45 protein-coding genes are annotated in these 56,560 nt (G+C 67.6%); 31 read left to right on the top strand and 14 right to left on the bottom strand.

The window, feature by feature from the left end:
• Positions 1-9: 9 nt before the first annotated feature.
• Genes IEV67_RS18280 through IEV67_RS18290 form a run of 3 tightly spaced genes read left to right on the top strand, consistent with a single transcriptional unit; the run spans position 10 to position 2,027 of the window.
• Positions 10-804 (top strand): MerR family transcriptional regulator, encoded by a 795-nt coding sequence (locus tag IEV67_RS18280; protein WP_188438157.1) that lies wholly within the window; start codon positions 10-12, stop codon positions 802-804.
• Positions 805-835: 31 nt separating this feature from the next.
• Positions 836-1,210, top strand: a complete 375-nt coding sequence (locus IEV67_RS18285) for a hypothetical protein (protein ID WP_188438158.1) — start codon at positions 836-838, stop codon at positions 1,208-1,210.
• 4 nt (positions 1,211-1,214) lie between these two features.
• Complete coding sequence (locus tag IEV67_RS18290) at positions 1,215-2,027, top strand: nitroreductase family protein (protein WP_188438159.1); 813 nt, start codon at positions 1,215-1,217, stop codon at positions 2,025-2,027.
• A gap of 23 nt (positions 2,028-2,050) precedes the next feature.
• On the opposite strand, the gene IEV67_RS18295 is transcribed toward IEV67_RS18290, so the two are convergent.
• Positions 2,051-3,577 carry an FAD-dependent oxidoreductase gene (locus tag IEV67_RS18295; RefSeq protein ID WP_188438160.1) on the bottom strand — a complete coding sequence of 509 codons (1,527 nt, stop codon included), beginning with the start codon at positions 3,575-3,577 and terminating at the stop codon, positions 2,051-2,053.
• A 91-nt stretch (positions 3,578-3,668) separates the two neighbouring features.
• Between IEV67_RS18295 and IEV67_RS18300 the strand changes: the two genes are divergently transcribed.
• The 5 genes from IEV67_RS18300 to IEV67_RS18320 all read left to right on the top strand — a co-directional run bounded on the left by IEV67_RS18300 (position 3,669) and on the right by IEV67_RS18320 (position 10,579).
• Entirely contained in the window at positions 3,669-4,037 is a 369-nt protein-coding gene (locus tag IEV67_RS18300; RefSeq protein WP_229703347.1) for a fluoride efflux transporter FluC, read from the top strand.
• Complete coding sequence (locus IEV67_RS18305) at positions 4,034-4,393, top strand: fluoride efflux transporter FluC (protein ID WP_188438161.1); 360 nt, start codon at positions 4,034-4,036, stop codon at positions 4,391-4,393. The genes IEV67_RS18300 and IEV67_RS18305 overlap by 4 nt, the downstream gene beginning before the upstream one ends.
• A gap of 105 nt (positions 4,394-4,498) precedes the next feature.
• The gene (locus IEV67_RS18310) at positions 4,499-5,089 is read left to right on the top strand and encodes a TetR/AcrR family transcriptional regulator (RefSeq protein ID WP_229703349.1); all 591 of its coding nucleotides are present in this window, start codon (positions 4,499-4,501) and stop codon (positions 5,087-5,089) included.
• Positions 5,090-5,108: 19 nt separating this feature from the next.
• Positions 5,109-8,276 carry an efflux RND transporter permease subunit gene (locus IEV67_RS18315; protein WP_188438163.1) on the top strand — a complete coding sequence of 1,056 codons (3,168 nt, stop codon included), beginning with the start codon at positions 5,109-5,111 and terminating at the stop codon, positions 8,274-8,276.
• A 164-nt stretch (positions 8,277-8,440) separates the two neighbouring features.
• The gene (locus tag IEV67_RS18320; RefSeq protein ID WP_229703351.1) at positions 8,441-10,579 is read left to right on the top strand and encodes a HelD family protein; all 2,139 of its coding nucleotides are present in this window, start codon (positions 8,441-8,443) and stop codon (positions 10,577-10,579) included.
• Here IEV67_RS18320 and IEV67_RS18325 read toward each other — a convergent pair.
• Complete coding sequence (locus IEV67_RS18325; RefSeq protein ID WP_188438164.1) at positions 10,572-11,468, bottom strand: aldose 1-epimerase family protein; 897 nt, start codon at positions 11,466-11,468, stop codon at positions 10,572-10,574. The two genes, IEV67_RS18320 and IEV67_RS18325, sit on opposite strands and share 8 nt — an antisense overlap.
• A gap of 252 nt (positions 11,469-11,720) precedes the next feature.
• Between IEV67_RS18325 and IEV67_RS18330 the strand changes: the two genes are divergently transcribed.
• Positions 11,721-14,141, top strand: coding sequence for a DEAD/DEAH box helicase (locus IEV67_RS18330; RefSeq protein ID WP_188438165.1), 2,421 nt, complete (start codon positions 11,721-11,723; stop codon positions 14,139-14,141).
• Between the two features lie 131 nt (positions 14,142-14,272).
• Here the strand turns inward: IEV67_RS18330 and IEV67_RS18335 are convergent, their stop codons facing one another.
• Together IEV67_RS18335 and IEV67_RS18340 are read right to left on the bottom strand one after the other, a co-directional pair.
• On the bottom strand, positions 14,273-14,821 hold the full coding sequence (locus IEV67_RS18335; RefSeq protein WP_188438166.1) for a YaeQ family protein: 549 nt from the start codon (positions 14,819-14,821) through the stop codon (positions 14,273-14,275).
• 56 nt (positions 14,822-14,877) lie between these two features.
• Positions 14,878-15,924 (bottom strand): Rv2578c family radical SAM protein, encoded by a 1,047-nt coding sequence (locus tag IEV67_RS18340; protein ID WP_188438167.1) that lies wholly within the window; start codon positions 15,922-15,924, stop codon positions 14,878-14,880.
• 84 nt (positions 15,925-16,008) lie between these two features.
• On the opposite strand from IEV67_RS18340, the gene IEV67_RS18345 reads away from it, so the two are divergent.
• The 4 genes from IEV67_RS18345 (at position 16,009) to IEV67_RS18360 (ending at position 18,883) form a co-directional block, all read left to right on the top strand.
• Entirely contained in the window at positions 16,009-16,935 is a 927-nt protein-coding gene (locus tag IEV67_RS18345; RefSeq protein WP_188438168.1) for a M15 family metallopeptidase, read from the top strand.
• Positions 16,936-17,076: 141 nt separating this feature from the next.
• Complete coding sequence (locus tag IEV67_RS18350) at positions 17,077-18,240, top strand: acyl-CoA dehydrogenase family protein (RefSeq protein WP_188438169.1); 1,164 nt, start codon at positions 17,077-17,079, stop codon at positions 18,238-18,240.
• Between the two features lie 53 nt (positions 18,241-18,293).
• Entirely contained in the window at positions 18,294-18,515 is a 222-nt protein-coding gene (locus IEV67_RS18355) for a ribbon-helix-helix domain-containing protein (protein ID WP_188438170.1), read from the top strand.
• A gap of 14 nt (positions 18,516-18,529) precedes the next feature.
• Positions 18,530-18,883: a type II toxin-antitoxin system PemK/MazF family toxin gene (locus tag IEV67_RS18360; RefSeq protein WP_188438205.1), complete on the top strand. Its 354-nt coding sequence runs from the start codon at positions 18,530-18,532 to the stop codon at positions 18,881-18,883.
• 80 nt (positions 18,884-18,963) lie between these two features.
• Here the strand turns inward: IEV67_RS18360 and IEV67_RS18365 are convergent, their stop codons facing one another.
• The 4 genes from IEV67_RS18365 to IEV67_RS18385 all read right to left on the bottom strand — a co-directional run bounded on the left by IEV67_RS18365 (position 18,964) and on the right by IEV67_RS18385 (position 23,144).
• Positions 18,964-19,839: a siderophore-interacting protein gene (locus IEV67_RS18365; RefSeq protein WP_188438171.1), complete on the bottom strand. Its 876-nt coding sequence runs from the start codon at positions 19,837-19,839 to the stop codon at positions 18,964-18,966.
• A 10-nt stretch (positions 19,840-19,849) separates the two neighbouring features.
• Positions 19,850-20,668, bottom strand: coding sequence for an energy-coupling factor transporter transmembrane component T (locus IEV67_RS18370; protein ID WP_188438172.1), 819 nt, complete (start codon positions 20,666-20,668; stop codon positions 19,850-19,852).
• Complete coding sequence (locus tag IEV67_RS19045) at positions 20,665-22,509, bottom strand: ABC transporter ATP-binding protein (RefSeq protein ID WP_229703355.1); 1,845 nt, start codon at positions 22,507-22,509, stop codon at positions 20,665-20,667. Before IEV67_RS19045 ends, IEV67_RS18370 begins: the two co-directional genes overlap by 4 nt.
• A 92-nt stretch (positions 22,510-22,601) precedes the next feature.
• Positions 22,602-23,144: an ECF transporter S component gene (locus IEV67_RS18385; RefSeq protein WP_188438173.1), complete on the bottom strand. Its 543-nt coding sequence runs from the start codon at positions 23,142-23,144 to the stop codon at positions 22,602-22,604.
• Between the two features lie 171 nt (positions 23,145-23,315).
• Here IEV67_RS18385 and IEV67_RS18390 point away from each other — a divergent pair, with 171 nt between their 5' ends.
• From IEV67_RS18390 to IEV67_RS18420, 7 genes are all read left to right on the top strand, one after another.
• Positions 23,316-25,622 (top strand): carbon starvation CstA family protein, encoded by a 2,307-nt coding sequence (locus IEV67_RS18390; protein WP_188438174.1) that lies wholly within the window; start codon positions 23,316-23,318, stop codon positions 25,620-25,622.
• A 4-nt stretch (positions 25,623-25,626) separates the two neighbouring features.
• Complete coding sequence (locus IEV67_RS18395; RefSeq protein ID WP_188438175.1) at positions 25,627-25,860, top strand: YbdD/YjiX family protein; 234 nt, start codon at positions 25,627-25,629, stop codon at positions 25,858-25,860.
• 52 nt (positions 25,861-25,912) lie between these two features.
• The gene (locus IEV67_RS18400) at positions 25,913-27,109 is read left to right on the top strand and encodes a sensor histidine kinase (RefSeq protein WP_188438176.1); all 1,197 of its coding nucleotides are present in this window, start codon (positions 25,913-25,915) and stop codon (positions 27,107-27,109) included.
• Between the two features lie 14 nt (positions 27,110-27,123).
• Entirely contained in the window at positions 27,124-27,840 is a 717-nt protein-coding gene (locus IEV67_RS18405) for a LytR/AlgR family response regulator transcription factor (protein ID WP_188438177.1), read from the top strand.
• Entirely contained in the window at positions 27,837-28,217 is a 381-nt protein-coding gene (locus IEV67_RS18410) for a heavy metal transporter (RefSeq protein ID WP_188438178.1), read from the top strand. Before IEV67_RS18405 ends, IEV67_RS18410 begins: the two co-directional genes overlap by 4 nt.
• On the top strand, positions 28,214-29,671 hold the full coding sequence (locus IEV67_RS18415) for a sodium/solute symporter (RefSeq protein ID WP_188438179.1): 1,458 nt from the start codon (positions 28,214-28,216) through the stop codon (positions 29,669-29,671). Before IEV67_RS18410 ends, IEV67_RS18415 begins: the two co-directional genes overlap by 4 nt.
• Positions 29,672-29,825: 154 nt before the next feature.
• Positions 29,826-32,864 carry a S8 family serine peptidase gene (locus IEV67_RS18420; RefSeq protein ID WP_188438180.1) on the top strand — a complete coding sequence of 1,013 codons (3,039 nt, stop codon included), beginning with the start codon at positions 29,826-29,828 and terminating at the stop codon, positions 32,862-32,864.
• Between the two features lie 65 nt (positions 32,865-32,929).
• Here the strand turns inward: IEV67_RS18420 and IEV67_RS18425 are convergent, their stop codons facing one another.
• The 5 genes from IEV67_RS18425 to IEV67_RS18445 all read right to left on the bottom strand — a co-directional run bounded on the left by IEV67_RS18425 (position 32,930) and on the right by IEV67_RS18445 (position 37,383).
• Positions 32,930-33,385, bottom strand: a complete 456-nt coding sequence (locus tag IEV67_RS18425; RefSeq protein ID WP_188438181.1) for a HEAT repeat domain-containing protein — start codon at positions 33,383-33,385, stop codon at positions 32,930-32,932.
• Positions 33,386-33,393: 8 nt separating this feature from the next.
• Positions 33,394-34,404, bottom strand: a complete 1,011-nt coding sequence (locus IEV67_RS18430; protein ID WP_188438182.1) for an alpha/beta fold hydrolase — start codon at positions 34,402-34,404, stop codon at positions 33,394-33,396.
• Between the two features lie 36 nt (positions 34,405-34,440).
• A complete protein-coding gene (locus IEV67_RS19050) occupies positions 34,441-36,057 on the bottom strand; it encodes an HNH endonuclease signature motif containing protein (protein WP_229703357.1) in 1,617 nt (538 codons plus the stop codon).
• 73 nt (positions 36,058-36,130) lie between these two features.
• On the bottom strand, positions 36,131-37,060 hold the full coding sequence (locus tag IEV67_RS18440) for a pirin family protein (RefSeq protein ID WP_188438183.1): 930 nt from the start codon (positions 37,058-37,060) through the stop codon (positions 36,131-36,133).
• A complete protein-coding gene (locus IEV67_RS18445) occupies positions 37,057-37,383 on the bottom strand; it encodes a GNAT family N-acetyltransferase (protein WP_188438184.1) in 327 nt (108 codons plus the stop codon). The genes IEV67_RS18440 and IEV67_RS18445 overlap by 4 nt, the downstream gene beginning before the upstream one ends.
• Before the next feature lie 78 nt (positions 37,384-37,461).
• On the opposite strand from IEV67_RS18445, the gene recQ reads away from it, so the two are divergent.
• Positions 37,462-39,477 carry a DNA helicase RecQ gene (gene recQ / locus IEV67_RS18450; RefSeq protein WP_188438185.1) on the top strand — a complete coding sequence of 672 codons (2,016 nt, stop codon included), beginning with the start codon at positions 37,462-37,464 and terminating at the stop codon, positions 39,475-39,477.
• A 7-nt stretch (positions 39,478-39,484) separates the two neighbouring features.
• Here the strand turns inward: recQ and IEV67_RS18455 are convergent, their stop codons facing one another.
• Positions 39,485-39,913, bottom strand: coding sequence for an OsmC family protein (locus IEV67_RS18455; protein WP_188438186.1), 429 nt, complete (start codon positions 39,911-39,913; stop codon positions 39,485-39,487).
• Positions 39,914-39,987: 74 nt separating this feature from the next.
• Between IEV67_RS18455 and IEV67_RS18460 the strand changes: the two genes are divergently transcribed.
• From IEV67_RS18460 to IEV67_RS18505, 10 genes are all read left to right on the top strand, one after another.
• Complete coding sequence (locus IEV67_RS18460) at positions 39,988-40,761, top strand: methionine ABC transporter ATP-binding protein (protein WP_188438187.1); 774 nt, start codon at positions 39,988-39,990, stop codon at positions 40,759-40,761.
• Complete coding sequence (locus tag IEV67_RS18465) at positions 40,761-41,432, top strand: methionine ABC transporter permease (RefSeq protein ID WP_188438188.1); 672 nt, start codon at positions 40,761-40,763, stop codon at positions 41,430-41,432. Before IEV67_RS18460 ends, IEV67_RS18465 begins: the two co-directional genes overlap by 1 nt.
• A 28-nt stretch (positions 41,433-41,460) precedes the next feature.
• On the top strand, positions 41,461-42,282 hold the full coding sequence (locus tag IEV67_RS18470; RefSeq protein WP_229703359.1) for a MetQ/NlpA family ABC transporter substrate-binding protein: 822 nt from the start codon (positions 41,461-41,463) through the stop codon (positions 42,280-42,282).
• A 151-nt stretch (positions 42,283-42,433) separates the two neighbouring features.
• Positions 42,434-44,491 (top strand): acyl-CoA dehydrogenase family protein, encoded by a 2,058-nt coding sequence (locus IEV67_RS18475; RefSeq protein WP_188438189.1) that lies wholly within the window; start codon positions 42,434-42,436, stop codon positions 44,489-44,491.
• A 43-nt stretch (positions 44,492-44,534) separates the two neighbouring features.
• The gene (locus IEV67_RS18480) at positions 44,535-45,104 is read left to right on the top strand and encodes a DNA-3-methyladenine glycosylase I (RefSeq protein WP_188438190.1); all 570 of its coding nucleotides are present in this window, start codon (positions 44,535-44,537) and stop codon (positions 45,102-45,104) included.
• A 127-nt stretch (positions 45,105-45,231) separates the two neighbouring features.
• Complete coding sequence (locus tag IEV67_RS18485; RefSeq protein WP_188438191.1) at positions 45,232-51,339, top strand: Ig-like domain-containing protein; 6,108 nt, start codon at positions 45,232-45,234, stop codon at positions 51,337-51,339.
• Positions 51,340-51,360: 21 nt separating this feature from the next.
• The gene (locus IEV67_RS18490; RefSeq protein WP_188438192.1) at positions 51,361-52,332 is read left to right on the top strand and encodes an AAA family ATPase; all 972 of its coding nucleotides are present in this window, start codon (positions 51,361-51,363) and stop codon (positions 52,330-52,332) included.
• Positions 52,332-53,591 carry a DUF58 domain-containing protein gene (locus IEV67_RS18495; RefSeq protein WP_188438193.1) on the top strand — a complete coding sequence of 420 codons (1,260 nt, stop codon included), beginning with the start codon at positions 52,332-52,334 and terminating at the stop codon, positions 53,589-53,591. Before IEV67_RS18490 ends, IEV67_RS18495 begins: the two co-directional genes overlap by 1 nt.
• Positions 53,588-55,993 (top strand): transglutaminase domain-containing protein, encoded by a 2,406-nt coding sequence (locus IEV67_RS18500; RefSeq protein ID WP_188438194.1) that lies wholly within the window; start codon positions 53,588-53,590, stop codon positions 55,991-55,993. Before IEV67_RS18495 ends, IEV67_RS18500 begins: the two co-directional genes overlap by 4 nt.
• A partial coding sequence (locus tag IEV67_RS18505; protein WP_188438195.1) for an RDD family protein occupies positions 55,990-56,560 on the top strand: 571 nt, incomplete at its 3' end. The genes IEV67_RS18500 and IEV67_RS18505, both read left to right, overlap by 4 nt.

Genomic DNA, 56,560 nt, shown 5'->3' on the forward strand with positions numbered 1-56,560 from the left:
GAGGATGCCGTGGACACGCAGGACTGGTCGATCCAAGAGATCGCACGCCACGCCGGAACGACGAGCAGAACGCTTCGTCACTATGACGACATCGGTCTGCTGACGCCGTCGCGCATCGCGCACAACGGCTACCGGCACTACGACCAGAGCGCGCTCGTCCGGCTGCAGCGGATTCTGCTGCTGCGCGCCCTCGGGCTCGGGCTGCCCCAGATCGCCGAGGCCCTCGAGGCCTCGACGGACAAGGGTGCGGCAGCCGAGGCATCCGCTCTCGAGGCGCACCTCGCGTATCTGCGCGAGGAGCAGAACAGGCTGGCGCGACAGATCGCGTCGGTCGAGACCACGATCAGCACATTGAAAGAAGGAGGACCCCTCATGGCCGAGAACATGTTCGACGGCTTCGACCACACCCAGTACAAGGACGAGGTCGAGGACCGTTGGGGAAAGAAGGCGTACGCCGACAGCGACCGCTGGTGGCGAGGACTCTCGAAGTCCGAGCGTGCCGAATGGCAGCAGCTCGTGTCCGATCTCGGACGCGACTGGATCGCCGCCGCGGAGAGCGGCGCCGACCCGGCATCCGACGAAGCACAGCTACTCGCCCAGCGCCACGTCGAATGGCTGACGAGCGTGCCGGGGACTCCGGCATCCGCGTCGGGCGGCGACGTCAAGGGCTACGTGACCGGACTCGGCGAGATGTATGTCGCCGATCCGCGGTTCGGAGCCAACTACGCCACCGCCGACGGCGGCACGCGAGGCGCGGAGTTCGTCCGCGACGCGCTGCGCATCTACGCCGAGGCGAATCTGTAGGCCACACGGATGCCGGGCGTAGGGTCTATGCATGCCCGGCCGCTCGACCACCACGAACACGGCGCCGCTGTTCGTGGCTGCGGCACTCGGCTACGCGGCGAACTGCGCACTGGGACTGGCCGTCGCAGTGAGGTTCGTCGACACCCGCAGATTCCGATGGCTGCACCATGCGCTCTACATCACGACGTGCACGGCCGTCGCCGCGGCGCTCAGCACAGCGTGCTGGGGCAGGCCGCGGCGCGCGAGCCGGCATGCCGCGCTGACGCTCGTACCGGCCGCCGTGCCGCTCGCCGCGATCGCATACGTGCCGACGCACAGCCGCCGGCATCCGCTCGTCGCGCTCGCCGCAGCCCCTTTCTTCGTCGCGAGCGTCGTGCGCTCGCTCCGCCCCTCCGACCGGAAGTGATCGCATGGAACTGCTCGACGCCATCCGCCGCCGCAAGACCACGAACGGGCCGTTCCTGCCCGATCCCGTCTCAGAGGAGCACCAGCGGATCCTCCTCGAGGCCGCGGGTCGTGCGCCGTCGCAGTTGAACAGCCAGCCCTGGCGGTTCGTCGTGATCGAGAGCCGCGAGACGATCGATGAGATCGCACGCATCTCGGGGGAGAGCATGACCGAGGCGATGTCGAACGGCACGTTCTTCGAGCGGTACAAGCCGTACTTCCGCTTCAGCAAGGCCGAGATGGAGCAGAAGCGCAGCGGGATGCTGTTCGACAGGCTGCCGGCGCCGCTGCGCCCCTTCACCGGTCAGGTCTTCACGAAGCGGGGGCAGACCCTCATGAACGCCTTCGGCGTGCCCAAGACGCTGGGCGCGGAGAACCGCAAGCTCGTCGCGGGTTCCCCGCTGCTGCTGGGCGTGATGCTGGACCGCAGCGAGTACCGCCCTGGACAGCTGTCGTCGTTCTACTCGGTGTTCAGCATGGGGGCGGCGATGGAGAACATCTGGCTCACCACGGTCGAGCTCGGCATGGGCATCCAGTTCATCTCGTTCCCGATGGAGGTGCCGGGCCGGTGGGATGAGATCGTCCGGCTCCTGCACGTGCCTGACGACCTGGAGCTGATGGCCGTGTACCGGCTGGGCTACCTGCCGCCCGAGCAGCGTCGCCCGGCCATCGACTGGTCGAGCAGCGAGCGCAAGCACCCGTCGCAGTACGTCTATCGCGAGAACTGCGAGACACCGCAGGAGGGGTGGGACGGCGTGCAGCTCCGGCACGAGAGCTGATCCGCGCCGGCTACCGCAACCCGTCAGCTGCCCTCGCGAGGCAGCAGCTTCAGATCCTTCAGCGCCGGACCTTCGATGCGGGTGCCGTCCGGTGCGAAGCGCGAGGCATGCAGAGGGCAGTCCCACGTGCACTCGGCGTCGTTCCAGTCGAGCACGCCGCCGAGATGCGTGCACACTGCGGAGACGGCGCGCGTGGCACCGCCCACCGTCGACACCGCCACCGGGCGTCCCGCGCGGTTGGCCACGACGCCACTGCCCTCCGCCGGTCGAGGAACCGGCACGGGCCGGGATTCTGCGCGAGACCATCCCGATGCGACCGCAGCTGCGACCCGGCCGCTCTCGGCCGCTCCGCGCGCGATGTCGGCCGGCACGGTCAGTCGTGTGCCTATCGAGGTCATCCAGCGCGGTCGATCGTGCCGGTCGGCGCCGAGGATCTCGGCGGTGAGGCGCATCGCGGCCGCCGGCGCATTCGACAGCCCCCATTTGGCGTAACCGGTGGCGAATCGGATGCGCCCGAGTCCCCGCGGCATTGCGCCGACGAAAGGGATCAGATTGTGCGATTCGTAGTCCTGAGCCGACCAGCGATGCGTCTCCTCGGCATCAGGGAAGTACTGCCGGGTCCACGCCACGAGATCCTCGATCGCGGCCGTCTCGCCATCCGAGCGGCCGACCGGATGTCCGTTCCCGCCGACGACGAGCTGCGCCGTCGCGCCGGGCCCATCGGTGGGCGAGACAGGACGGATCGACCGGTTCGGATCGTCCACGGAGATGAAGGTTCCATCGAGCGCGTCTCCGGGGACGCGGAAGGCGACGCAGTACGACCTGAGACCGCGGGTCTTCGCGAAGTAGAGGCCGCGGTCGATGATCGGCGTGCCAGTGGCGAGAACGATGTGGTGGGCGAACAGCGGCCCGGCGGCGGTCTCCACGCGCGACTCGGGGAGTGCGTGTGCGCCGGTGGCGCGGATGCCGGTGTGCAGTGTCCCGCCCGCGGCCAGCAGTTCTCGGGCCAGGGCCTGCGCGACGAGCATCGGGTCGATCGTCACCTGATCTTCGAGCGCGACGGCACCGACGATCGGGAAGGGAGTCGCCGGCAGATCGGCCGGTGCCAGTATGCGCGTCGGCAACCCTGCCTCACGCGCCGCGAAGTGCTGCGCCCTCACGGCGTCGAGACTACCCGGGCTCTGCGCGTACGTGTGGTCCGTGCACCGGGAGTATGCGACTCCGGCGCCGTCGGCGAATCCGGTCAGCCACTGCATTCCCGCGCGGTTGGCATCGACGTACGCCCTCACGAGCCCGATCGGATGGTGGCGGCGGATCCCCGCCAAGGTCTGCCCCTGAAGCAGGGTCAGCTTCCCGGTGTTCGCGCCGGTGGTGAGTTCGCCGACCTCGCCGGCATCGATCACGGCGACGTCGAGCCCCTTGCGTGCGAGCATGACGGCGGTCGACAGGCCAGTGAGTCCTGCACCCACGATGATCACGTCATGACGTGCGTCGGGTTCGAACGGCGATCCGAGAGAGGCGGTTGGTTCGTGCTTCCACAGTGGCTTCATGCCGCCAAGTCAACGTCGCCTGCGGCGACGTCGATACAGCCTTGACAATCACGTCGTCCGCAGGCACGGGACGACGGGCTAGAGTGGCCGCGTGACTCTCCGCCGGCTGCTGCTCGTCGCGCTCGGCGGGACGGTCGGCACGGCGGCACGGCTCGCGATCGCACTGCTGATCCCGGATGCCGGGGCCTTCCCCCTCGCGACCCTCGCCGTGAATCTCGTCGGGGCGCTGCTGATCGGCATCCTCGCCACACGTCTTCCTGGCAGCTCGGACACCCGAGTCTTCCTCGGCACCGGCATCCTCGGCGGGTTCACCACCTACAGCGCCTTCGCCGTCGGCGCAGTGCAGCTCTGGGCTCAGTCGCCATTGCTCGCGGGGCTGTACGTGATCCTCACCCTGACGCTCGGTGTCGCAGCCGCTGTTCTCGGGATGCGCGTCGGCAGGCGGAGGGGCACACGATGACTCCGCTCGTCTTCCTGCTCGCATCAGTGGCCGGCGGTGTCGGCGCCGCCCTGCGCTACGCGGCCGACGTCGGCGTCAGCCGGTTCGCAGGGCGTCGGTTCCCCTGGGGCATCGTCATCGTGAACGTGACAGGGTCGTTCGTCGTCGGCGTCGTCACTGCAGCCTTGCCGGATGCCGCGTTCGTCGTCGGCGCCGGACTCCTCGGGGGTTACACGACCTTCAGTACGGCGATGCTCGACAGCATCGCCCTCTGGAAGGGCGGCGAGCGGCCGGCGTCGGTGCTGCACCTGCTCGGCACATTCGCGGCATCCGTGATCGCGGCACTCGTGGGCCTCGCCATCGGCGCTGCCCTCTGAGGTCGGTCGGGGCAGTCGCCGCCCGACGTCCCGAGCCGCGCTCAGCATCCTCACAAATGCGAGAATGTACAAAAGTACATGTACAGCAGTCCAGAGGGGAGAGCCGTGGCTGAAGCAGTCCGCCGCAGGCGCGACCCGGAGACACGCCGCCTTGCCATCATCACCGCTGCGGCCGAGCTCATCACCGAGGTCGGTGTCGATGCGATCACTCACCGCATGGTCGCCGCCCGCGCCGACGTTCCGCTCGGTGCGACGACGCAGTACTTCGCCACTCTCGACGACCTCCGAGACGCCGCGCTTCAGCTGCTCGCCGCTCACGTGGCCGAGCGGATGGCCGAGATCCGTGAGGTCATCACGGAGCGCGGCGCGACCCCCGCTCTGCTGGCCGAGCTGATCCACACCGCCCTCGCCGACGCGACGGCCGTCCAGGCCGATCGCGCCGTCGTCACTGCGGCGGTGCACGACCCGAGGCTGCGAGAGCTCGCACAGCAGTGGTCGGACGAACTCGTCGGGATCTTCGCCCCCGTTCACGGAATCGACCGCGCGCAGGCCGCAGCCGTTTTCATCGACGGCGTACTCTGGCACGCACAGATCCACGAGAACCCGCTCGATCAGCGCTTCATCGAGGCGGCGCTCATCAGCATCCTCGGGACCGCCGACGCCGCAGCATCCCCTTCACCGCAGTCCACCGCATAGAGACAACCGAGAGATCACCGTGTCGAAACTCGCCATCCTCAGCCTGCGCAACCGCGCGCTGATCGCTCTCATCACGATCGTGGCCGCCGTGTTCGGCGGCCTTGCGTTGACGAACCTCAAGCAGGAGCTCATCCCCTCGCTCGAGCTGCCGTCGCTCATCGTCATGACGACGTACCCGGGCGCATCCCCCGAGGTCGTCGAGAACGACGTCTCCACGCCGATCGAGACGGCGATCCAGGGCGTTCCGGGGCTTGAATCCACGAGCGCCACGAGTTCGACGAACTCCTCGATCATCCAGGCGACCTTCACGTACGGCGAGAACCTCGCCACCGCCGAGCAGAAGATGCAGCAGGCGATCAACCGCATCTCCTCACAGCTGCCGGAGGACGTCGAACCGCAGGTGCTGTCGGTGTCGATCGACGACTTCCCGGTGATCCAGGTCGCCGTCACCGGATTCGACGATGCCGAGACCGCGCAGGCCGATCTCGAGAACGTCGCGATCCCCGACCTCGAAGACATCGACGGCGTCAACGCCGCGCAGATCGTCGGCGGCATCGGCCAGCGCATCACGATCACTCCCGACAACGCGAAACTCGCGGCGGAGGGCGTGAGCAGTCAGGCGATCCGCGACGCGCTGCAGCAGAACGGCACGCTCTTCCCTGGTGGCGACATCACAGAGGACGGTCAGACGCTGACGGTGCAGACCGGCGCGAAGATCACCTCGGTCGACGACATCGCGGCGCTTCCGCTCGTGGGCACCACCGCCACGATCGCCGACGTCTCCACGGTCGCGCTGGAGTCCGACCCGGTGTCGTCGCTGTCGCGCGTGAACGGCGAGGATGCGCTCTCGATCTCGATCACGAAGCTCCCCTCAGCGAACACCGTCGAGGTGTCCGACGGAGTGATCGCCGAGCTCGACGAACTGCGCAAGACCTTCCCCGACGCGGAGTTCACTGTCGTGTTCGACCAGGCGCCGTTCATCGTGCAGTCGATCGAGACGCTCGCCACCGAGGGACTGCTCGGCCTCGTCTTCGCCGTGATCGTCATCCTCGTCTTCCTGCTGTCGATCCGTTCGACGCTGGTCACGGCGATCTCGATCCCGACCAGCGTGCTCATCACGTTCATCGGTCTGCAGGCGTTCGGGTACTCGCTGAACATCCTCACGCTCGGCGCGCTGACGATCGCGATCGGTCGCGTCGTCGACGACTCGATCGTCGTGATCGAGAACATCAAACGCCACTACGTCGGCGATGCCGACAAGGGCGATGCGATCCGTCTCGCGGTGCGCGAGGTGGCCTCTGCCATCACGGCATCCACGATCACGACCGTCGCGGTGTTCCTGCCCATCGTGTTCGTCGGCGACATGGTCGGCGAGCTGTTCCGGCCGTTCGCGATGACGGTGACGATCGCGATGGTCGCATCGCTCCTCGTCGCGCTGACGATCGTGCCGGTGCTCGCGTACTGGTTCCTGCGTCCGGGCAAGGAACTGCGCGACGAGAACGGGAACGTGATCGACCCCGAGCATCAGGATGCTCCGCCGACGCCGTTGCAGAAGATGTACCGGCCGATCCTCGGATGGACCCTGAAGCACTCGGCCGTCACGGTGATCATCGCGGTCGTGGTCCTCGGCGGCACGCTCGCAGCCGCTCCGCTGATGAAGATCAACTTCCTCAGCGACTCCGGCCAGAACACGATGACCGTCACGCAGGACCTCGGCCCGACCGCGAGCCTCGCGACGAAGGATGCTGCGGCATCCGTCGTCGAGGAAGCTCTCGAAGACGTGGACGGCATCGAGAACGTGCAGGTGTCGATCGGCTCGAGCGGCTCGTCGCTCATGGATGCGTTCTCCGGTGGAGCCGGCGTGACGTACTCGATCATGACGTCGGCGGATGTCGACCAGGAGACACTTCGCGCCGACGTGCAGGATGCTGTCGACGGCCTGGAGGACGTCGGAGACATCAGCGTCAACGCCTCTGCGGGCTTCGGCTCGAGTGACATCGAGGTGAACGTCACGGCGCCGAGCGGAGACGCACTCGCCGAGGCGACCTCAGCGGTCACCGAAGAGCTCGACGGGCGCGACGGCATCGGCGCGGTCACCGACAACCTCGCCGCATCGCTGCCCTACATCGCTGTGGTCGTGGATCGACAGGCCGCGGCCGACAACGGGCTCTCCGAGGTCGCCGTCGGAACGCTCGTCTCGGGCACGATGCGGCCGCAGCAGGTCGGATCCGTCGAGCTGGATGAAACGGCCCTCACCGTGTACATCGCCGCGACCGAGCCGCCGGCGACGATCGATGAGCTGCGTGCGCTCAGCATCCCCAGCCCCCGCGGGATCATCTCGCTGCAGGACATCGCACTCGTCGAGCAGCGCGAGGGACCGACGTCGATCACCACAGAGCAGGGGCGCCGCACCGCGACGATCACGGTGCCGCCGGCGTCCGACAACCTCGCGACCGCGACCGCATCGGTGACGGCTGCTCTCGAGGCGGTCGACCTGCCCGACGGCGCATCGGCCGAAGTCGGCGGTGTCGCCTCTCAGCAGGCGGACTCGTTCTCGCAGCTCGGACTCGCGATGCTCGCGGCGATCCTGATCGTCTACGTCGTGATGGTGGCGACCTTCAAGTCGCTGCGTCAGCCGCTGCTGCTGCTGGTCTCGGTGCCGTTCGCGGCCACCGGGGCGATCCTGCTGCAGATCGTCACGGGTGTGCCGCTCGGTGTCGCATCGCTCATCGGTGTGCTGATGCTGATCGGCATCGTGGTGACGAACGCGATCGTCCTCGTCGACCTCGTGAACCAGTACCGGGAGAAGGGGCTGTCGACGCGCGATGCGGTCATGGCGGGTGGTGAGAAGCGTCTGCGCCCGATCCTCATGACGGCGCTCGCGACGATCTTCGCCCTCACTCCGATGGCGCTCGGGATCACCGGGCACGGCGGATTCATCTCGCAGCCGCTCGCGATCGTCGTGATCGGCGGACTCGTGTCGTCGACCGTGCTGACGCTGATCGTGCTGCCGACGCTCTACAACCTCGTCGAGGGAGCGAAGGAGCGTCGCCGGGCTCGCAAGGCGGGGCCGGATGCCGGTGGCAGCGACGTTCCCGCGCCGGAGGCTCCAGGGCCCGACGGATCCGATCCCGACGGATCCGAGCATCCACTGACCCGCCGCGAACTGCGCGAGCACCACGGCTGACCAGCGCGAGACCGCACGACCACGCCGAGACCGGGCCGATACGCCTCTGTCTCGGCGTGGTCTTGCAGTTTCGGTGGAATAGTCCGCGACCGGGTGCTGTTCAGCGACTAGTGCGCTGGCCGCAAACCCGGCGCACAGAGCCTCAGACCCCGCACACAGAGAGAGTGTCAGTGCCCCTGGACGACGTCACCACCCTGCCCGACCAGCACGAGATCGCGAGCGAGACAGCAGTAGAACAGGAACAGGCCACCCTCGACGAGGCGTTCAGGCGCCGTGACGACCTCCTCCGGCAGCTCGATGCCGACCTTGCGATTCCTGCGACGGATGCCGTGCATCAGGTGAGGATGCGCATGATGGCGCAGCGGCGCTCGGAACTGTCGCACGCCGAGCAGGGCCTGATCTTCGGCCGGCTCGACGGGCTCGACGATTCAGTGAGGCACCTGGGTCGGGTGGGAATCCCCGGCTCGAACACCGAGGAGGATGATCCCCTGGTGATCGACTGGCGCGCCCCTGCGGCGCGTGCCTTCTACACCGCGACCGCCGTGGACCCTCAGGGCCAGGCCAGGCGCCGGCACATCCGCACGAGCGATCGCACTGTGCTCGGCGTCGACGATGAGCCACTCGACGGCTCGGTGGCAAGCGAACTCGTCGGTGAAGGCGCGCTGCTCGCCGCGCTAGGCGAGCGCCGAACCGGACGCATGAGCACGGCGGCGGCGACGCTGCAGCGCGAACAGGACGATGTGATCCGCGCCGACGCCCACGGACCGCTCGTGGTGCAGGGCGGACCGGGCACCGGCAAGACCGTGGTGGCGCTGCATCGGGTCGCATACCTTCTCTTCACGCACTCTCGCCTCGCTGCGCAGGGCGTACTGGTGCTCGGCCCGTCGATGCGCTTCCTCGACTACATCGCGCAGGTGCTGCCAGCCCTCGGTGAGACGGCTATCGTCTCGGCGACCTGCGACACGCTGGTGCCGGGCATCCGCGTGGAGCGCGATGAGCCGAGGGCGGTCGCCGAGATCAAGGGCAGGGCGCTCTGGCAGCGGGCGCTGTCAGAGTACGCGGCGTCACTGGTCCCGCAGCCGAGGGAACTCGAACTGATTTGGGAGGGCGAGAAGTACACGCTCGATGGTCGGAGGATCGCGAACGCACTCGCCTCGGCGACTTCCGGACGCTCGTACCACGCGGCGCGGACCGTCTTCTTCGAACAGGTGCACGGCCTGCTCACAGATGCCGTCGTCGAGCGCAGCGAAGAGACGCTCACGCAGATGGAGGAGGGCCTGGAGGACATCCTCGCCGGTGTCGACGCGGGGCTGGAGCGCTCGGATGACCGTGCCGCGACGACCGGCGCGACAGGCGCCGAAGTCGACGGGCTGCTCTCTGAGGACGACATCGAGCGGCTGCGCGATCGGATCGCGATCGATCGCGGCCTGGACGACCTGCTCGCGCAGTGGTGGCCGGCCCTGGATGCGACGGCTGAGCTGCGCCGGCTGTTCACCGACGACGCGTTGCTGCGACGGTGGACCCCGGAGCTCAATGACACGGAGCGCGCCTCGGTCCGCCGTGAGCCGGCGGGGTGGGCCGGCAGCGACATCCCGCTCATCGACGCGCTCGCCGATCTGCTGGGAGATCCGGGATCCGGAGGGTCGCAGGGCGAGTTCCTCGCCGATCGTGCTGCTGCGCGGCGCGACTGGGTCTACGGGCACGTCGTCATCGATGAGGCTCAGGAGCTCTCGGAGATGCAGTGGCAGATGGTGATGCGCCGCTGTCCTTCGCGGTCGATCACGGCCGTCGGCGACATCGATCAGGCAGAGGCGCCGCACCGGCACACGACGTGGGCGCAGGCGGTCGACGCGGCGTTCGGCAAGAGGTGGACTGAGGCCCGTCTGACGATCTGCTACCGCACGCCGCTCGAAGTCATGGCGCTCACTGCTCCCGTGCTCCGCAACGCCGGAAGTGAGAACGAACCGCCTCGGGCCGTGCGGGCGTCCGGCATCGAGCCGTGGGAACGCGACACCGACGAGAGCGGTCTTGCCGCTGAGGCTGCGCTGCTGGTGGAGGAGCTGTCAGCGCGTTGGAGCGGCGGAACCGTCGGAGTCGTGGCGCCTCTTGACCGCCTCGCTGCGCTGCGCGCGGCTCTCCCCGACGCGACGGTGCTCTCTGCGACCGACGCCAAGGGGTTGGAATGGGACGCCACTCTGCTCGTGGATGCCTCCGGTATCGCGGCTGAGCCGCGCGGCTGGAACGGACTCTACGTCGCGCTGACGCGCTGCACCCAAGAGCTGGGACAGCTGCACGTCAGCTGAGTTCGACGCCCCAGGTGAGACTCCACGTCTCGCCTGGGGCGAGGCGACGGATGCCGAGACCGCTGTTCAACGCGTCGGCCGGAGCCGTCATGGGCTCGATGGCGACTGCGAGGTCATGGCCGGGGTAATTCGTGGTCGTGTACACCTGCACGTAATCGAAGCCTTCGCCCTGGCGCAGGGTGACGCGGCGGCCGTCGGGCGCGGTGAGGGAATGGCGCACGAAGCCGTCCGCGTCTCGGGCGAGGTCGGTGAAGCCGGTGTCGAGCGTGATGTCGCCGAGGCGCACCCCTTCGCGCAGCGCGGCCGACGCAGGGGAGGTGCCGACGGGCAGCATCCGCTCGTCGGCGTCGAACTGCGTCGTGGCGGGCACGGTGAGCACGAGGTCGTGCGGATCGACATCGCTGATCGTGACGAACGGGTGGGTTCCGAGGGCGGCGGGTGCCGCAGCATCCGATCGGTTCGTCAGCGTGTGCGTGACCTCGATGCCGGCGTCGGTGAGTGCATACGCGACCGTCGTCTCGATCTCGTACGGGAAGCCGGTCTGCGGGTGGATCGTGGCGCGCAGGGTGGCGGCGGCATCCGTCTGCTCGATCTCGTAGGCGGTGAAGCGCAGCAGGCCGTGGCTGGCGTTGTGCAGCTTCGGCTCGCTGATCGAGAGCTGTTGCGTGGTGCCGTCGTCGTCCCAGACGCCGTCGCGCACCCGGTTCGGCCACGGCGCGAGAACCACACCGGAGCACGACGGCGTCGGGATGTTCTCCGGATAGCGGCTGATGAGGTCGACTCCGCCGACGGCGAGGCCGCGGAGGGATGCCCCGACCTGGGCGATCTGCGCCGCGACGGCGCCACGCTGAAGGTGGATCTGGATGCCGGTGGGGGATTGCGAAGTCACGGTGTCATGTTACGGGGGTCATCGTACGAGGGGTTTCTCAGGCGCGTCGGGTAAACTGGTGGGGTCGGCTTCGGGCAGCCGCGCATGGCGCGGGCGTTTATCTGTTGGAAGTGTGAGCCCAGGGGCCGATGGTGAGCGTCGATCGACGCACATTAACCATCACATGAATGGCCCCCGGCCGACGGATGTCCGGGTTTCCCCGCGCGCGAAGTGCGGCGCTGTTTGGTGCAGAAAACCCAGAAGGACACACCCATGCCCAAGAACAAGAAGCCCCAGGGCGGCAGGCCCAATTTCGAGCCGCGCTACGGCGCGAACAAGACCTCGTTCCATGACCGTCACGCCGGTCGCCCTGAGGGCGGACGTGCGGATGCCGGCGCAAAGCGCCCTTCGTCGCCCCGCTCTTCGTCGACCTCCGACCGCGGCGTCGACCGCCGCCCTGGCAGCAAGAGCGCGACCCACCGCGGATACCGTCCGGCCGAGGCCGAGAGCGGCGCCCCGAAGCGTCGCTGGAGCGACCAGGAACGTGCCGGCCGTGATGAGGCCCGTGGCATTCGCAGTCGTGCCGAGTCGGGTCGCCGCGAGACGCCGCACCACCAGAGCGAGCGTCCGCGCACCGATGGGCGTCGCTTCAACGACGACCGTCCGCGGTTCAACAGCGACCGTGGGGCCGAGCGTCCTCGTTTCAACGACGATCGCGGTGCTGCTGAACGTCCGCGCTTCAACGACGACCGTCCGCGTCGCGATGACCGCGCGCGTCAGGATGAGCGTCCGCGTCGGGATGCCGGTGCGTCGACGGGTTCTCGTTACCAGGGCGACCGTCCGCGGTTCAACAACGACCGTGGCGGCGACCGTCCCCGGTACAACAGCGACCGTCCCGCCGAGCGCGGCGGCGACCGTCCCCGGTTCAACAGCGACCGCGCGACCGAGCGTCCGCGTTACAACGACGACCGTCCGCGTCGCGATGACCGCGGCCGACAGGATGAGCGTCCGCGCCGGGATGCCGGTGCGTCGACGGGTTCCCGCTACCAGGGTGACCGCCCCCGCTTCAACAGCGATCGTCCCGCCGAGCGTCCGCGCTTCAACGACGACCGTCCGCGTCGCGATGACCGTGCTCGTCCGGACGACCGTCCGCGTCGCGATGACCGCGAGCGCACGGATGGCCGCCCCCGTTACGAAGATCGCCCTCGCGTCAACAGCGACCGCCCGCAGCGGGACGCGTCGACGGGCTCGGCGACCGGTTCCCGCCACCAGGGCGACCGCCCCCGCCGTGACGATGCGCGCCGTGACGATCGTGGCCCCCGTCGTGACGACCGTGGCCCCCGCCGTGACGACCGCGGCCCCCGCCGTGACGACCGCCGCAGCGAGCCGCGCGCGAGTCGCGACGACTGGAACAAGACGTCGTCGACAGCGAAGTTCGAGAAGACCGAGGATGTCGTGCACGAGCGCCTCGAGGCGAAGACGATCGCGGCCCCAGAGGTCGATGGCGTCACGTTCGCCGATCTCGGCATCGGCTCGAACATCGTCGAGGTTCTGAAGGAGCTCGGTGCGTCTTCGCCGTTCGCCATCCAGGCCGCGACGATCCCGTCGATCCTCGAAGGACGCGACGTGCTCGGCCGTGGCCGCACCGGCTCCGGCAAGACCATCGCCTTCGGTGCCCCGCTCGTCGAGCGCGTGCTGAAGTCGCAGGCAGGCAAGCGTCGTGAGTACGGCCGCAAGCCGCGCGCGATCATCCTCGCTCCGACGCGCGAGCTCGCGCTGCAGATCGACCGCACGATTCAGCCGATCGCCCGCAGCGTCGGCCTGTTCACCACGCAGATCTACGGTGGCGTCCCGCAGGGCCGCCAGGTCGGCGCGCTGATGAAGGGCGTCGACATCGTGATCGGCACCCCCGGCCGGATCGAGGATCTGATCAAGCAGCGCAAGCTCGACCTCTCCGACTGCCGCATCGCGGTGCTCGACGAGGCCGACCACATGTGCGAGCTCGGATTCGTCGAGCCGGTGCAGCGCATCCTCCGCCACACGCAGGAGGGCAGCCAGAAGCTGCTGTTCTCGGCGACGCTCGACCGCGAGGTCGCTGCCCTCGTCGACGAGTTCCTCGTGGATCCTGCCGTCTACGAAGTCTCCGGCGAAGACCAGGACTCCGGCACGATCGACCACCGCGTGCTCGTGATCGAACACCGTGACAAGGCCGAGATCCTCACCTCGATGGTCGATCGCGCAGGCAAGACTCTCGTCTTCGCCCGCACCCGTGCATACGCGGAGACGCTGGCCGAGCAGTTCGACGACGCCGGGATCCCGGCGGCGGCGCTGCACGGTGATCTGAACCAGGCGAAGCGCACACGTAACCTCGAGCGCATGACCTCGGGTCGAGTGCAGGTCCTGGTCGCCACCGACGTCGCCGCTCGCGGCATCCATGTCGATGACATCGACCTGGTGATCCAGGCGGATGCGCCGGACGAGTACAAGACGTACATGCACCGCTCGGGGCGCACCGGGCGCGCAGGCCGTGCCGGCCGCGTGGTCACGCTGATCACGCGTCAGCGCCAGCGTCGGATGACCGAGCTGCTGGGCCGCGCCGAGATCGACGCACCGTTCGAGTCTGCTCGGATCGGTGACGACATCATCGAGGAGATCACCGGGCGCATGCCGAGCAACGACGAGATCACGGCGTAGGGTTCACAACTCCTCAGAACCTTGAGGCTCAGGGCCCCGGAAGCGAATTCCGGGGCCCTTCTGCGTCGTTCCGAGGAGTTGCGTACCGGGCAGCGGCCCATCCGAGCGAAGTGACCGGTGCCAAGCGCTGATCAGGCTTCGGGAATCGCCCCGCGCATGTGAACCGCAGAACTGAGCGTCGTGCCGTTCAGATCGAGGTACAGCTGCTGTTCGGTCACGGTCAGCGTCATGGTGTTGCGCCGCTCGAGCGACGCGGCGGCATCGTCGATGAATCCAGGGTCGAAGCTGAACACCCGGATGGCCTCGGCGTTGTGGATGCGCTTGCCTGACCACGGTGCGATGACCTTGGCCGGGTCACGGTGCGTGTAGACGACTATGCGGTCGGCCAGCTTGCTGCCGTAATGCAGGCGTTCCGCGTCGGGGGCTCCGACCTCGATCCACACCGTGATCTTGCCGGTCATGTCGCGAACGAGCACCGCGGGTTCGTCCGCCTGCGAGATGCCAGCGCCGAACGTGATGCCCTCGGCGTATTCGAGGCAGTAGGCGAGTGTACGGGTGAGCATGTATGCGTCTGTCTCGGAAGGATGCCGCGCGACGCGGAGCGTGAGGTCGTCGTAGACGCCGCGATCCATGTCGGCCAGTTGCACCGTGAACGTGTGGATCATCGCGCCGATTGCCATAGTCACCGAGCCTACGCGCCGAGGCGGCAGGCTCCGACCGTGCGCAGAGACCGCGGTCAGAACAGCGTGGCTGCGGGTGGAGCCACCGCAGTCGCGCGCAGGGCTGCCGGACGGGTGAGCCGTCGGCTCGGGTAGGCATCGTCGGAGTGACGGGCCTCGAGTCCGTGCGCACGGATCAGCGGACGCACGCGCTTCGCCAGCCACTGCCGGTAGGGTTTCGGGGCCTCAGACGCCGCGCCGGGGTAGAGCCCGCGGTACGACGACATGAGCTCAGGATGCTCGCGCTGCAGCCACTGCATGAACCAGGGCTTGACGCCGGCGCGAAGGTGCAGCGCGCCGTAGATGACATGGTCGGCGCCGGACTCATCAATGCGCTGCAGTGCATGATCGATCGCCTCGACCGAGTCTGTGAGGTGCGGAAGCACCGGCATCAGGAAGACCCCGACGCGGAAACCGGCATCCGTCAGCGCACGCACCGTGTCCAGGCGTGCCTGCGTGCTCGGGGTTCCCGGCTCGATCGAATGCTGCAGCTCGTCGTCGTACATCGCGATCGACATCTGGATGTCGATCGGCACGTGCTTCGCAGCATCCACCAGCAGCGGGATGTCGCGGCGGATCAGCGTCCCCTTGGTGAGGATCGACAACGGTGTGCCGGACTCGGCGAGGGTGCGGATGATGTCGGGCATCAGCTTGTAGCGGCCCTCGGCGCGCTGGTACGGATCGGTGTTCGTGCCCAATGCGACGCTCTCGTGCTGCCAACTGCCCTTGCGCAGCTCTTTCGCGAGCACCTCGGCCACGTTCGTCTTCACGACGATCTGCGAGTCGAAGTCCCCGCCGCCGTCGAGATCGAGATACTCGTGAGTGCCGCGGGCGAAGCAGTATACGCACGCATGGCTGCACCCGCGGTACGGGTTGATCGTCCAGCTGAACGGCATCCGCGAGCCGGCCGGAACCTTGTTGAGCGCGGAGCGCGCCAGCACCTCATGGAACGTCATCCCCGAGAACTCAGGCGTCGTCACCGAGCGGACGATTCCCGTGCGGTTCTCCATCCCGGGCAGGGCCGCGTCATCCGCGTCGTCGATCGTCTGTCCCTGCCATCGCATGCACTCATTCGAACAAATACGCGATGTTAAGTCAAGATCGCATGGGAAGTATGTTCGATCGGTGAAACGGGGCACAATGGAATCATGAGCGGCGCCCATAACCCACGGCACGCGTCGCGTCCGTCGCGCGTGCTGACCGTCGCGCTGCCGATCGGCCTGGCCGTGACAGCGCTCGGCATGCTGTGGGCGATCGCGGACGTGCCGGCTGCGGCAGAGGCCGAGGTTCCTCCGGCGCCGGTCGTCGCGGCTCAACTGCCCGGTGTGGACGTCGGCGGCGTCATCGCGGCTGATCCCTGTGCGGATCCGGGGGTCACCGACGCGCTCGCGGCGGATGACGACGAGGCGGCGATCACGGCGTTCGGCGGTGGTGCGGCTTTCCGGGACGCCGTCGTGGCAGGGAACGCGCCATGCATCTCGCTGAGTGATCCGGCCCGGATCTGGCTGGTCGTGAACAAGGCGCGACCACTGGCTCCTCTCGATTTCGAGCCGGCAGGACTCGACGGAGTCGATCTCGCGACCACGACGCCGTCCGACCGCCTTCGGACGGATGCGCGCGACGCACTGGGCGGGCTCGCGCGGGATGCCGACGCGTCCGGCGCGGGAGTGATCGGGATCAACAACGGCTATCGCTCGTACAACCTGCAGGTCTCCACCTATTCCGGCTTCGTCGCCGCCGAGGGAGTTGCGGGTGCGGACGAGGGCTCGGCGCGTGCGGGATTCAGCGAGCATCAGACAGGGCTGGCCGTGGATGTCGTCGCGTGCGAAGACGAGTGCGGCGACATCGACGCTTTCGGCAGCACGGCGCAGGGCGCCTGGGTGCAGGAGCACGCGTGGGAGTACGGCTACGTCGTCCGATACGAGAGCGGTGCGACGGGCACGACCGGCTACATGCCGGAGCCGTGGCACCTCCGCTTCGTCGGCCCGCAGCTCGCGGCCGCCTACCATGAGGGCGGCTACCACACGCTCGAGGAGTTCTTCGCGCTCCCCGCAGCACCCGACTACGCGCACTGACCACGTTCTGTGGCTTCCCACAAACGCGGTACGCAGTCCCACGCGTGGTGGGATGCATTCTCACAACGCGCTGTCCCAGCATCCGCTCTCCGCCCTAGAATCGCGGGAGCAACGACGCACTGACACGTTCGGGAGGACGGCATGGAACGCGACATCTACGAAGAAGACCACGAGGCATTCCGCGACCTGGTGAAGGACTTCGTCAAGCGCCACGTCAGCAATGAGAGCATCGAGAAGTGGGATGCCGCAGGCGAGATCGACCGTGAGACCATGCTCGCCGCAGGCGAGGCCGGCATCATCGGGCTCTCCGTGCCGGAGGAGTTCGGCGGAGCGGGCATGCTGCAGGACTACCGCTTCCGCACGATCGTGAACGAAGAGGTCATCGGCGCGGGCGCCGGATCGCTCGCGGGGGCCTTCGGCATCCAGGACGATCTCGCCATCCCGTACCTCGTGCACATGGGCACGCAGGAGCAGAAGGAGAAGTGGCTGCCGCGTATGGCGACCGGTGAGGTTCTCGGCGCGCTGGCCATGACCGAGCCCGGTGCGGGCTCCGACCTTCGCGGGATCAAGACCACCGCGAAGAAGACCGAGGGCGGCTACATCGTCAACGGTGCGAAGACCTTCATCTCGTCGGGCAAGACCGCCGACATCGTCGTCACGTTCGTCAAGACGGGGGAGGGCAACCGCCCCGACGCGTTCAGCCTGCTCATCCTCGAGAACGGCATGGAGGGCTTCGATCACGGCAAGAAGCTGAACAAGATGGGCTCGCACGGCCACGACACCGCTGAGCTCTCATTCAGCGACGTGTTCGTGCCCGAGGAGAACCTCATCAGCGGTCAGGAGGGTCAGGGCTTCCTCCAGCTCATGATGAACCTGCCGCTCGAGCGCCTTTCGATCGGCATCGCCGCGGCATCCGCATCGCAGGCCGCGTTCAAGTGGACCGTCGACTACACGAAGGACCGCGAGGCGTTCGGCGAGCGCATCATCGACTTCCAGAACACCCGCTTCAAGCTCGCGGATGTCGCGACCACGGTCGACGTGATGTGGGCATACCTCGACCGGGCGCTGCTGGCGTACAAGGACAAGAAGCTCACGGCCGAAGAGGCCGCGAAGGTCAAGTTCTGGACGACGGAGCGCGAGTGGGAGATCCTCGACACGTGCGTGCAGCTGCACGGCGGCTACGGCTACATCACCGAGTACCCGATCGCCCGCGCGTTCCTCGACGCCCGTGTGCACCGCATCTACGGCGGCACGAACGAGATCATGCGCGACATCGTGTCGCGTCAGATCGCCGGCAAGCGCTGACCTCTCGCGCACTCCGGTAGCAAGAAGGTTGCTACCGGAGTAGCATCGCCGTCATGGCGAACACGAAAGTGAGTCTCAGCCTCAGCGAGGCCGATCTGGCGTTTCTCGATGCGGAAGCGATGAACGGACGTTACGGATCGCGTTCCGCTGCCGTTCAGGATGCCGTGCGCCTGCTGCGTGAGAGCCGCCTGGCTGATGCCTATGCTGAGGCCTACGCAGAGGGTTACGACGAGGACTGGGACCTCTCTTCCGGCGACGGCCTCGCGTCAGCATGAGCGCAGACTCAGCGATGCTTCTTCGCCGAGGCCAGGTCGTACTGGTGTCATTTGATCCCGCTGTCGGGTCGGACGTCCGCAAGACGCGGCCCGCGATCGTCGTGAGCAACAACACCGCGAACGCGGTAGCCACGCGCAGCGACCGGGCGACCGTCACAGTCGTGCCGTTGACCTCGAACACGGCCAGGGTGCTGCCGTTCCAGGTGCTCGTGCCGGCTGACGCGGCCGGCCTCGGCCGTGATTCGAAGGCTCAGGCCGAACAGGTGCGCACGATCGCGGGCAGCCGCATCACGCGCCCTGTCGGCTGGATTCCCTCCGAGCTCATGGGTGCCGTGGACGAGGCGCTACGACTGCACCTTTCGCTCTGATCAGTGCGACGAAAGGAGAAAAGTGCCGGTTCCAAGGCGTCGGAACCGGCACTTTCCTCCTTCGAACGCTTGGATCCCCATCACGACGCCGGCTCAGCGGCGGCGTCGCGGGCGGCCTTGGACGCGGGCGATGAGGCGCCGATCTTCCAGTAACCGCAGAAGCTCACGCTGTTCTTTTCGACTCCGCGCTCGCCGACCAGCTGTTTGCGCACTCCCGAGGCGAGTGCCTGCTCTCCAGCCGCATAGGCATGGAACGGGTCGGACGGCAGTTCCGCCTCGCGCAGCGCCGCGAGCGCGAGCGTACCGGGCGCCGTGTCGTTCGGACGCGTGTTCCACTCGATCGAGACGCCGGACGGATGCTCGAACTCCAGCGCATCCTCAGCGGAGGGCACCTCGATGATGGCCAGACCCTTCGCCGTGGAAGGAAGCGACGCGCAGATCGAGGCGATCGCCGGCAGTGCGGTCTCGTCTCCCACGAGCACGACGTGCTGCGTGCCGCGCTCGGGGTTGAAGGTGAGTCCCTCGTCGATGATCAGCACGTGCTCGCCCGGCTCGCAGGTCTCCGCCCAGCGGGATGCCGGGCCGGCCGTCCCATCGGCGGCAGAGCCGTGCAGTACGAAGTCCACGTCGATCTCGGCGCCGTGCTCCGCCGCCGCCGGTCGGTATGCGCGTACCGAGTAATTGCGCATGACAGGGCGCTCGCCGTCGGGGATGCGCAGGAACTTCAGGTATCCGAACATCTTGTGCGCCTTCGCCGGCACGCGTTCGAGACCCGCTTCGCCGCCGACCGGGATGAACAGGCGGAACCACTGGTCGTAGCCCATCGGGCGGAACTTCGAGATCTCACCGCCGCCCAGCGTGATGCGGATCCAGTGCGGGGCGAGCCGCTCGGTGCGCAGCACCTCGAGGTGCAGGAGCTCGGTCGTCTCGGGCTTGACCATCTTACTGAATGCCATGCGATGCCTTTCAGGCGGGTTGCCAGGGGAACAGAACGATGAAGATGGCGGCGGATGCTGCGAGCAGCAGAACGATGAACACGACGTCGCGCGTGCGGAACGGCACGAGGTGACGCTCGGTGCGTGTGGCGTGCGCTCCGAAGGCGCGGGCGTCCATCGCCAGGGCCACACGTTCGGCGTGGCGGATCGCTCCCGCGAGCAGAGGGACGATGTACCCCCAGCCGCGTGCGATGCGCGCGAACGGACCGCGGCCACCGTGATGCCCCCGCACGCGGTGCGCGGCGCGGATCACACTGAGCTCGTGACCGAACCGTGGCACGAACCGGAAGGCGGCCAGCGCCGTGTAGCCGACGCGGTACGGCACCCGCAACTGCTGAATGCTCGCGCGCACCAGGTCAGGGCCGCTCGTGGTGAGGCCGCCCACCAGTGCGAGGGCGGTGATGGCGCCGAGTCGCAGCGCGGTGGCGAAGCCGATCTGCAGCGCTCCGCTGAATATCGTCCAGCCGCCGATCTGCAGGAATGGCGCAGTGCTGTCGACGAGCGCAGCATCCACCCACAACGAGAACCCGATGCCGATCACGATCATGGCAGCCGGTATGACGACGAGCAGAAGCAGCAGGAGCCGCCACGACAGCCGCGCGCCCACCAGGATCACCGCATAGGCGAGTGCGAGGAAGGCGGCAGGCGTGGCGAGGTCGCGCACGAAGACCAGCATGATCATCGCTGGTGCGACCGCGGCGACCTTCGCCAGCGGGTTCAGTGCGTACAGGAACTCACGGCGTGAGGTGCCGGCCATTGCCGCATATGGGTCGAGGACGGTCGTGCTCATGACGGCACCGCCCCGGCGTGGGAGGCGAGGACCCGCTGCAGTGCGGGCAACCGCAGCCCTGCTGTGGCGAAGACCTGCTCATCGCCGAAGAGCTCCTTGGTGCGCCCGACGGCATGCACCCGTCCGTCGGAGAGCACGACCGTGTGCGTCGCGTGCTCGGCGACCAGCTGCAGGTCATGCGTGACGATCACGATGGTCGTGCCGTCCTTGCGCAGCGTGTCGAGCAACGTGAGAAGTTCCGCGGCGCGGGCGCGATCCTGCCCGAACGTCGGCTCGTCGAGTGCGAGCACGCGGGGGCCGGTGATCAGCGCTGTGCCGACCGACAGCCGTCGCTTCTCGCCGCCCGAGAGCAGGAACGGATGCACGTCCGCCTTGTGGTCGAGCCCGAACCGGATCAGCATCGCACGCACGCGCTGATCGATCTCCGCGTCATCCATGTGGCGCAGGCGCAGCCCGTGCGCCAGCTCGTCGAAGACCGTGGCAGCGATGAACTGGTGCTCCGGATTCTGGAACACGAAGCCGATGCGCGCGGCGAGATCGCGCGGTGACGCCGTGGCGGGGTCGAGTCCGTCGACGTCGACCTGGCGCTTCGGCGGGGGAACGACACCCGCGAGCGCCTGGATGAGCGTGGTCTTGCCCGCGCCGTTCGCGCCGACGATCGCGGTAAGGCTGCCGGCTTCGATGTCGAGGTCGACGCCGTGCAGGATCTCGTGCCGCCCGCGCTTGACAGTGAGTCCGCGGGCGCGGATCAGGGGGTGGGGCGGTTTCGTTTCTTGGTTTCGACTCGCTGTCGCTCGCTCAACCCGTTTCGTCTCGCTGCGCTCGCTCAACGTCCCATCGGGGGCTCGCTCGCTCAACGTCCCGTCGGGGGCTCGCTCGCTCAACGTCCCGTCGGGGGCTCGCTCGCTCAACGTCCCGTGGGGGATGCGCTCGCTCAACGTCCCGTGGGGGAGGTGCTCGCTCAACGTCCCGTGGGGGATGCGCTCACCCAGCATCTCCGCGAGCTCCGCCGGCGTCAGCGGCAGCGGCACGTCCTTCGACAGGATGCCGCGCTCGCGCAGCATCCGCGCCGTCAGCGTTGCGGCGGGCAGCCACACGCCCATCGCGACGAGCTCTTCCGTGTGGCCGCGGAGGATCTCGTCGACCGGACCGTCGAATGCGACCGTGCCGGCCTGATCGAGCACGATCGTGCGCGTCACCAGTTCCATGGCGGCGTCGAGGTTGTGCTCGACGAGCAGTATCGCGCGGTCGCCGGCGGCGACGACGTCGGCGAGTGCGGCATAGACGTCGTCGATGCCCTGCGGGTCGAGGTTGGCAGTGGGCTCGTCGAGCACCAGGAGGGGCGATCCCATCGCGAGGGCGCAGGCGATCGCGAGGCGCTGGCGTCCGCCGCCGGAGAGGCGGTCGGGGTTCTCGTCTCGGCGCTGCCAGAGACCGACGCGGCGCAGGGCATTCTCGGTACGGGCACGCACCTCGTCGAGCGGCAGCAGCAGATTCTCCGGGCCGAAGGCCACCTCGTCGTAGACGGTGCCGGTGACGATCTGGGCGTCGGGGTCCTGGAACACCATCGCGACGTGCGTGCTGAGCGTGGCGGTGTCGGAGTGCGCGGTGTCGATCCCACCCGCTTCGACGGTGCCTGTCATCGTCGCGGGGAGGGCGTGCGGGATCAGTCCGTTCAGCGCGAGCGTGAGCGTCGACTTGCCCGAACCTGACGGGCCGAGCAGAAGGACGACCTCGCCCGGCGCGATGTCGAAGCTCACGTCGCTCGGCGAAGGGCGCACGGCACCGGCGTGGGTGAGGGTGAGATCACGCACGCGAAGAAGGGGCGCGGATGGGCGCACGGCGGAACCCCGGATCGGTGGAACGTACCGTTCTAACTTAGCTGAGCCTTACCTGATTCGCCATCGAGGTACCCGCGCTCGACTCGTCGGGATCAGCGGCGCGCGACGCCTGCTCTGCCCAGCGCCGAACCGACCCCGAGCCCGAGTGCGGTCCAGGCGATCGGGCCCAGCAACGAAAGCGCGAGGTAGGTGATCTGGGCCCACAGCGGCAACGATCCCAGATGCGCGACGAAGAAGACGACGACCGCGACGATCACGCCGATCACTGCCGCCGAGATGAAGAATCGCCATGCTCCCCAGGCCCGGTACCGGGTGAGGGCGGCGACGCCCTCCTGGATCGCGCCGAACAGCAAAGCGGTGCCGATGAAGCGCAGAGCCCAGGCCGGGTTGAAGGCGCTGGAGACGAGCGCCGCGATCACATGGGTGATCAGAGCGACGAGCGGTTGGCGAAGCACCTCCTGCGCGATGATGCCCGGCAGCACGTGGACGCCCAGCAGCAGTCCGTATGCCGGCGCGGCGGTGATCAGAACGAACGGTGTCAGCACTCCCGCGATCCCGCCGACGATGCCGGTCGCGACGCCGATGGCGGCGCACACCAGCAGGACTCTGGTCGACAGAAGAGGGGTTCGCGCCACATCTTCAGCCTACTTGCGCCAGGACGGTCTCGGCCGCGCCGGCGACCGTGCGATGCGCCGCTCGTCGCCTCGACTGCGCCGCTCGTCGCATCCGGTTCCGAAACGATCCGACGGGCGGATGCTGCGCCTCTAGCGTGGGGAAACGCAATGACGCGCACACAAGGAGCAGCCATGTCATCACCTTCTTCGCGCCGCCCTGCGAACACCGCAGGCAGCGCATCCACCGTCGATGAGCCGGAGCTCATCCAGGACCCCGACCTCCCACCCGTGGCTCTCACGGACGAGCAGCACGCCAAGGCGGGCCGCTGGACCTGGCCCAAGATCGTGCTCTGGGTTGCCATCGCACTGCTCGGCGGCATCGCCTGGACGATGCTCGCCATCGTCAGGGGCGAGACCGTCAACGCGATCTGGTTCGTGTTCGCCGCGGTCTGCACGTATCTGATCGGCTACCGCTTCTACTCGAAGGTGATCGAGAAGTTCATCACCCGCCCAGATGACCGCCGCGCCACCCCGGCCGAGGTCAAGCAGGACGGCAAGGACTACGTCCCCACCGACCGCCGCGTGCTCTACGGTCACCACTTCGCCGCGATCGCCGGCGCTGGGCCGCTGGTCGGCCCGGTCCTGGCAGCGCAGATGGGCTATCTGCCTGGCACCATCTGGATCATCGTCGGCGTCGTGCTCGCCGGCGCCGTGCAGGACTACCTCGTCCTCTTCTTCTCGATGCGCCGCGGCGGCCGCACGATCGGTCAGATGGCGCGTCAGGAGCTCGGAAAGATCGGCGGCACCGCCGCGATCATCGCCGCGCTGCTCATCATGATCATCATCGTCGCGATCCTCGCGCTCGTCGTGGTCAACGCCCTCGGCGAAAGCCCGTGGGGCGTCTTCTCGGTCGGCATGACCATCCCGATCGCCCTCTTCATGGGCGTCTACCTGCGCTTCCTCCGCCCCGGCAAGGTCACCGAGGTCTCCATCATCGGCTTCGTGCTTCTGATGGCGGCGATCATCGGCGGCGGCTGGGTCTCGAACACCGAGTGGGGCCAGGCGCTCTTCCACCTCGACACGACGACGATCGCGTGGGGCATCATCATCTACGGCTTCATCGCCGCGATCCTGCCGGTCTGGCTGCTGCTCGCTCCGCGCGATTACCTGTCGACCTTCATGAAGATCGGCGTGATCGTCATGCTCGCCGGCGCCATCGTGCTGGTGCGTCCCGAGATCACGGTTCCCGCCCTCACCGTCTTCGGTGAGAACGGCCTCGGGCCGGTGTTCTCCGGAGCGCTGTTCCCGTTCCTGTTCGTCACGATCGCGTGTGGCGCGCTGTCGGGATTCCACGCGCTGATCGCCTCTGGCACGACGCCCAAGCTCATCGAGAAGGAGCGCCAGACCCGCTTCATCGGCTACGGCGGGATGCTCATGGAGTCGTTCGTCGCGATCATGGCGCTGGTCGCCGCGATCTCGATCGATCAGGGCATCTACTTCGCGATGAACTCGCCAGCTGCTCTCACCGGCGGCTCGGTCGAAGGCGCTGTGGCCTTCGTGAACTCCCTCGGGCTGACCGGCGTCAACATCACCCCCGAGATGCTCACCCAGACCGCGGCGGATGTCGGAGAGGAGTCGATCGTCTCGCGCACGGGTGGAGCGCCCACGCTCGCACTCGGCCTCGCGCACATCATGCAGCAGGCGCTCGGCGGCCAGGCCCTCATGGCGTTCTGGTACCACTTCGCGATCATGTTCGAGGCGCTGTTCATCCTCACCGCGGTGGATGCCGGTACTCGCGTCGCCCGCTTCATGCTGCAGGACACGATCGGCGCCTGGCTGCCCAAGTTCCGTGACGTCTCCTGGCGCCCCGGTGTGTGGATCACGACCGCCATCATGGTCGCGGGGTGGGGATACATCCTCATCCTCGGCGTCACCGATCCGCTTGGCGGCATCAACACGTTCTTCCCGCTGTTCGGCATCGCCAACCAGCTGCTCGCCGCGATCGCGCTCGCCGTGGTGCTGGCGATCGTCGCGAAGCGAGGCAAGAGCTACGTGAAGTGGCTGTGGATCGTGGCGCTGCCACTCGCGTTCACCGCGGTGATCACCATCAGCGCCTCGCTGTACAAGATCTTCTCTCCGGTGCCGCAGATCGGCTACTGGGCGAATCACTTCAAGTACCGTGCGGCTCAGGAATCGGGCGACGCGAGCCTCGGCGATGCGGCGACTGTCGAGGCGGTCATCCGCAACACGGCGGTGCAGGGCACCCTGTCGATCATCTTCGTCGTCCTCGCGATCGTCGTGATGATCATGGCCGTCATCGTGGCGATCAAGGCGCTGCGCAACGGCGGCGGCGAGAACACCGAGGATGCCGCGGTGGTCTCGCGCCGCTACGCCCCGGCCGGGTTCCTGCCGACAGCGGACGAGCGCGAACTCGAGAAGCAGTGGGAGCCGATCGTGAACGAAGAGCTGCGCGCCAACGCGCACCGCAAGGGACACTGATCTCATGACGATCCAGTCGGATGCTGCGACCGGCCTGAGGGCGGCCGGTGCGTTGGCGCTGCGTGCCGGTCGCAGCATCCGCTGGTACATGCGCAATCTCATGGGCGACAGCGCCTACGAGACGTACCTCGCGCATCACCGGCGCGGGCATCCGGAGGAGAAGCCCATGACCGAGCGCGAGTTCTGGCGCGACCGGATGGACGAGCAGGATCGCAACCCCGGCGCCCGCTGCTGCTGAGCACGCTTCGCATACCGCCGCGCCGGTTTCGTCGTCGTCTTAGGCTGATGCCATGACCGGATCCGTGGTGCTCGCCGCCGCACTCGGCGTGATCGGCGGAGTCGTGCTCATGGTGCTGCTGATGCTCGCCTGGCGTCTCGCGCGCGGCAACGCCGATCTGGGCAGCGCGGCGGAGCAGGCGTCGTACGGCGCGATGCACCATGCGAGTCTGGCGGCACGGCATCTTCGCGCGGGGCTGAGCGCGCCGGACGTCGTGCGTGCAGCCAGGCACTTCCGCACGCTGCTCGGCAGCACTGCCGTCGCGATCGTGGGAGCCGACGGTGCGGTGGCGATCGACGGTGCGGATGATGCGCTGGAGGGCTCTGCGCTGCGGATCGCCGAGAGGGTGCAGGAGTCCGGGCGTCGGCAGGTGTTCCCGCATCCGGAAGGCGAAGAGCTGGAGGCCGTCGGTGCGCCGATCGTCGTCGACGGTCAGGTGGCCGGCGTGGTCGTGGCGTTCGCGGCCCCGGTGCGCGCGGCGCTGGTGCGGGCGACCGGTGAGGTCGCGGACTGGTGCGCTGCGCAGGTGGAGCTGGGTGGACTGGATGCGTCGCGCACCGCGCTCGCTGAGGCCGAGCTGCGGTCGCTGCGCGCGCAGATCTCGCCGCACTTCATCTTCAATGCGCTGACGGCGGTCGCATCCTTCATCCATGCGGACCCGGAACGGGCGCGCGAGCTCGTGCTCGAGTTCGCCGACTTCACGCGGTACTCCTTCCGCCGTCAGGGCGAGTTCACGACGCTGGCCGAAGAGTTGCGCAGCATCCACTCGTACCTGACGCTGGAGAGGGCGCGCTTCGGCGACCGGCTGGAGGTGACGCTGCGGATCGCGCCGGAGGCGCTGGCGACCGTCATCCCGTTCCTGTCGGTGCAGCCGCTCGTCGAGAACGCGGTGCGGCACGGGCTCGAACCTGGCGAGGGCGGTGGCACGATCCGGATCGAGGCGATCGACGACGTCACGCACACCGAGATCACGGTGGAGGACGACGGCGTCGGCATGGATCCGGATTCGCTGCGCACGCTGCTGACCGCTGCGGACGACGGCGCCCACGTGGGGCTGCGCAACGTCGACACGAGGCTCCGGCAGATGTACGGACGCGAGGGCGGCCTGGTCGTGGAGACGAATCCGGGCGAAGGTACGCTGGTGCGGATGCGCATCCCGAAGTCGCAGCCGCTGCATGACCCTGGGCTGCATGACTCTGGGCGCGACTGAGCGGGAAGGACGACATGATCGATGTCCTCGTCGCCGATGACGAGCATCCCGCTCTCGACGAGCTGGCGCACCTGCTGCGCCGCGATGATCGCATCGGCGAGATCCTGACGGCGAGCTCCGGCGCGGAGGCTCTGCGGATGCTGTCTGCGCGAGCCGTGGCGATCGCGTTCCTCGACATCCACATGCCTGGTCTGTCCGGCATGGATCTGGCCCGCTCGCTCGGGTCGTTGGCGACTCCTCCCGCCGTCGTCTTCGTGACGGCCGACGACGCCCGCGCGGTCGATGCGTTCGAGGTGCGCGCGGCTGATTATCTGCTCAAGCCCGTCCGTGCCGACCGGCTGCGCCGCGCCGTCGACCGCGTGCTCGAACTCGGAGGAGCGGCCGCGTCGCCCGACGACGAGGTGCTCCCGGTCACCGTCGGTTCGAGCGTGCGCTTCGTGCACCGCAGCGATGTGCGCTGGGTGCAGGCGCAGGGCGACTATTCGCGGCTGCACACCGCGGACGGTGTGGGTCATCTGGTGCGCATCCCGATCTCGGAGTTGGAGCAGCGCTGGGCGGATGCCGGATTCGTCCGAGTGCATCGCTCCTTTCTGGCGGCCGTCGCGGCGATCGGCGAGGCCCGGCTGTCGGGGAGCGATCCCTCGGTGGCGGTGGGGTCGGTGGTGCTTCCGGTGAGCAGGCGGCTGCTGCCGGCCGTGCGCGAGGCTCTGGTGCGCGGAGCGTCACGATGACCGAGCAGAATCCGCCCCGGCGCGTCCGCGTCAGTGCGGATGACCGCCCCGCGTCCGACCCCGAGCACACGCATGGCATCGCCCTGCCCGGCACACCGGCGGACGACGCGGATGCCGTGTACGCCCGTGCCCTTCGACGCAGTCAGCTGCGGCTCGCGCTGGGAACGGTCGCCGGATTCGTCGTGGTCACGGCCGTGCTGACCCTCGTGATCGCGCTCGTCCCCGAGATCGATCGGCTCGTGATCTCGGGGCTGCCGGTGTCCTGGCTCCTGCACGCCTTCGCGTTCTACCCGATCATCATCGTCTTCGCGCTGCTGTATGCGCGCGGCGCCGCACGCAACGAGCGGGCGTACCGCCGGTTGAGGGAGCGCGGATGAACCCCGTGTTCGACCTCCTCGGCATCGCTCTGGTCGTCATCGCGACGCTGCTCATCGGCGTCTACGGCTTGAGGGTGTCACGCACGACCGACGACTTCTTCGTGGCATCGCGCACCGTTCGTCCGGTATGGAACGCGTCGGCGATCAGTGGCGAGTACCTCTCGGCCGGTACGTTCCTCGGGCTGTCGGGACTCGTCCTGCTGGAGGGTGCGCGCGGCTTCTGGTTCCCGATCGGCTATGCCGCCGGATACTTGCTGGTGCTCGTCTTCGTCGCAGCTCCTCTGCGGCGCAGCGGCGCGTACACGATCCCCGACTTCATCGAAGCGCGACTGGAATCGGTCAAGGCACGGCGCGTGACGAGCATCGCCGTGCTCGTGATCGGGTGGCTGTACATCGTGCCTCAGCTGCACGGCGCGGGCATCACGCTCATGGTCGTCGCAGGTCTGCCGCAGTGGGTGGGCGAGGTCGCGATCGCCGTGCTGGTCGCCGCATCCGTCGCGGCCGGAGGCATGCGGGCGATCACGTACGTGCAGGCGTTCCAGTACTGGCTGAAGCTGTTCGCGCTGCTGGTGCCGTTGTTCTGCATCGCGTTCGCGCTGACCGGTGGACCGCACGAGATCGACCCGGTCCTGGTCTTCCCGGCATCCGCGGGCCCTGCGGGATTCGACGTCTACGAGACGGCCTCGCTCATGGTGGCGCTGCTGCTGGGCACGATGGGCCTGCCGCACGTGCTGGTGAGGTTCTACACCAGCCCGACCGGCGTCTCGGCCCGGCACACGACGGTGCTGGTGATCGTGATGGTGAGCGCGTTCTACGCCGTCTCCAGCGGGATGGGACTCCTCGCCCGCGTCGTCGCTCCTGACCTCGCGGCGCCGGGGATCGCGGACACCGTCGCCCTCGTGCTGCCGTCGAGGGTGTTCCCCGGGCTGTTCGGTGAACTGCTGACGGCGCTGATCGTCGCCGGCGCGTTCGCGGCGTTCCTCGCGACGTCGGCCGGACTCGTCGTTTCGCTGGCCGGTGTGGTCAGCCAGGACGTGTTCTCGGGATCCGTGCGATCCTTCCGGCTGTCGGCGGTGCTGTGCACGGCGGTGCCGCTCGCGGTGGCGCTGCTCACGGCGCCGGAGGGACTGGGCTCCAGCGTCGGGATGGTGTTCGTCTTCGCGGCATCCATGCTGTCTCCGATCGTGCTGCTGGGAGTGTGGTGGCGGGGACTCACCGCCCGCGGCGCGGTCGCGGGAATGATCACGGGCGGGGTCTCCTGTGCACTGTCGCTGCTGGTCTACACGGCGATCGGCGGGGTGGGGGCTGCTGCGCCGTTCCTCGCACAACCCGCGGCGTGGACGGTGCCGCTCGCGACCGCGATCACCGTGGCGGTCTCGCTCATGGACACCCGCGGCGCTCCCCTGCGCGCGGACCGATATCTCGGGCGTCTGCACACGCCCGAGCGCGCGTGAGCGTCTCCCAAACGTCTCAATACCGCTGTTCCGAACGTCTCCATAGGTCGTAGACCACTCGCCATTTGGACGTCTGGTGCGGTCGGTGCGCGGGCGCTAAGTTGATCGATTGTGCGGCAACGCAGCCGCAGCTCGCAGACCATCGGAGAGACACATGGGTCGATCACCCTTCCGATTGGCGATGGCCGTCACAGTGGCCGCAGTCGTCATCGGTTCCTCGGCAACAGCCAGTTTCGCAAGCGTCGAGGGGGTGACACATCCCGCACCGGTGGAGGGCACTCCAGGGCACTACATCGTCATGATGAAGGCCGATCCGCTCGCCACGTACGAAGGCGACACCAAAGGGCTGCGCAGCACGAAGCCGAAGCCCGGCACGCAGCTCGACGCCCATTCGACGGACTCGCAGAAGTACATCGCGCACCTCGCGAACGAGCAGCGCAAGCTCGCGCAGGCAGAGGGCGTCACGACCGACGCCACGTACCAGGTGACCGTCAACGGCTTCAGCGCCGATCTCACCGGCGAGCAGGTCGATGCGCTGCGCTCGTCCAAGGACGTACTCGGGGTGTTCCCGGACGAGATCCGGCACCCCGACGCGCAGACCTCCACCGATTTCCTCGGCCTGGGCGATGACGCCGCAGGCGCAGGCGGGGTCTGGGAGGAGACCGGGGGCGTGGATCACGCGGGCGAAGGCGTCGTGGTCGGCGTGATCGACACGGGGATCGCGCCGGAGCATCCGTCGTTCGCTGGCGACAAGCTGAAGAAGCAGAAGAAGAGCGAGGGCAAGCCGTACAGTGACGGCTCCTACGTGTACTTCGACAAGTCCGACGGCGGCCAGTTCCGTGGTGCGATCGTGAACGGTCAGGACTGGGACAAGCACGATTACTCCACCAAACTGATCGGTGGACAGTACTTCACCGCCGGCGCGACGGCTGCCGGATTCGACTTCCAGTACGACTATCTGTCTCCGCGTGACGGCGATGGCCACGGCTCGCACACCGCCAGCACGGCGGCCGGGAACTTCGGCGTCGCAGCTGCGGTGGAGGGTGTCGATCTCGGCACGATCTCGGGTGTGGCGCCGGCGGCCAAGGTCGCGGCCTACAAGGCCTGCTACGTCGGAGCGGACCCGCTGGTCACGGACGATGACATCTGCGCGCTCAGCGACCTCATCTCCGCGATCGATCAGGCCGTCGCCGATGGCGTCGATGTGATCAATTACTCGATCGGCGGCGGAGCGGCCACCACGGTGCTCGCTCCTGACGACGTCGCGTTCCTGAACGCCGCTGCCGCCGGCGTGTTCGTCGCGGTCAGCGCGGGCAACGACGGACCGGATGCCGTCACCGCCGACCATGCATCGCCGTGGTACACCTCGGTCGCGGCATCCACCATTCCGACCTGGGAGGGCACGGTCGTCTTCGACGGTTTCGCTCAAGCCGGAGCATCCGTCTCGGTACCGTTCGGAGAGACCGTCACGGGCCCGTCGATCTATGCAGCGGATGCTGCGCTCGCTGGCGCGGTCGACCCTCGGCTGTGCCTGCCGGGCACGCTCGATTCGGCGAAGGTCTCCGGGCACATCGTCGTCTGCGATCGCGGCAACAACGCCCGTGCGGAGAAGTCGCAGGTCGTGAAGGACGCGGGTGGCATCGGCATGGTGCTCGTGAACGTTCCGGGTGAAGCGGATTCTCTCGACAACGACTTCCACGTCGTCCCGACGGTGCATCTCGCCTCGGCGCATCGAGAGGCGGTGCTCGCCTACGTTCAGGGTGGTGTCGACCGGCCGATTTCGCTGGTCGGCGAGAACACGACCGACGAGGTCACCCCGGTGCCCCAGATCGCCGGATTCTCCAGCCGAGGGCCGGTGCACGCCGACGGCAGCGATGTCATGAAACCGGATATCGCGGCTCCTGGTGTGGCGATCCTCGCAGCGACCAACAGCGGTCGGAAGGATGCGCCGACCTTCGGCATCCTGTCCGGCACGTCGATGGCGTCTCCGCACATCGCGGGTCTCGGTGCGCTGTATCTCGGTGAGCGCCCGAACGCGACGCCGGCCGAGGTGAAGTCGGCCATGATGACCACCGCCTACGACACCGTGAACCCGGATGGCTCGGCGAGCACCGACCCGTTCGCGCAGGGCGCGGGTCAGGTCGACCCGACACGGTTCTTCGAACCAGGGATGCTGTACCTGAACGGCGCCGCGGACTGGGCGGCGTTCATCGAGGGCAAGGGGCTCGCCGAGTTCGACGGCATCGAGCCGATCGACGGCAGCGACCTCAACCTCGCATCGATCTCGATCGGCACGCTCGCCAGTGCGCAGACGGTCACCCGCACGGTCACCTCGACCGAGGCGGGAACGTTCACCGCGAGCGTCGACGTGCCCGGCGTGAACGCGACGGTCGAGCCGTCGACGCTCAGCTTCGGCGGCGCCGGCGAGACAGCCACGTACACGATCACGTTCGACAACGAGAGCGCACCGGTCGAGCAGTGGGCGACCGGATCGCTCACCTGGTCGAGCGGGTCGAACTCGGTGCGTTCGCCGATCGCGGTGTTCCCTGTGACGGCGGATGCGCCGGCGGAGGCCACCGGAACCGGCGTCGACGGCAGCGCAGTCGTCGAGATCACACCGGGTGTGGATGGTGAGCTGCCGCTGAACCTCGCCGGTCTCACGCCGTTCCAGCTGCTCACCGATCCCGCTCACCCCGTCGAGGGGCACTCGGGTGACGAGGGCTCGGGCGATGCGAACAAGGACGTCTCATGGGTCGTCGATGTTCCGGAGGGCACGACGCTGTCGAGGTTCGATCTCGACTCATCGGATGACGAGGGGAGCGACCTCGATCTGACGGTGTACCGCGTGGTCGCGCCGGATGATCTGCGCTACTACGAACGGTGGCAGTCGGCGACGGCTTCGGCCGACGAGCAGGTGACGCTCCCGACCCCGACGGCCGGTACGTACCTGATCGTCGCGAACGTGTACTCGACGACCGCGCCGATGACGTGGGACATGACCTACGCCAACGTGGCGCCGGGCGGCGAGGGCGCTCTCACGGCGACGCCGAATCCGATCCCGGTGACGCAGGGCGAGGCGACGAGCTACGAGCTCAGCTGGAGCGGCCTCGCGGCGGGCACGGAGTACCTCGGCGTCGTGCAGTACGGCGAGTCCGCTGTGCGGACGATCGTCTCGGTCGACACTTCGCAGTAGATCTGGCCGGAATCGAAGGGCGCCTCGTGCACGGGTACGGGGCGCCCCTTCGATGCCGAAGGACGTCATTGCGTCGTCGTGATCCGGATCGCAGCTCGTTCGGCGGCGCGCTGCACGCGAACTCTCGGGTCGCGTGCGAGGTCGCTGAGCTGCGGAAGTGCGTCTTCGACCCGATGGCGACCGCAGACCTTTGCCGCCATCTCGCGTACGCGCCAGTGTTCATCGGAGAGGGCATCGATGATCGGCCCCGACGCCGATTGGTCGTATGCGTAGAGCAAGCCTCGCGCCGCCCAGACTCTGAGCCAATACGTCGGACCGCTCTCTCCTCCGGTGATGGCCCATCGCGCCGGAGGACCGCCCAGCGCGTAGATCAACTCGGGGTCGACCTCATCGCCCTCTTCGCCCTCTTCACCCTTGAGCAGGGCGATGCATCCGGCGATCACCGCGTCTTCACCGCGGCGGACGCATTCGCGCCGCACGCGCTCCCTCGGCGAGATACCCCATCTCGATCGGGTGGTCATCGCGAAGATCAGGCGATCGCGGCGTGCGGCAACGCCAGGTTCACGAGACTCACCACGAACTTTCCCGGCTCCTCGTGCATGCACAGGTGCGCCGAGTTCTCGAACCAGACGACGTCCTTCGATGGCGCCGTCACCTTTTCGATCCAGCGCTCGACGGGCCCCGTCGGGGTCGTCCAATCGTGGCGTCCGAGGAACAACAGCACGGGCACGTCGAACGCGATCCGATCGCGCGCATCGAAGCGAAACATGCCGGGAAGCACCGCTGGAATAGTCGTCTGCTGGCCGGCGCCGAAGAGCTCCAGCTCATCATTCGTGTAGTACGGCGAGAGTTGCGCCGATTCCGTCAAGTAGGCGGAGCCGGATCGATACGCCGACAGTCCTCCGTAGTGCTGCGCCCATTTCCGGCAGGCGACGATTCGCTCGAGAGTCAATGGCTGGGCGCCGGGATAGTCACCGAGCGCCCGAAGCTCCGCGAGTGCTTCATCGTTCTGATCCGCCGTCGCGCTTCGGATGGCGTGGCCGAAGCTCTCGACTTCGTTCTCTGCGCCCGAGATCACCTGACCGACACCGATGTAGCCCCACAGCAGGTCAGGCCGCCGCTCGGCCAGCGTGACGCCGATGATCGTTCCCCAGCTGTGTCCCAGAACACCCACTTTCGTCACGCCGAGCTCGTCCTGCAGCCAGGCGATCAGTTCCACGAGATCATCGACGTATCTGTCGATGCGCAGGTCTGTTTCGTCGCTCGCTCCGCCCGCGGATCTGCCGCTGGAGCGCTGGTCATAGTTGACGACGGTGAAGAAGTCCTCAACTCCTCGCTGCCATATCCACGACGACGGCAGTGACGGAAGCGCTGGTCCACCGTGGCAGACGATGAGCACCGGGTTCGTCGTGCTTCGACCGCGGATCGAGACGAACTGCTCGACCCCGCCGAGCTCGACGAATTCCGTGCGATCGATCGCTTCGGGATTGGGAATGCGGCACAGATCCGCGATCACCGCGCGGCCGGTTTCGTCGCTCATGCGGTCAGTCTAGAAGGACGCTCGCCCGCATCGTCCTCACACGAACATCACGCGCAACGGGGCTTCGTCGGTGTAGTTGCGCCCGAGCGGGCTGGTCCACAGGATCACGCCGTCGTCGAGTTGTTTCGCCGTCCATCGGTCGCGCGCATCGACATCTGGATGCTTGAGTGGATGGTGACTGGTGCAGAACAGGCACAGATTGCACAGGGCCGTCGGCCCGCCCTTGGCATGGTCATGGTTGTGGTCGATCTGGCAACGGTGTGCGGGCGCGCGGCACCCGGGGAAGCGGCAATGCTGGTCGCGGGCGCGCAGGAACCGCTTCATCCCCGCGGTGGGGACATAGTTGTCGGTCTCGACGACCATGCCTCTGGGGTCGAGGAACGCGCGATCCCAACTTCCGGCGCGACCGGCGAGAATTCTCGCGGCGTCAGGAGTCATGGGGCCATGGCCGTTGAGCTCGGCCATCGCATCGTCGTCGCCCGCGAGCGTCGAAGCACTGATGGTGATCTGAACGGTGGCTTTCACGGATCCGAGTGCTGTCGTCGTGACGCTGGTGGGAGTGGTCGTCAGCAGAAGATCGGCGAGGATGTCGGCACGCAGCTGATCCCTGGTGCGCGTGTCGTATTCGAGGGCGCCGTAGCCGTCGTGCATCGGGGTCGAGTCGTGGAACAACGTCTCGGTGTCCGCGTCAGCGTCGCCGTCGGAGTGCACGTCATCGATGTACTCATCGAAGTACTGATCCGTCGCATCGATCGGCGAGGCATCGCCGTCGCTTGCGGAGTCGCCGTCGCTTGCGGCATTCTCGTCGCTTGCGGAATTCTCTGCCGCGGACTTCTCCCACGGCGCTGGCTTCGCCATCGAATTCCGGAACTCATTCTCAAGATCGATCGGCGGCTCGGGGTCGAAGGGAGTCTGCTCCGCGAGAGCGGCATCGCGCTCGGCGCGAATCTTCTCCAGTGTCGACCGACGTGGCCGGCGCCGGCCCTCGGGACGCGCCTGAGTGACGTCCGCTGCCATCGCCGTCAGCCGGTCATGGATGGCGTAGGCGAGGAGTTCGGGCAGGATCGCGGTCAACACCGCCATCCCGTCACCGTCGGACTTCACGGTGACGCTGCGTTCGGTTCGCGCACGGCGGTGCTGCTCAGACATCCCCTCCGGGTGCAACGCAGCGGCCACGCCACGGGCATGGGTGCGCGTGCGTGCGGCGGTGTCATTCTCTGCGAAGGGGAGTACCTGTTGCTCGTACTCCGCGCGCAGGCGCACCGCGTCGGGATCGCCGCTCACATTCGGAGCCGCGGCGACGATGACGTCTGCGTGCCGCTTGCTGATCGCGCCGGACGCCAACGAGGCCAGAGTCCCCGGGAACAGGCGTGCCAACGCCCATGCGCCGGTGATGTGGGTGGCAGCCGTGGTCGGCGGGATATGTCCAGCAGCCGCGTACTCGGCGCACATCGACCGGAACGCGATCTCATCAGAACCAGGCTCCAGCGAACGCTCCTGTGCCAACATGTCGAGGCGCTCGGCCAACAGTTCAGCTCGTTGCGCTTCGAGGGCGCCGATCTGCATGCCCAGATCGCCCCAACCGTCGAGCAGCTCGCCTTGACGCGCGAAGGAATCCTCGAGTGTCGGACGCGGTGGGCTGATCGTTGCCATACTTCGAGTCTAGAACATAGCTTCGAAAGAAACAAGAGCCAAGTTCTGATTTCTCGACTCTTTGTACGCAGATTCAGATGCGTCGACGCCTGGCCTTCAACCTCACGTTCGGCAGCTCCGGAGCGGGGATGCGCTCGGCCCCGTGGGTCACGACGTGCCCGAATCGAGCGGACGCGGCATCCGGGGTCTCCCAATCGGTACGCGCCTGAGCGATCTCGTCGTGCGTGCGGCCGGCGAAGTTCCACCACATCACCAGGCCCTCTTCGAACGGCTCGCCGCCGAGGACGAAGAGCAGCGCGCCCTCGGCGCTCGAAACGGAGACCTCCGAGCGCGTGTCCCCGAGGTACAACATCTCGTTACGCACCACCGGGCGTGAGTCGATCGAGACGTCACCCTCGACCAGCACGATCGCGTGCTCCCACGCCTCATCGAGCGGCAGGGTGACGCGGCTCCCTGCCGGCAGCGCGATCTCGGCCCCGACGATCGGCGTGTGCGCTGTCGCGGGCGAGCGGATGCCGGCGAACTCACCGAGCACGACCGTCGCTGTGGCATCGGAACCTGAGGAAGCCGGGATCGCCACTGTGGGAAGTGACGTGTGCTGCTCGAACCCACCCGCACCATGTCGCGCTGGCTCCGGCAGCACGACCCAGAGCTGCAGGGCGTCGAGCGGAATCGGCTCTTCGCCGAGTGAGTACTCGGAGTGCGAGATGCCGTTCCCCGCGGTCATGAGGTTCAGCTGCCCGCGCTTCAGGGTCACGTCGCTGTCGACCGAGTCGCGGTGGCGCATGTCACCGACGAGCGGCCACGTGACGGTCTGCAGGCCGATGTGCGGATGCGGCTCGACCCGCATCCGCACCGGTCCTGGCCCGAAGCGATCGAGGAAGCACCAGGCTCCGACCGTCGGCAGATCGCGGTTAGGCAAGGTGCGCAGAACGCTCATGCCGCGCACGCCGCCGAGCGGCACCTCGCGCGGTTCGAGCGAGATGGTGCGCCGGCCGATCATCGGCCGACGGCATCCGTCGGGTCGGTCGGAAGCTGCGGCCAGCGGATCTCCGCGCCCGCGACCTCGTGCGACTTCAGGTACTTCGCGATGTACGGGCAGTACGGCACGATCGTGTCGCCGGATGCTGCGGCATCCGCCAGCGCGCCCGCGGCGAGAATCGACGCCAGACCTTTCCCCTGGAAAGCGGGATCGACTTCGGTGTGGACGAAGCGGATCTCGCCAGGCCGCTGATCGAACTTCGCGAAACCGGCGAGGACGTCGCCGACGCGGATCTCATAGCGGGAGGCTTCGTCGTTGCGGGAGACGGTGGTGTCGTCGGTCATGGATGCTCCTTCGCGTTGTCCGCCGGTTATCCCCACCCTAGGACGGCGGGCGTCGGCAGGGGTCGTTACGCTGGAGGGATGCCGCAGACATCCCGTGACCCGTACGAGGATCTGCCCTGGGATCCGACCGAGCCCGAACGCTGGGAAGACGCACCTCCGCCTGAAGAGATGGACTGGGAACCGCAGGGCGCCGGCTACGAACCGCCGCTCGACTGGGGTCAGAGCCCGACGACGCCTGTCGCGACAGCATCCACCCCCAGCATCCGTCGCGCGACGCCCGCGCGCTATGCGACCGCACGCGAAGCGCTGCACACCGTCTTCGGCTACGACGCGTTCCGCGGTGACCAGGAATCCATCGTCGATCAGGTGATCGGCGGTGGGGATGCTGTCGTGCTGATGCCGACCGGCGCCGGAAAGAGCGTCACCTATCAGGTGCCCGCGCTTGTGCGCGAGGGCACCGGACTCGTGATCAGCCCGCTGATCGCCCTCATGCATGACCAGGTCGATGCGCTGCGCGCCAACGGCGTCAACGCCGCTTATCTGAACTCGACGCAGTCGGCATCCGAACGTTCCGAAGTGGAGCGGGCGTACGTCGCCGGCGAACTCGACCTCATCTACGTCGCCCCCGAGCGGCTGTCGAACCGGCAGACCACGGCGCTGCTGCAGCGCGGCGTGCTCAGCGTGATCGCGATCGACGAGGCGCACTGCGTGTCGCAGTGGGGCCACGACTTCCGCCCCGATTATCTGGCGCTCGGCGACCTCGGTGAGAGGTTCCCCGGGGTGCCGCGCATGGCGCTCACCGCGACCGCGACCCGCGCCACCCACAAGGAGCTCACCGAGCGCCTGCAGCTCGACAGTGCTCAACACTTCGTGGCGAGCTTCGACCGCCCGAACATCCAGTACCGGATCGTCCCGAAGGTCGACCCGCGCAAGCAACTGGTGCAGTTCATCCGCTCGATGCCCGACGGCGCGGCCGGCATCGTCTACGCGCTGAGTCGCAAGTCGGTCGAGCAGACCGCCACTTATCTCGCAGCGCAGGGACTCGACGCGCTGCCCTACCACGCAGGCCTTCCCGCAGAGGTGCGTTCGGTGAACCAGTCGCGGTTCCTGCGAGAAGACGGCGTCGTGATGGTCGCGACGATCGCGTTCGGCATGGGCATCGACAAACCGGATGTGCGCTTCGTCGCCCACATCGACCTGCCGAAGTCCGTCGAGGGCTACTACCAGGAGACGGGTCGTGCCGGCCGCGACGGCGAGCCGGCGGTGGCGTGGATGGCGTACGGCCTCGGTGACGTCGTGCAGCAGCGCCGCATGATCGATCAGAGCCCAGGCGATCGCACCTTCAAGATGCGGATGGGTCAGCATCTCGACGCCATGCTCGCGCTGTGCGAGACGGTCGAGTGCCGACGTCAGAACCTGCTGGGCTATTTCGGCCAGGAGTCAGGCGCCTGCGGCAACTGCGACACGTGCCTGGAGAAGCCCGAGACGTTCGACGGCCTCGTGCCGGCGCAGAAGCTGCTGTCGACGATCGTGCGCCTGAAGCGCGAGCGCAACCAGGCGTTCGGTGCCGGTCACCTCATCGACATCCTGCGCGGATCATCGAACGACCGCATCCGCCAGCAGAAGCACGATGGCATCGCGACCTACGGCATCGGCGCCGACCTGTCCGATCAGGATTGGCGCAGCGTCGTACGGCAGCTGCTCGCGCGTGGAATCCTCGTGGCCCAGGGCGACTACGGCACGCTCGCACCCGGCGAGGTGGCGGCCGGTGTGCTGAGCGGCGAGACGTCGGTGCCACTGCGCAAGGACACCATGGGCCGGGTCACTGCGAGTCGCGCGCGCAAGACGTCGGCGGCGTCGGATGCTGTCGCCGAGGGCGACCGCTCGCTCTTCGAGGCCCTGCGGGTGTGGCGCGCCGAGACGGCGAGGGAGATCGGGAAGCCCGCGTACATCGTCTTCGGCGATGCGACCCTGCGTGCGCTCGCCGAGATCCGTCCCGCATCCATGGGCGATCTCGACGGCATCACCGGTATCGGCGAGAAGAAACGCGAGGCCTACGGCGACGCGGTGCTCGCGGTGGTCGCCGCGAACTGACCGGGCGTCAGCGAGTCGAAGCCGCCGCCTCGGCGAACTCCTCGGCATGCACAGACACCGTGGCGGCGCCACCGATGAGCTTCGACACAGGGCAGCGGGCATGAGCGGCGTCGAGCACGCGCCGAGTCTCCTCGCCTGAGGCGTCCTCGACCGACAAGAATGCGTCGACGTGGAACTCGTACCCACCCGTCGAGGCGTCGTGCAGCTCCACCTCGACACGCACCGCGGTCCGCGTGCGTCGCGCGACGACAGCCTGCGCCGTGGCGTTCAGGCATGTCGCCCAGGCGAGGGCCAGCAACTGCTCCGGGTTCGTCCCGGCCGGATCGCGATCGGGGTTCAGCGGTGACGACACCGTCACGGTCAAACCCTCCGGCACGCCGGCAGTGCCGTCTCCGCCGTCGCTGTTGATCGCCTCTGTCCGGTACCTCATGCTCATACCTCAACTATAGTTGGACTCAGTACACCAACTCCGGGCGATGAAGCCGCGAACGAAGGAAGCGGCACGCATCGATGGATATCTCGAGCACGACGATCGTCGAGTTCAGCGACGTCAGCAAGCGCTACGACGACCGCCCGGATCAGCCCCGGGCGCTCGACGGCATCGATCTGAGCATCTACCGCGGTGAGATCTTCGGCGTCATCGGCGAGAGTGGCGCGGGCAAGACCACGCTTCTCGAGCTCATCAATGGGCTCACCACGACTGACGAGGGTGAGGTGCGCGTCGACGGCACGCCGGTGGCCGGGCGCAGCCGCCGAGAGATGCGGATGCTCCGGCGGAACATCGGCGTCGTGTTCCAGGGTGTCCACCTGCTCAGCAGCCGGACGGTGCGTCAGAACGTCGCGCTCGGACTCCAGATCGGCCGTCGGGCAGGCATCGCCAGGAGCCGCGCCGAAGAGCGCGCAGCAGTAGACGAGATGCTCGCCTTCGTCGGACTCACGCATCGCGCCGACCATCACCCCGCCGAACTCAGCGGAGGGGAGAAGCAGCGCGTCGGACTCGCCAGAGCCCTGGTCACGCGGCCGCCGCTGCTGCTCTGCGACGAACCGACGTCGTCGCTGGATGCCAGCACGACCGCCGAGGTGCTCCGAGTGCTGCTCGACGCCCGCGAGAAGTTCGGGACCACGATCGTCGTGATCTCCCACGATCTCGACGTCGTGAAGGCGATCTGCGATCGGGCGCTGCTGCTCGAGAAGGGGCGCATGCGCGAGCTCTTCGCCGTGAAGAAGACCGATCTGCGGACCATGCCCAGTTATCACGAGCAGGTCAAGCGAGAGCTGATGTGATGAGCTGGCTCACCGACCTTCTCTCCGAGTACGGCGGCGATATCGCCGAGGCGCTCGCCGAGACCGGGTACATGATGCTCGTGTCGCTGGCGTCCGCCGTACTGATCGGCCTCCCGCTCGGGACGGTCGTGTTCCTCACGCAGCGCGGGGGGATCGCAGAGAATCGCCCGATCTGGTCGATCGCGAACATGTACATCAACATCGTCCGCTCCTTCCCCTTCCTTCTGCTCGTGGTCTTTCTCATCCCGTTCACGCGCGCAGTGGTCGGTACGAGCTTCGGCACGCAGGCATCGACCCTGCCGCTGTGCTTCGTCGCGGTTGCGATCTACGCGCGGCTGGTCGAGCAGATCCTGCGGGAGATCCCGCCCGGTATCTCCCGTGTCGCCGTCGCCATGGGCACCACGCTCCCGCAGGCGGTGTTCCGCGTCCTGCTGCCCGAAGCCCGCTCCGGTCTCGTCTACGCCCTCACCTCCGCCGCGATCAGCCTGTTGTCGTACTCGACCGTGCTCGGCGTCGTGGGCGGCGGAGGCATCGGTGACTTCGCCATGCGCTACGGCTACCAGGAATACAACGACGCGCTCATGTACATCACGATCGCGATCATCGTCGTCTGCGTGCTGGTGATCCAGGCGGTCGGCCACCGTGCATCGGAACGACTCGATCACCGCTGAGAAGACACCTACGAAGAGAGAAGGACCAATGAGAACCGCACGTATCGGCATCCTCGCCGCCGGCATCGGAGCCACCATGATGTTGGCCGGATGCGCGTCGGATCAGGCGTCCGAAGACGCTGATGCCGCAGCATCCGAACCTGTCGTGTTGAAGATCGCGGCCGTGACGGCGCCCATGACGGATGTCGTCGAGGCCGCCGGCGAGGCGATCGAGGACGGCTACGAGATCGAGCTCGTCGAGGTCTCTGACTACATCACGGCCAACACGATCGTGAACGACGGCGATGCCTACGGCAACTTCTCGCAGCACGAGCCGTACATGCAGGAGTTCAACGCGGCGAACGACGCCTCCCTCGTGGCCGTGCAGCCGGTTTACAACTTCGTGATCGCCTTCTACTCGAAGACGCTCGACGACATCGCCGACCTGCCAGACGGCGCCACCATCGCCGTGCCGAATGACGCGTCGAACCTCGGCCGCGCCCTCAAGCTGCTCGACGCCGAGGGGGTCATCACTCTCGCCGCAGACGTGGATCCGTACTCCGCCACCGTCGAAGACATCGCCGAGAACCCGAAGAACGTCGAGTTCCTCGAGGTGCCGATCGCATCGCTGAACTCCGCGTACGAGGAGGCCGACCTGGTGTTCCAGTGGCCATCGCACATCGCGGCTCTCGGACTCAATCCCGAAGACGACGGTCTCATCACGGAACTCGACGATCGGTTCGCGCTGCACCTCGCGGTCCGTGAAGAGGATGCCGACAGCGAGGCGACCGAGGCGCTGAAGGCCGCATTCTCCAGCGACGAGGTGCGCGATGTCATCGAGTCCAACGGCACGATCGACGTCGCGTTCTGAGCCGAGCTCTGGCGGACCGGCTGTGGCCTCGCGACAACTCGACCTGACCGCGTGACGCGAGCGCGTTGGAGGTTGCGCACACATCACTTGGTAGCCCGTTGGAGGACTCCTACGGTTGAAGCATCCTTACTTCTCTCTGAGAGGAACTCTCATGGTCGACGCCGCCGTCCGCACCGCAACGACACACCGAGACGACGATGCGCCCCGCATCGATGTCGACCGGGTCAACGACCTTCTGCTCGGAACCTGGGCCGACACGCGCCGCACCGCGCGCGAGATGATCAAGGACCCGGCCTTCTGGCGGATGGATGAGCTCGGCAAGGACGAGCACCGCGAACGCGTGCTCAGCCAGCTGCACCTCCTGGTCGAGAACAAGGCCGTGCACCGCGCGTTCCCCAAGGAGTTCGGCGGCGAAGCGAACAACGGCGCCAACATCTCCGGCTTCGAGGAGCTCGTCGCGGCCGACCCGAGCCTGCAGATCAAGGCCGGCGTGCAGTGGGGCCTGTTCGGATCCGCCGTGCTCCAGCTCGGCACCGAAGAGCACCACAGGAAGTGGCTCCCCGGAATCATGGACCTCACGATCCCCGGCGCGTTCGCGATGACCGAGATCGGACACGGCTCCGACGTGGCAGCCGCGGGCACGACCGCGACATACGATCCCGAGACCGAGGAGTTCGTGATCGACACGCCGTTCCGCGCGGCCACGAAGGAGTTCCTCGGCAACGCCGCACTGCACGGCGTCGCGGCAACGGTGTTCGCACAGCTCATCACGAACGGCGTCAGCCACGGCGTGCACTGCTTCTACGTGCCGCTTCGCGGCGAGGACGGCAACGACCTGCCTGGCATCGGCCGCGAGGACGACGGCCTCAAGGGCGGCCTCAACGGCATCGACAACGGCCGCCTCTCCTTCGACCACGTGCGCATCCCCCGCACCAACCTGCTGAACAAGTACGGCGATGTCGCCGCGGACGGCACCTACACGAGCCCGATCGACAGCCCCGGTCGCCGCTTCTTCACGATGCTCGGCACCCTGGTGCAGGGTCGTGTGTCACTTGACGGCGCAGCATCCTGGGGCTCCGCCCTCGGCCTCTACATCGCGATCACCTACGCCACCCAGCGCCGCCAGTTCGACGGAGCGGACGGGCAGGAGGTCGTGCTGCTCGACTACGGCAAGCACCAGCGCCGCCTGCTGCCGCGCCTGGCCACCACCTACGCGCAGATCTTCGCGCACGACGAGTTCCTGCAGAAGTTCGACGGCGTGTTCTCGGGCCGCACCGACACCCCGGACGACCGCGAAGACCTCGAGACCCTCGCCGCAGCGCTCAAGCCGCTGTCGACCTGGCACGCACTCGACACGCTGCAGGAGGCCCGTGAGGCCTGCGGCGGCGCCGGCTACATGTTCGAGAACCGTCTGGTCGGTCTGCGAGCCGACCTCGACATCTACGTCACCTTCGAGGGCGACAACAACATCCTGCTGCAGTTGGTGGGCAAGCGACTGCTGACGGATTTCGCGAAGCAGTTCAAGGACAAGGATGCCGCGGCGCTCGCCAAATACGCCGTCGGTCAGACCGCGGGCAAGGTGTTCCACGGCGCTGGACTGCGCCGCTTCGGTCAGAACATCGCCGACTTCGGCTCGACCGCGCGCTCGGTCGAGAACGGTCTTCGTGCCGAGCAGCAGCACGAGCTGCTGGCCGACCGCGTGCAGCAGATGATCGCCGACATCGCCGGTCGCCTGCGTCCAGCGGGTAAGGACAAGGTGCTCGGCGAGAAGCTCTTCAACGAGAACCAGGCGGATCTGATCGAGGCCGCTCGTGCGCACGGCGAGCTGCTGCAGTGGGAGGCGTTCACGGATGCTGTCAACAGCATGCCCGACGACGGCACACGGCACGTGCTCACCTGGCTGCGCGACCTCTTCGGACTGCAGCTCATCGAGAAGCACCTCGCCTGGCACATCATCAACGGACGCCTGTCGACGCAGCGCGCTGCGGCGGTCTCGAGCTACATCGACCGCCTCTGCCTGCGACTGCGTCCGCACGCGCTCGACCTGGTGAACGCCTTCGGCTACGAGCCCGAGCACGTGCGCGCGCCCATCGCCAGTGGTGTGGAGCTGGAGCGTCAGAACGAGGCGCGGGCGTACTACGCAGAGCTCGCGGCATCCGGCCAGGCGCCGATCTCGGAGAAGGCCCTCAAGAAGCAGAAGAAGGCCTGACGCCCCGTCGGGTGGTGTCCGACCCGCCGGATAGCGTTGTGTCATGACCTCCCTCCTCACCGGTGCCGACGGACGCGCGCGTTGCGCGTGGATCGGAGCAGATGCCGAATACGCCAGGTACCACGACGAGGAGTGGGGCGTGCCGCTGCACGGCGGCCGCGCGCTCTTCGAGAAGATGGCGCTCGAGGGGTTCCAGGCCGGGCTCAGCTGGATCACGATCCTGCGCAAGCGTCCGCGTTTCCGTGAGGTGTTCGCGGGGTTCGACCCCGAGGCGGTCGCCGCGTTCGATGAGGACGACGTCGAGACCCTGATGGCGGATGCCGGGATCATCCGCAACCGCGCGAAGATCCTCGCCACGATCGGCAACGCGCGCCTCGTGACGGAGATGGTGGAGGGTGATCTCGACGAGCTGATGTGGTCGTTCGCCCCGGCCCCCGGCGCCCGTCCTCGTTCCTTCGACGACGTGCCTGCGGTGACCGCCGAGTCGACCGCGATGAGCAAGGCGCTGCGCGCCCGCGGGTTCCGATTCGTCGGAGCGACCACCATGTACGCGCTGATGCAGTCGACGGGCATGGTCGATGACCACGTGGAGGGATGCTGGCGGGCTGCCTGATCAGATGGGCATTTCTGCCCGTGGGGCGCTTCGCCTGCGGCAGTTAGTATGTACCGGTGCCTCCTGCCGCGAGTGGCTGTGAACGGCGCCGACGACGAAGCAGATGTTAATCGGGGGATGACTGACGATGAAGGCGCTGTCATGGTTGCGCGCGAAGCCGAAGACAGCCGCATCGGTTGCGGGTGTCACAGCGGCGGTCGTCGCGATCGGCACGCTCGCCTTCGCGTATGAAGGCAATCCGACCACGAAGGTCGATCTGAACGACGGCGGCGTCTGGATCACGAAGTCATCGTCGCTGATGGTCGGCCACTTCAACAACGAGTCCACCCTCCTCGACGGCGGATTGCGCACGACGGGCGAGGGCTTCGACATCCTCCAGGACGAGTCGACCGTGCTCGTGACGGACCGCACCGACGCGACGCTCACGGCCGTCGACTCCGCGCGCGTCTCGCTGGGCGACAGCACCACCATCCCCGGGTCGGCGAAGGTGGCGCTCGGTGCGCAGACCGCGGCGATCCTCGACACCGAGTCGGGCGACCTCTGGGTCGTGCCGGTCAAGGGCATATCCGGCTTCGAGCTGCAGGGGACGGATCCGCTCGTCGAACTGGGCAAGAACTCCGACGTGACCGTCGGTCAGGACGGCGCGGTGTATGCCGTCTCCGGCGAGAGCGCCGAAGTTGTCACCATCCCGGTCGACAACGAGGGCGAAGCACTCGACCCGCAGTCCGCCTCTCTCGGAGAGATCGACACGTCGATCGCTCCCACCATCACGGTGGTCGGTGAGACGCCCGTCGTGCTGTCGCCGGCCGACAGCGCCGTGATGACTCCCGGCGGATTCCGCACCGAGATCCCCGAGGCCGACTCTGCCGTGCTCCAGTACGCGTCGGCGGCGACGGATGCCGTGACCGTGGCGACAGCATCTCAACTGATCGACGTTCCGCTCGACGGGGCCGAGCCGGTCGTGACCAAGGCCGGCGGTGACGGGACCCCTGCGGCGCCCGTGTCGTTGCTCGGCTGCACGTACGGCGCCTGGTCCGGCACCGGCGCGTTCGTCCGCGACTGTCCAGGCGGCGATGACGACGTCAACGAAGAAGTCCCGGGCGTCGAGTCTTCGGCGACGCTGAAGTTCCGCGTGAACCGCGACGTCATCATCCTCAACGACACGGTCGGCGGCGCGGCGTGGCTCGCCGACGAGAGCCTTCAGCAGGTCGACAACTGGGACGACCTGACCCCGCCCGAGGGCGAGACCGAGGACGAGGAGGACACCACGCAGGAGACCGTGGAGACCACCCTCCCGGTGCGCACGGACGTGAACACGCCGCCCGTCGCAGAAGACGACGAATTCGGCGTGCGTCCTGGTCAGACCACGGCACTGCCCGTGCTCGACAACGACAACGACCCCGACGGCGACGTGCTGGTCGCGGCGATCGCGGAGCAGCAGCCCTCGATCGGAACCGTGCAGCCCATCTACGACGGCGGCTCGCTGCAGATCGCCGTGGGAGAGGATGCCTCTGGCTCGGCATCCTTCGCGTACGAGGTGGATGACGGCCGCGGCGGCACGGACACGGCGAACGTGAACCTCTCGGTCAAGGACTGGGACACCAACACCGCCCCGAAGCCGAAGCGCACGACGGCGCTGGCGATCGAGACCGGCGGCACGATCTCGTACAACATCCTGCCGGACTGGATCGACCCGGAGGGCGACGACATCTACCTGCGTGAGGTCATCGCGGCCCCGGGCGACGAGGTCGAGTTCACCACCGACGGGCAGATCACGTACCGCGCCACGGCGAGCCTGCAGGGCCGCAAGGAAGTGGAGATCTCGGTCGCCGATGCTCTCGGCGAGATCGCGACGGGCACCCTCGTGCTCGACGTGCGCCCTGCAGGATCGACGCTGCCGAAGACGAATGCCGATCACGTGATGACCCGTGTCGGCGAGCAGGTGACGGTGTCGCCGCTCGCGAACGACTCCAGTTCCGGTCAGGAGCAGCTTCGCCTCACCAGGGTCAACGGCGATGAGACGCCGGGCGCGACGGTCGAGCCCGACTATCCGAACAAGACCTTCACCTTCAGCGCTCCCGCACCCGGTGTGTACTACGTGCTGTACGAGGTCGCTGCGGGACCGAACGGTGTGCCGGGCATCGTCCGCATCGACGTCGCCGACGCGAGCGAGCAGGACCTGCCTCCGGTCGCGGTGCGCGATGTCGCACTGCTACCGACCGGCGGCGAGGTGCTGCTGGGCGTGCTGAACAACGACACGGATCCCTCCGGCGGCATCCTGGTGATCCAGTCGGTGAGCGTGGAACCCGGCAGCGGCATCTCTGTCTCGGTGCTGAACCACGAGTCGCTGCGCATCGGTGACCAGGGTGCTCTCGACGAGCAGGTGCGCATCAGCTACCGCATCTCGAACGGGTCCAAGACCGCCGAGGGCGAGGTGGTCGTCATCCCGATCCCCGCGCCGGAGAAGATCCTTCCTCCCGTCACCACCCCGGATCAGGCCGTGGTGCGCGTCGGCGACGTCGTGACAATTCCGGTGCTCGACAACGACACGAGCCCGGTCGGCGACGCGCTGACTCTCGAGCCCGAACTGGTCGAGCCCTTCGTCGAACCGGAGGACGGCGAGATCTTCGTCTCGCAGGATGCCGTGCGCTTCAAGGCGGGCGACGAACCCAAGACCGTCTACGCCACTTACGAGGTGTCCGACACGCGTGGGAACAAGGTCGGCGGGTACATCACGATCCAGATCGTGCCTGTTCAGGATGACAATGCTGCACCTCGTCCGCAGGACATCACCACACGTGTGCTCAGCGGCAACGTCGCGAACATCGCGGTGCCGCTGGACGGCATCGACGCCGACGGCGACTCCGTCGAGTTGATCGGTCTCGCCTCGAACCCGAAGAAGGGGCGGATCACCGAGGTCGCGCAGAACTACTTCGTCTACGAGGCGTACGCCGATTCTGCGGGCGTCGACACTTTCTCGTATCGGGTGCGCGACCGTCTCGGCAAGGAGGGCACGGCGACGATCCGCGTCGGCGTCGCCCCGGCCGAAGAGATGAACCAGGCGCCGTACGCGGTCAAGGATGCTGTCGTCGTGCGTCCAGGGCGCGAGATCGCCGTGCCGGTGATGCTGAACGACTCCGACCCCGAGGGCGACACCTTGTCGCTCGTGAAGGACGGACTCGTCCTGCCGGAGGACTCAGAACTCGAGGCCCGCGTCTCGGGGGACCGGGTGCTCGTACAGGCGCCGGATCGTGCGGTCGAGACCTCGCTGCAGTACACAGTCAGCGACTCCCGCGGTGCGCCCGCGCAGGCCGTGCTGCAGATCACAGTGGACGAGGACGTGCCGCTGCTGGCACCGATCGCGCGTGATGATCGCGTGCTGCCCACCGACCTCACCGACGGCGGGCTCACCAGCGATGTGGACATCCTCGCCAATGACGAGGATCCGGACGGCACGACCGAAGCGCTTGAGGTCGAGGTCGGTGCAGGCGGCACCCTGCTCGATGACGGCAAGGTGCGCGTCACCGTCGGCGATGAGATGCAGCTGATCCGCTACACGCTCACCGACCGCGATGAGCTGTCGACGTCGGCGTTCATCTTCGTTCCGGCCGTGAAGGACCTGAGGCCCTCGCTCACCTCGACCAAGCCCGTCGAGGTCATCAGCGGAGAGACCAAAGAACTGCCCCTGGACGAGTACGTGACGGTCGCCGGCGGTGGATCCGTCGTGATCACTGAGCACGCGAAGGTGAGCGCATCGAACGCAGATGGCGCCGACCTGGTCAAGGACGCCAGCACGCTCGTCTACACCTCGAAGCCCGGCTTCTACGGCGAAGACGGCATCTCGTTCGAGGTCACGGACGGCACCGGGCCCGATGATCCGGACGGTCGAAAGGCCACTCTGACGATCCCGGTCACCGTGCTGCCGCCAGACAACCAGCCGCCCACGTTCACGCGCGCCGAGATCAACGTCGCACCCGGCGAGGCTGCAACGACGCTCGATCTCGAGGCGCTGACCACGGATCCAGATCCGGAGGATGCCGGTAAGCACGAGTTCTCGCTCGAGGGCGACCCCGGAAACGGTCTGACTGCGCGCACCGACGGAGCGTCTCTGAGCGTCGAGGCGGCGTCGAACGCGAAGAAGGGCACGAGCCAGACGCTCACCGTCAAGGTCACAGACGGCGAGACCGAGGCGGTCGAGGGCACCGTGATCGTGAACGTCACGGCATCGACGCGTGCGATGGCGACGGCGAACACCGACACGATCGACGAGGCGGATCAGGGCGAGACCATCTCGGTGCCCGTGCTCGCGAATGACTTCAACCCGTTCCCCGAGACCCCGCTGAAGCTCGTGTCGGCCGCACCGGAATCCGGCAGCGGCAGCGCCACGGTCGAGGGCAATGAGGTCCGGGTGACCCCGGACAAGGAGTTCGTCGGCACGCTCGTCGTCAGGTACACGATCGAGGATGCCACCGAGGATACCGATCGACACGTCGACGGCCGCATTGTGCTGACGGTCCAGGGCGTACCGGAGGCGCCGGGCCGACCGCAGGTGACGAGTGTGCAGGACCGAACCGTCGTGGTGTCATTCTCGGCACCGTCAAACAACGGTGCCGAGATCTCCAAATACACCGTCTCGAGCACCTCGGGAAGCGCGTACAGCAAGGAGTGCGCGTCGACGACGTGCACGCTGGACGGTCTGACGAACAACGTCGAGTACACCTTCCAGGTCATCGCGACCAACCGTGTCGGGGACTCAGAGCCGTCGGGGGCATCTGCGGTCGCACGCCCCGATGCGCGTCCCGACACCCCGGTCGCGCCGACGCTCGTCTTCGGCGACAAGTCGCTGGCGGTGGCCTGGACCACGCCGACCACCCCGGGTTCTCCAGTCGAGTCGTACAATCTTCAGATCTCGCCGGCGCCGCCATCCGGCATCACCGAGAAGACCGGTGTGTCAGGCAACTCGCTGACCTGGGAGGGACTGGAGAACGGCACCTCGTACCAGGTCAGGGTGCAGGCCGTGAACAGGGCTCCTGAGCCGTCGACGTACAGCGGATGGTCCCTCGCGGAGATTCCCGCCGGTCCGCCGGTGCAGCCGGCAGCGCCGACCACGTCGGAGCTCGCTGCGGTCGGCGACCAGGCGCAGATGAACGTGGTCTGGGCGGCACCGAACAACAACGGCGATTCGATCGACAGCTATCAGGTGCAGGTGCTCGAGGGCGGCTCGACGGTGCGGACGATCAACGTCCCCGCAGGACAGACCAGCCAGGCCGTCACCGTGCCCACATCGGAGCGGGGCTACACCTACATCGTCCGCGCTGAGAACAAGGCGGGGTGGGGAGCGTGGAGCCCGCCCTCGGCTGAGCGCCGCGGTGCGATCCGTCCGGACGCTCCGAACACCCCGTCGATCTCTGCAGACGACCGATCCATCACGATCGCCGACAACTACACCCTGACGGCGGAGCAGCGAAACGGTGCAAAGGCGTCCGAGATCAGCTACCAGTACCGGCTGAACGGCGGCGGATGGCAGGCCCTGACCAACAACACGATCGGCGGGCTCAGCAACGGCACGCAGTATCGGGTCGAGATCCGCGCGCTGTCCAATACCGGCACGGGCAGCTACACGGGTGTCGGGTCGGCCGCCTCCAACGCGGCGACGCCGTTCGGCATCCCGCCGCAGCCGAACGCGAGTGCGAGGAACAATGGCTCGAACATCACGCTCAGCTGGAGTAACAATGGCAACAACGGCGCTGCACTCACCGACACACAGATCCGTATCCGTAACCAGAACGGTAACTGGAGCGGCTGGGAAAGCGTGGGCAACAGCGGTACCCGGAACGTCGGCAGCCCGTACTCGCAGAACTTTGCGATCGATGTGAGGGTGCAGAACAAGGCAGGCTGGTCGTCCGTGGCATCGGCGTCCGCGACTACGGACAAGAAGCCAGATCCGACGGCCAACACGGTCAAGGGAAAGTCCGGTTACTGGCCGCCTGGATGGGGCGGGAGCGGGTCCTGCACTACGCCCACGTGTGCATACATGGCCGTCCAGGTGAAGGACTTTCCGGCCGGAAACTACAGGCTCTATTGTGACGTCCCAGGCGACAGGCACGGGGGACAAACAAAATATGTCCCTGCCAACGGCAAGGTGGAGCTCGAGTGCTTCTACGGGATGCCCAATACGACCGTGAGCGTGTACATCGAGGGCTGGGGCTCCGCGCAGCCGATGACCTGGTACTAGTAAGAGAAAAGAGAATCGCGAATGACCATGACCCCCGAACAGGCTGCCTGGTTCCAGGGCACCTTCACCCGCCTGGTCGACAACATCGACAAGGCCGTGCAGGGTAAGCGCGAGGTCGTCAGCCTGGTGCTGGCGGCCATGCTGGCCGAGGGCCACGTGCTCCTCGAGGATGCTCCTGGCACGGGGAAGACGAGTCTCGCGAAGGCGCTGGCCGCGACGGTGCAGGGCACGAGCTCTCGCATCCAGTTCACGCCCGACCTGCTCCCGTCCGACGTCACGGGTGTCACGATCTACGACCAGCAGGCGCACAAGTTCGAGTTCCACAAGGGTCCGATCTTCTCGTCGATCGTGCTCGCGGACGAGATCAACCGCGCCTCCCCGAAGACGCAGTCCGCCCTTCTCGAGGTCATGGAGGAGTCGAAGGTCACGGTCGACGGCGTCACCCACGAAGCCGGCCGTCCGTTCCTCGTCATCGCCACCCAGAACCCGGTCGAGCAGGCCGGCACGTACAAGCTGCCTGAGGCGCAGCTCGACCGCTTCCTCATCAAGACGTCGATCGGCTACCCCGACCTCGCGGTCACAGAGCTGATCCTCGCCGGAGCATCCGATCGCAATCCGTCGTCGAGCCTCTCCGCAATGATCACCACCGGTGCCGTCGCCGACATGGCCGACCTCGCCGCCAGTGCTCATGTCGAGCCAGCTGTGCTGCGCTACGTCGCCGAACTCGCAGAGGCGACTCGCAATGACAGCGGCGTGCGGCTCGGAGTGTCGGTGCGCGGGGCGATCGCCATGATCCGGCTCGCCAAGGTGTGGGCGGCCGCACACGGCCGCCACTACGTGCTGCCGGACGACATCAAGACGCTCATCGCGCCGTCGTGGCAGCACCGTCTGATGCTCGACGCCGAGGCCGAGTTCGCCGGCACCACCGCGGATGTGGTGATCAACCGCGTGCTCGAGACGATCGCGGCTCCCCAGGCGCGAACGGCGGCTTGATGACCGCAGAGACGCTGCCCGCATCGCCCGAGATCGCCCGTGACGCCGGATGGCGCGACATCGCGGCGGTCATCGGCGCGCGCGTCGGCGCCCGTCTGCAGAAGATCGCGAGTGTCATCCGGCCGCTCGCGTGGGTGCTCATGGCCCTCGCGCTCGTGTTCTGGATCGTCGGTGTCAGCCTGGGCTGGAGCGAGCTGACCCTCGCCGCCGTCATCGTGGCGCTCACGCTGATCCTGTGCGCACTGTTCCTCATCGGACGCACCGAGTACGACGTCACCCTCGACCTCGCCCGCACGCGGGTCGTCGTCGGCGAACGCGCAGTCGGCGCACTCACGCTGTCGAACCCCGGCAGTCGAGCCATCCTGCCCTCCCGCGTCGTGCTGCCCGTCGGAGGGGGACGCGGTGAGTTCGGCATCCAGCGACTCTCGCCGGGGGAGAAGGCCGAAGAGCTGTTCGCGATCCCCACCCAGCATCGCGGCGTGGTCAAGGTCGGCCCGGTCAGTGTCGTCCGCGGCGATCCGTTCGGCCTGTTCGAGCGCGCACATCGCCGTGACGACCCCGTCGACCTCTTCGTCCACCCGCAGACGGTGCTGTTCGACGGCCAGTCGCTCGGGTTCCTCCGCGACCTCGAGGGTCTTCCCGCCGCAGACCTCTCGCGCGACGACGTCTCATTCCACGCGCTCAACGAGTATCAGCCCGGCGACGACCTGCGCCATGTGCACTGGCGATCGACCGCTCGCACCGGCGTGATGATGGTGCGCCAGTACGAGGAGACCCGGCGCTCGCACTTCGTGATCGGACTCTCCCGCTCGAGCGGCGACTACGCGACCTCCCAGGACTTCGAACTCGGCATCTCGGTCGCGGGCTCCGTCGGTCTGCGTGCCATCCGCGACTCCCAGCGCGTCGACGTGCGCGTGCAGGGGCGCGAGCTGCGCGCCGGCACCGGCAAGCAGTTCCTCGACTCGCTCGCCGCCGTCGAACCCAGCAAGCCCCGTGAAGGCGGGCTCTCCGATCTCAGCGGAGTGATCGCCGCTACCGCGCCGCTTGCGAGCGTCGTCGTGCTGGTGTGCGGCACCAAAGTGTCCAATGAAGACCTGCGCCTCGCCTGCGCCCGGCTCCCGTACGGTGCCAGAGTGATCGTCGTCGTCGCCGACACCACCGTCGATATGCCCGCACTCCGCCAGATCGGCGAGGCCGCCGTCGTGAGCGTCGGTGCACTGCAGCAGATACCCCTCGCTCTTCAGAAGGTCCTCGCATGAGCGCCACCACGGCACAGGTGCACACGAGTGCGCCCGTGATCCCCGTGCGCCGCTGGATCCTCGACATCGTGGCTGTCCTGGTGCTGCTCGGCGTCTCGATCGCGGGCTTCTGGCCGAGCTTCGCTGGGGGGAGCTACCTCGGCGCGGCCATCGGTGGCACGTTCCTCGGCATCGCGATCGCCGCAGTCGCGGCATGGCGGCGATGGGGCATCCTCATCATTGCCGGGCTCACCGTGCTGACCTACTTCGTCTTCGGTGGCGCGTTCGCCTTGCCCCACACGGCGATCATCGGCGTCATCCCGTCCCTCGACACGCTGCGACAGCTCGCCGTCGGGGTCGTCACGTCATGGAAGCAGTTGCTGACGACGGTGGCGCCGGTCTCCGGCGCCGACGGGCATTTCATCGTGCCGTTCCTGCTCATGCTGGTCATCGCGGTGGTCACGGCATCCCTCGCCCTGCGTCTCGCGCAGCCCGCCTGGGCGCTGATCCCCGCAGGGATTCTGCTCGCGGTCGTCATCGCCCTCGGTACGCCGCAACCGGCCGTGCCGGTCATCCAGGGCACCATCTTCGCGCTCGCCAGCATCACCTGGTTGGCGATGCGCCAGATATGGTCACCGCAGAACGCCGCGGTGTCGGTCGGCGAGGTCGATCCGGCTCGCGCGAACCAGATGCGGATGCGGCGACTGCTCTCGGGCGCCGTGGTGCTCGTCGTCGCAGCCGGGGTCGGGGTGGCGACCAGCGCGTTCACCGCACCCGCAGAGGTGCGTCACGTGCTGCGCGACACGATCATCCCGCCGTTCAACGTGCACGACTATCCCAGTGCCCTCCAGTCCTTCCGTGGTCACGTGCGCGACGATGCCGACAGCACGCTGTTCACCGTGCGCGGACTGCCGGAGGGCGCGCGCGTCCGACTCGCGGCCATGGACGAGTTCGACGGCCAGGTCATCAACGTCGTCGACGGCGGCCCCGGCTCATCCAGTGCGTTCACGCCCATCCGCTCGAACATGTCGCCCGACGCCGAGGGCGTACCCGTGACGCTGCAGTTCGACATCGACGGATACTCCGACGTGTGGGTTCCGCAGGCAGGATTCGTCTCGGAGTTCCGCTTCTCCGGCGACGACGGCGACGCACTGCGTCGCGGCACCTACTACAGCGCCGGCTCGGCCACCGCCGTGGCCACGCCAGGGCTCAGCAAGGGCGACAGTTACACCGTCGAGACGACGCTGCCCGCCGACTACAGCGACGAGCAGCTCGCCGAAGCGGAGTTCGGCGCCGTGCGGCTGCCGAAGAACGAGAACGTGCCGGAGGAGTTCACCTCCCTCGCCGGCGAGATCGTGTCGGATGCCGAGACCCCTGTCGAGCAGGTGCAGGCCCTGGAGACGTTCCTGTCCGAAGACGGCTTCTTCAGCCACGGTCTCGAGGGCGAGGTCATCTCACGCTCCGGCCACACCTCCGAACGCGTCTCCACCCTCATCGGCGGCGATCAGATGATCGGCGACGACGAGCAGTACGCCGTCACGATGGCGCTGCTCGCCGGCGAGGTCGGCATCCCCGCGCGCGTCGTGATGGGCTTCTACCCGGATGAGGAGCAGGCCGGGGCCGCAACATTCACGGCGACCGGCGACAACATCCACGCCTGGGTCGAGGTCAACTTCGACGGCTTCGGCTGGGTTCCGTTCGACCCGACGCCCCCGGAGGACCAGGTCCCGAACGATCAGAACACCAAGCCGCGCGCCGACCCCAAGCCGCAGGTGCTGCAGCCGCCACCCCCGCCGCAGGAGCCGGTCGACCTTCCCCCGACGCTGCCGGATGACCGCGAGTCCGAGGACGAATCGCTCAACATCGGCGGCATCATCCTCGCGATCCTCGCCATTGGAGGAATTTCGCTCGGCATCATCGCGCTGCTGGCCTCACCGTTCATCATCATCGGCGCGTGGAAGGCCTCGAGGCGCCGGTCGCGGCGGACAGCGGAGCGGACGGCGGATCGCATCGCGGGCGGATGGGACGAGCTCACCGACCGTGCCGTCGACTACGGCGCACCGCTCGCACCGGGGGCGACCCGTGGTGAAGAGGCGGTGCTGGTCGCCGAATCTCTGACCGTGCCGACCGTGACCACGCTCGCGCACCGTGCGGATGCCGAGGTCTTCGGGCCGAGCGATCCGAGCCCCGCCGACGTCGACGCCTTCTGGCAGCAGGTCGACGAGATCGTCGCAGGGCTCGGCAGCGAAGCAGGGTTCTGGAAGCGCACGAAGGCGCGGCTGAGCCTGCGCTCTCTGCTGGTCGGCTCCGCCATGTCGAACGGCTTCCAGGGGCTCAAGACCGCGGCAGCCGCGCGCGTTCGCCGAGAACCTGGCACCATCAAGAACAGCACTTCCGAAGCACCCGAGAGTGAGACCCCATGACACAACTGGCGTTCGGCACCATCGCCCCGACGTCGCGGCGTGCCGTGGCATACATCATCGACGCCGCGATCGCGGCGGGGATCGGTATCGTCCTCGGCGTCGTGCTCATCATCTTCGCGACGCTCGCCGGACCCGATGGGATGCTGGGGGTGCTCGCCATCGGCGCGCCGGTGGTGTGGCTGCTCCTGGTCGGCTGGTTCGTGTTCTACACCTTCATGCAGGCCACGGGCGGCTCCATCGGCATGCGCACGCAGGGACTGCGCCTGGTCAAGGAGACCGATGGCACCCCGCTCGGGTTCGGACGCGCACTGCTGCGCAACGTCATCTTCGGGCTCGCAGCATCCATCGTCGTCGGTTACTTCACTCCGCTGTTCGACGGGTCGGGGCGTTTCCAGGGCTGGCACGACAAGGTCGCACGCGCGCTGATGATGGATGCGCGCGCCGGTGCCGCATCGGTCGCCGCGCCCCACACTCAGGCCATGAGCGTGCCGCCGCGGCCGGTGGCGCCCGACGCGGTGCCGCCGCTGCCGGGCCGCGCCGGTTCAGCACCGAACTTCTCGTTCCCCG

The sequence above is a fragment of the Microbacterium murale genome (assembly GCF_014635185.1).
GTDB lineage: Bacteria > Actinomycetota > Actinomycetes > Actinomycetales > Microbacteriaceae > Microbacterium > Microbacterium murale.

Coding starts and splice junctions, on each gene's coding strand:
- IEV67_RS18285 (WP_188438158.1), top strand. CDS start 836: ATGCCCGGCCGCTCGACCACCACGAACACGGCGCCGCTGTTCGTGGCT.
- IEV67_RS18290 (WP_188438159.1), top strand. CDS start 1,215: ATGGAACTGCTCGACGCCATCCGCCGCCGCAAGACCACGAACGGGCCG.
- IEV67_RS18295 (WP_188438160.1), bottom strand. CDS start 3,577: ATGAAGCCACTGTGGAAGCACGAACCAACCGCCTCTCTCGGATCGCCG.
- IEV67_RS18305 (WP_188438161.1), top strand. CDS start 4,034: ATGACTCCGCTCGTCTTCCTGCTCGCATCAGTGGCCGGCGGTGTCGGC.
- IEV67_RS18330 (WP_188438165.1), top strand. CDS start 11,721: ATGCCCAAGAACAAGAAGCCCCAGGGCGGCAGGCCCAATTTCGAGCCG.
- IEV67_RS18335 (WP_188438166.1), bottom strand. CDS start 14,821: ATGGCAATCGGCGCGATGATCCACACGTTCACGGTGCAACTGGCCGAC.
- IEV67_RS18340 (WP_188438167.1), bottom strand. CDS start 15,924: ATGCGATGGCAGGGACAGACGATCGACGACGCGGATGACGCGGCCCTG.
- IEV67_RS18345 (WP_188438168.1), top strand. CDS start 16,009: ATGAGCGGCGCCCATAACCCACGGCACGCGTCGCGTCCGTCGCGCGTG.
- IEV67_RS18350 (WP_188438169.1), top strand. CDS start 17,077: ATGGAACGCGACATCTACGAAGAAGACCACGAGGCATTCCGCGACCTG.
- IEV67_RS18355 (WP_188438170.1), top strand. CDS start 18,294: ATGGCGAACACGAAAGTGAGTCTCAGCCTCAGCGAGGCCGATCTGGCG.
- IEV67_RS18360 (WP_188438205.1), top strand. CDS start 18,530: ATGCTTCTTCGCCGAGGCCAGGTCGTACTGGTGTCATTTGATCCCGCT.
- IEV67_RS18365 (WP_188438171.1), bottom strand. CDS start 19,839: ATGGCATTCAGTAAGATGGTCAAGCCCGAGACGACCGAGCTCCTGCAC.
- IEV67_RS18370 (WP_188438172.1), bottom strand. CDS start 20,668: ATGAGCACGACCGTCCTCGACCCATATGCGGCAATGGCCGGCACCTCA.
- IEV67_RS18390 (WP_188438174.1), top strand. CDS start 23,316: ATGTCATCACCTTCTTCGCGCCGCCCTGCGAACACCGCAGGCAGCGCA.
- IEV67_RS18395 (WP_188438175.1), top strand. CDS start 25,627: ATGACGATCCAGTCGGATGCTGCGACCGGCCTGAGGGCGGCCGGTGCG.
- IEV67_RS18400 (WP_188438176.1), top strand. CDS start 25,913: ATGACCGGATCCGTGGTGCTCGCCGCCGCACTCGGCGTGATCGGCGGA.
- IEV67_RS18405 (WP_188438177.1), top strand. CDS start 27,124: ATGATCGATGTCCTCGTCGCCGATGACGAGCATCCCGCTCTCGACGAG.
- IEV67_RS18410 (WP_188438178.1), top strand. CDS start 27,837: ATGACCGAGCAGAATCCGCCCCGGCGCGTCCGCGTCAGTGCGGATGAC.
- IEV67_RS18415 (WP_188438179.1), top strand. CDS start 28,214: ATGAACCCCGTGTTCGACCTCCTCGGCATCGCTCTGGTCGTCATCGCG.
- IEV67_RS18420 (WP_188438180.1), top strand. CDS start 29,826: ATGGGTCGATCACCCTTCCGATTGGCGATGGCCGTCACAGTGGCCGCA.
- IEV67_RS18425 (WP_188438181.1), bottom strand. CDS start 33,385: ATGACCACCCGATCGAGATGGGGTATCTCGCCGAGGGAGCGCGTGCGG.
- IEV67_RS18430 (WP_188438182.1), bottom strand. CDS start 34,404: ATGAGCGACGAAACCGGCCGCGCGGTGATCGCGGATCTGTGCCGCATT.
- IEV67_RS19050 (WP_229703357.1), bottom strand. CDS start 36,057: ATGGCAACGATCAGCCCACCGCGTCCGACACTCGAGGATTCCTTCGCG.
- IEV67_RS18440 (WP_188438183.1), bottom strand. CDS start 37,060: ATGATCGGCCGGCGCACCATCTCGCTCGAACCGCGCGAGGTGCCGCTC.
- IEV67_RS18445 (WP_188438184.1), bottom strand. CDS start 37,383: ATGACCGACGACACCACCGTCTCCCGCAACGACGAAGCCTCCCGCTAT.
- recQ (WP_188438185.1), top strand. CDS start 37,462: ATGCCGCAGACATCCCGTGACCCGTACGAGGATCTGCCCTGGGATCCG.
- IEV67_RS18455 (WP_188438186.1), bottom strand. CDS start 39,913: ATGAGCATGAGGTACCGGACAGAGGCGATCAACAGCGACGGCGGAGAC.
- IEV67_RS18460 (WP_188438187.1), top strand. CDS start 39,988: ATGGATATCTCGAGCACGACGATCGTCGAGTTCAGCGACGTCAGCAAG.
- IEV67_RS18465 (WP_188438188.1), top strand. CDS start 40,761: ATGAGCTGGCTCACCGACCTTCTCTCCGAGTACGGCGGCGATATCGCC.
- IEV67_RS18470 (WP_229703359.1), top strand. CDS start 41,461: ATGAGAACCGCACGTATCGGCATCCTCGCCGCCGGCATCGGAGCCACC.
- IEV67_RS18475 (WP_188438189.1), top strand. CDS start 42,434: ATGGTCGACGCCGCCGTCCGCACCGCAACGACACACCGAGACGACGAT.
- IEV67_RS18480 (WP_188438190.1), top strand. CDS start 44,535: ATGACCTCCCTCCTCACCGGTGCCGACGGACGCGCGCGTTGCGCGTGG.
- IEV67_RS18485 (WP_188438191.1), top strand. CDS start 45,232: ATGAAGGCGCTGTCATGGTTGCGCGCGAAGCCGAAGACAGCCGCATCG.
- IEV67_RS18490 (WP_188438192.1), top strand. CDS start 51,361: ATGACCATGACCCCCGAACAGGCTGCCTGGTTCCAGGGCACCTTCACC.
- IEV67_RS18495 (WP_188438193.1), top strand. CDS start 52,332: ATGACCGCAGAGACGCTGCCCGCATCGCCCGAGATCGCCCGTGACGCC.
- IEV67_RS18500 (WP_188438194.1), top strand. CDS start 53,588: ATGAGCGCCACCACGGCACAGGTGCACACGAGTGCGCCCGTGATCCCC.